Here is a 57,473-nt window from a genome sequence, read left to right on the forward strand (position 1 = left end):
GAACAAGGTTGCCCATCCCATTCAACACCAAGATCGCAGGCTTGAAAACGAACAGAAAGAAACCGCGAGGGACGTCCCCTCGCTCCGCTGAAGGGCCAACGATTTCGGGGCAAGCTATCCGAGAACGATGTGGAGCGCGGTGATGATGATGAAAGCAAATACGACTGCGATGGCATGCGAGCCGCCTGAAGCCCAATTGCCCGGAAGCCGTCCAACCACGGCTCGATCAGGTGAGAGAGCGCGGGTTCCCCGACCCAGCCCAAGGCCAGGGACGAGATGGTAATTCCAAGCTGCGTCGCAGCCAGGTTGGAGTCCAGATGCTCGACCGCACGCTGGAGAACCTTCGCATTGGCGCGACCTTCGGCGACCAGCTCCGCGACCCTGCTGCGTAGCACCGACACAAGAGCAAATTCTGCCGCGACGAAAAAACCGTTCGCCCCGACCCGCAAGATAACAGCTAAAATTCCGATATAGTCCGCCATGCGGCTGTACCCTCGCGGACGTTTGCTATCGATAGAGCGTCGTTTACCATGCTCACCAGGGAGCGATAGCGACGGCGGTCTTGGCAAACTTCCATCAGAAGTTCTGATGCAGGGGCGGAACGATGAAGTCCGGATTTGGTTTAATCCACATTCTTGACGCTAACGGGAGGCCACTATGTGGGCAATCCTGATCGGTGCCGCTCTCATAATCGGCGGACTTCTTATTCTATTTTCGTCGGCACTTGGTCGAAGAGCGAGTGATCCGCATCAAATGCCGCAAGGCGGCAACACGCTAGAGCCACGGCGCCAGGGCCTCAGGTACCTCGGAATATCCAAAACCTGGCCAGGCCTAGCCATTATCGCGGTCGGCGCATTTTTATTGGTGGTCGGTGGGTATTCATGACGTCCGACAGCGATCGGCCGTTCCAAAACGTTCAAATAGCTTCAGCCAACGCCTCATCATCTCTTGCAGGAGATGCGTCAAGCTTTCGACATTCGTGCCGGCGGCAACTGTGTTCCTCGAATTGGGTGGAGTCCGGATGGCTCTTCCCGAACTGGCGTGACGATTTCAGATAAAGCGCAAGCGGACCATTTGGCGCAGCAGCCGGACATGTGCCAGTCATGGCAGCCGCGGGAAATGATGCGGACCCGGTTGGATTTGATATGCACAGCAACCGGTACCTCCCATTTGGTCTCATAGGATCAGTCGCCCCCTGAGCAGGCTTGTTCTTCAATAACCCTAGGCACGGCTCGATGCGATCAAGCATGGGATCGAGCGAAAGCTGCGCTGCTCTGGATCTCTCCTTCGAACGGGCCGGCTCTACAGCGGAGCAGTCTCCAAATGAGCAACGGTCTCGAGGGCCTACGCGGGCGTTTGGTCATGCTGGACGTACATCAGCAGATCCTTAAAACGATTCCCTGTTGACTCATCCCCGAACGAGAACATAATTAGAACATCGGAGCCGCCATGACGGGCGGCTATCCACATATTATCCACGGCTTATGAACACGCCTCGGCGTAAAGGAGAAGTCATGTTCAACGATCATGGGGCCAATTTATGATCCGGTTCTCATCCGCTGAGACCAAAGCTTCAGAGCGTGCTAAGCTGCCGGCTTTGCCAATTCAGCCCGCTGACGGCATCGCACCAGCGGCCCCCGCAGAGGTGGCCCCCCCGCTGGAGTTGATATCTACGGCCGAGCCGGTCGTGAAGGCAAAATCCGCAAAACCCCGTGCGGCCAAACGTAAAGCACCGCCGGCCGAGGGTGCACCTCAGCTCGAACTGGACGCTTAAGGAGCAAGCAATGCCCCACGAGATTGACGACGGCATCCGCCAGCTGGCCGAACCGATATGCGCGAAGTGCGGCGGTGGCCTGGAATACGACGGGGGCAACCCTCGGCCCGAAGACATCGTTTCATGCGACAATCCGAAATGCGGGGCAGCCGCGACCTGGGCAGAAGTCGCAGCAGACTGCCAGGCTTGGTACGCCGAGTTTGAAGATTTCTCGATGCAGCAGATGGCCTTGGGTGAGCCGGTTGCTGGGGCGTTGGCCAGCTGGAAGCCGCGCGGCAAGTACCGCTTCACCATGAAAGTCGTCGGAGTCGGCAAGGAGGAAGATTTCGCGTCATGTGATCCAGTCCGGCTGAACTTCTGAGCGACTACGGTTATTGTCACCGAGAATGGCTTGGTTGATCGGGCTACGTCTGTCAGTTCAGGTTAGGACACTTTGTGTGAATGTTGAGCGCCGCGTGATAGCCCAACACAGAGAAGGATCGTACGACAAAATGGCAGCTTATCCAAAAGGTCTAGCGCCATCGTCAGCGTCGAACCCGCCCGCTTCCTTGGATGAGATGGCGTCTATTCACTTTGGAGCGCTGAGTGCTTAAGCCCATGCGCACAAAGTCCCTTGTCGAAAGAATAAATTGATGTCTCTATCCAGGCGCAGGTTCTACAGCTCCTGGGGAAGACCCAGAAAGAGTTGAACGTCGCCATCGTCTTTATCACCCACGACCTGCGGATTGCCAGCCAGATCTGCGACGATGTTGTGGTGATGCACCGTGGGAGGGTGGTGGAATACGGCCCGCCCTCTCAGATATTTCGCGCTCCGACCCATGATTACACGCGCCAGCTGATATCGGCCATTCCCGGCAGGGAATGGCCGATGATTCCCTCAACTTAACCGCGCGCTCTTCAGTGCCGACTCGAACTTCACTCGTGCTTCGTCCGGGCTAACCCGGCCGTCGAGTGCGGCAAGGATCGCGTCGTAGGCGCCCGCGAACTCGGCATCTTTCGTATGCGGCCATTTCGAACGGGCAAACTGGTGCGCCTGGAATGGGCTGAAGATCAATTCGTCGCCAACCCGTACAGGCCGATCCCACATTCTGTTCTGCATGTCTCTTTCTCCTCATTGATCTTCAAGGTAGAGCGGAACGCGATCCCGACCAGAGGAGACATATGTTCGAACTGTCCGAACATGCCGCGTGTGCGGTCACCGGTCTTGAAACTATGAACGGCGTCACCAGATCTGTTCGACCCGCTGGTCCGGGGCACTCTGGCGATAGCTTCGGCACTATCGCGATGTCGGACCGTTCTCGACATCACTGCCAATCCCAAGGAGGGGCCTGAATGCTATCCGATATTGCTGCCTGGTTGTTTGCGATCTTCGTAATCAATCCGCTACACGCCGAATTACGCGAACGGGTCGACCTGGCGAACCTTCCTGTTCAGGCTCTGCAACAATCACGGCAATGCGTCGCGGCACATGGCCCGCAGCTGCTTGAGCAGGCCGGCAATAACCCTGGTTGGGCGACTGGCACCGCCATCGGCATCGCGGTAGGTTGGAGTTCGCCAGTGCATTTGTTCGATGCCCGGGATCCGAATTGCTCGGTGCTCATCCAACTGTTCAATGCAGAAAACAGACGCGAGGCCGAAGGGCGTTCATGACCGGCTCCTTCACATCCGACGGTTATCCGGGCGGCGTGGCCTCCACTGTGCTTGCCGATCTTACTCGACGGGGGGAAGATCGTAATAGGATGACGATCACAGAGGCGCTGCACGAGATTGGCCGCTCAGGGTTTGGCTTCGTCATGCTGGTTCTCGCGCTGCCTGCCCTTACCCCTATCCCGGGGCCTCGGCCTTGTGTTCGCTTTGGCACTGGCGATCGTCGCCTTGTAGTTCTCCTTCGGGGCAAGAAACCTTTGGCTTCCATCTGTCATCCAAAACCGCAGGATTCCAAACAGGCGTTCGCCGGCAAGCGCTATGCCGATCCGATCGTCGGGCGATTGAACGGCTGGTTCGGCCGGGTCGTATGAAAGCCCTTGCCGGGGATCGGCTGGCCTATCAACGTGGACCTATATCTTGCTCGTTGACGCGGAACTCTGCTGATCCCATCTAGGCGTCATGCCGAAACACCAAAAGAACCATGTCGAACTGGTCAAGACCTGGGTGCTACCGCCAGCAGCCACTCTAGGATCTTCGATCCGCGCGAAGGGAATTCTCCTTGAACTACGTGCGCGACTCCCGGTCGCTGCGAAGAAGTCGCTCGATATCGAGCAAGGAGAACTCACGCTGTCGATGCCTGCAAGTGCCAAGGCAGAATTCCATGCTGCGGCATCCGTTGTCGCTAGTGCGCTGGAAGACATCGAAAGCCTGCCTGTAATCCCGCGCGAGATACAGGATATCCTCACGATCAAGGCGAGCGAACGGCACCGTTGGCTTGCAGACGGTCGTTTGCCAAGTGCGGGGACGCGTACCGTGAGGCTGAACGGGCGCGCCAGGAGGATCACTTTCCATGTCTTCGATCCCAGGTTCGTCGAGGACCTTCTTGACCGGGGGGTCGTCGACGAATGGCGAGAAGCGGACGCGCTTGCTGCTGCCGAAAATCGTCGGAGGGCAGCATACAAGGCGAAGCTGACGCGATCCCTGAAAAAGGCTGGCAAGGCATCGAAGACAACCCAACAGCGTCCGGACGACCCCGCCACGAAGCTGCGCGGCTGGGAGGAATTCGACGTCGACGGCCTTCTTCGGTGAACCGTTCATATTTCGCTTTTCTGAGCCGATGGAGCATAAGCCTGTTTGGTATTCTGGCTACTGAATTCCTCGCCCTAACCTTCGTATCAAGTGCAAGTCCCGGATAGAGATGATCGAAGATCCTGGCTGTGACGTCCAGCCCTCGACGCAGCATAGGCGGGAATCGGGAGCGGCAGGTAGAGCCTACGCGCTCAATTGGCACACGCAGCGGCCGAGGCACCGCGCAAGAGGACAAGCACCGACAGACCATCCTTTCCCGACCCGGGCCCGGTCGATGACAAGGAGGCCAACCTCAACCAGATATTCGAGGCGGTCAGTGGCGAGGGTTATCTTATCGCCCAGGGCTACCTTCCCGATGCAACTGCTGGCGACATCCGGTTGTTCCTGATGAACGGAAGACCGCTCCAGCGGGACGGCGCTTATGCTGCGTTTCGGCGCGTGCCGGCGAAAGGCGAAGTCCGCTCGAACATGAGCGCCGCGGGAAGCGCGGCGGCCGTGGAAGTCACACCCCAAATCCTGGCTGTTCCCGAGATGGTTCGGCCAAAGCTGGTGGAAGATGGGATGTTTCTGGTCGGCCTTGACATCGTCGGAGACAAGATCCTGGAGATCAATGTCTTCACACCAGGGGGGTTGCCAGACATTGCCCAACTACATGGCGTGGATCTCGCTCCCGATGTCATCAGCGCGCTTGAACAGAAGGTGGAGATGAAAAGGAACTACGCCGGGAAGCTGTCCAATCGAACACTCGCGACCCTGTGACGGCGATGTGGGTATGGTGAATTTCAGTCGGTTGTCGTTCGCGGCACTCCCAGGCCCTGGGCGGTATCCAAATACCTACACGCCAGTTTGATGGCACGCAATATCGCAGTATTTATCCAAAGTCAGCGGATGCACTGAGGCGCTCCGCACCGGACCGCTTGAAGCATCCCGACAGACGATCCGCTCTTGCTCATCCAAATCTCAGTTCCGCTTCAGATCGAGCTTGGTTGTTACCTATTGATTTACCTGATCCCAGGTAGTTCGGCGCCGCAACTTCTTGCCCGGGCAGAATTTAAGTGGCGCGCCAACTAGTCTGTGACCGCCGCTCCCTGGCGCATTCGGTGTTTCCATAGTCGGTCACCGCTGATCGCCTTTGGGACCTTGCCATAGGCCCGCCAAAAGCAAAAAAGGCTTTGGCGCCGGTGAAGACTGCGGGGCCAGAGGTCCCCCATCGATTGGGCGGAATCGACCAAATCAGGGATAGCTCTGGGCACACCATCGATCGCCTGCCATAACCGGGGACGCGCGCCTTGCTTGATCGCCAATGGTGGCCTGCTCGCGGGCGCCTTCCTGCAGGAGAAGAATGATCCCGGTTACGTCGACGATCAGCAGCAGTATCAGTAAGAATCCACGTCTGCGAACTGATTCAGCAGAGGCTGAGTTGCGAGAACACAGGGACCCACGCAGGCACTAAATTCTTGAGGCTTTTGGATAGAAACACCAACGTCTGGGTCGGAGAGATGTTAAAATAATTGCGTCCCCGCCCGCTCCGATAGATGAGACGGAGTTCGCGGGTGACGGGGTCATAAATCGCGCATGCTATGCGTTTTCCAAAAAAGTAAAAATGCTGTTTGCCGCTTTCCATTGCCCGACACCTCCCACCCTAGCTAACGCCTATGTTAGAATACGGCAATCGGAACGGGTTGTCCTGGTTAGTTGTTAAGGTTAGGGGGCGGCGCCGACATTCTGAAAAACCGGAAGGCTGGCAGCTTACCTTGCTCGCCAACTCCTCATTCCCTTTGAGCACGAAATCGCCCGGTTGATCGCCGATACGCACGGCCGGGTGGCTTTCGCTCTCATATCCCACCTTTGCGTCGGCAAGTTCCGCGACCGGCTTTTGTCTTACCATGCAACGACCGACCGGCTTGCTCCGGGTCTCACACCGGTAATGGTCGCAGCCGTCTCCAAGCTCAAGCGCAACCAGGACCTGATAAGGGTTGCAAGCAAGGTACGGGTCACCACCGGAGCGATGATCATAGCAGAACAAACAATAGCACCCGCAAAGGCAAGACGAAGCCTGATGCCACGACCCAAGTAGATGCCGAGGCACCCTGACGCCGGATGTCTCAGACGAGACGGCGGATGGGCATGAGCGACGAAAGGCTGGGGACGGTTCCATCTCCTCGCCAACAAGCTCGGCGAGCTTATAGATCGAGGTTGGCAGGTCGTCGACGATATTCACGATCCGTCGTCCATCGCACCCTCTCAGCCACGATCCCGCAGATCCTCGTGTTCGCGGTTGTCACGGCCAAGCATGAAGGGCGTTTTTCCTTGACGCATCGACTTGACTGGCGCGGCGCAGATCGAGGCGGTAGCGCGCGGGCGATTGCCCCTGCAGCGATTTGAAAAACCGGCTGAACTGAGGCGCGCCGGCAAAGCCCAGGACACCGGCGATCTGCCCCAGAGACAGGGAGGAGCTGGCGAGATAAATGCGCGCTTCCATCAGTTGCCGTTCGCGGATGAGCCGCGCGGGCGGCCGGCCATAGGCGCGCAGGCAAATGTCGTTCAGCCGATCGCGCGAAATGCCGAGTTCCCCGGCATAGCGGGCCAACGTCCAGTGCTTGCGGAAATGGCTCTCGACCAGCGCGGTGAACTGCCCGGAAAGCGCCTTGGGAGCGCCGGGCTGCGCGCCCTCGTCACGACCGGCCGGCAGATTGCGGTGAAGATGGACGAGCAGTATGTGCAGCAGCGATTCCACCACGGCCGTCGACATCGGGCCGGGGCGCAGCGTTTCGGCCAATATGCCGGTAAAGCAGGCGGCGACCGCTTCGCTGGCACTGTTGCCCACGCCCAGCCGCATGAACGAGGACCTCTCCACCATGAAGCGCAGCTGTGACGCTTCCGCCCGGCGCTGCAGGACCCGATCCAACGTGGAGGCACCCAGCAGCAGATGGGTGCCCTGCGCGCCGGCACCCAGTTCCAGCCGCATGCCGTCCCGCCACGGTATCCAGCCTATAACCGGACCGGACAAGGGAAGAACCAGCTCATCCCCGTCGCGCAGAGCCGCTTCGCCCTTTTCGACGATCAACGCCCGGAAGTTCTCCGCGTCGCCGAGACCCGCCCGACCGAGCACGCGTGTCTGCAGCGCGGCCCTGAACCGCTCTGCGCGAACGGGAGCCTCCGGCCGCGGGGCGGGGACGAGTGGAAGTTTACGATCGGGCATCTAAAATCCCACAACAAGGAAATACATTCCCACAAAACGTCCTTTACTATGCGCCGATGTCAATCAGAATACGGCTCGCAACCTGAAAAAATAAAAACAAGACGGGCTGCGCGGGAGGATCCACGAACGGCCGTTTGGGAGGACGCATGTTCGTAGCTAGGGGTATCGTCGGTGGAGCTTCCGTATCCGCGCTGGATGAGCGCAGTTACGAACGCCGCGACATGGCAACGGGAATGGTATTGACGCAGGCCGCAGCCTTCGGAGCAGCGGAAGCGGAAGCTGCCGCCGATGCTGCTGCCGCAGCTTTTCCGGCATGGTCCGACGTTCAACCACAGGAGCGCGCAGCGCTGCTCTTGCGCGGGGCGGACCTCCTGATGGACCGTGTCGACAGCCTGTGCGCGATCGCTCAACTGGAGGTCGGCGCTACCGCGGAATGGATTCGCTTCAATATCGAAATTGCCCAGGCAACCCTGCGCCAGGCGGCGGGGCTCGTCGATGCCATCCGCGACGACGAGGTGGAAGGTGGGCCACCGGGCGTCCGCTACCGCCTGATCCGCCGGCCGGCCGGCGTGGTCCTGGGGCTTGCGCCATGGAACGCCGCGGTGGCCCTGGCTGTCCGAGCGATTGCAGCGCCACTGGCGCTTGGCAACACCGTGGTGCTGAAGGGCTCGGAGCTTTGCCCCAAGATGCACGAGACCGTGACACAGATCCTGATCGACGCGGGCCTGCCGGACGGTGTGCTGAACTATGTGTGCAGTGCACCCGAAGATGCCCACGACGTTGTGGAAGCGCTGATTGCCCATCCAGCCGTGCGCCGCGTGAATTTCACCGGATCGACCCGGGTCGGCAGGCAGATCGCCGAGATGGCGGCGCGGCACCTCAAGCGCTGCCTGCTGGAACTCTCCGGCAAGGCATCGTCGATCGTGCTCGCCGATGCGGATCTGGATCGAGCGGCCAGGGCGGTCGTCCACGGCGCTTTCTTCAACCAGGGTCAGGTCTGCATGTCGACGGACCGGATCATCGTCGAGGAAGGTCTGGCCGACAGCTTCATTGCCCGGCTGAAAGTAGAGGCCGACCGGCTGTGCGGCGATCCAGCGACCGGTCAGCCATTCTACGGCCACGTCATCAGTCCGGAGGCGGCGGCGCGCCTCCACGGTCTGGTCGACGACGCCCTGGCCAAGGGTGCGGTGCTGGTCACAGGCGGCAAGAATGCCGGCACACTGATGCAGCCGACCATACTCGACCATGTCGCCTACGGCATGCGGATCTACGAGGAAGAAATCTTCGGCCCGATCGCCGGTGTCGTCCGTGTCGCAGATGCGGAAGAGGCGGTTACCGTCGCCAATGATACGGAATACGGGCTGACGGCCGCGGTCTTTGGTCGCGACCTGGCAAGGGCCCGCACAATCGCCCAGCAAATCGAGGTCGGCGCCGTGCACATCAACGGCACCACCGTCTGCGACGATCCCGCTATGCCCCACGGTGGCATGAAGGCAAGCGGCTACGGGCGGTTCGGCGGGCGTGCGGTGATCGATGAGTTCACCGAAATCCAATGGATGACGGAAAGGGATGAGCCAGCCGTGGACCATCTGGACCGGCACTAAATTTCACGTGTGACAAACGGGAGGAGAAGGAAAATGAAACGCAGGACAGTGACCAAACTCGCCGCCCTTGCTCTGGCGGCAGGCTTTGCAGGGGTTCCGGCCTTTGCGCAGGAAGTGTTGAAGGTGGGAGCGGTGGCGCCGAAGACTGGACCTCTGGCAGGCGGCGCAGCCGTCAGCTACTGGCCGAACGTCAAGCTCTGGGTCAGCGACGTCAACGGCCGTGGCGGCCTGAAGGTGGGCGGAAAGACCTACAAGCTGGAGGTCATCGAATACGATGACCAGACCAACCCCGGCGAAACGATCAAGGCCGTGCAGCGCCTCGTCGACCAGGACAAGGTCAAGATCGTGCTGCCGCCCTATTCGACGGGCCTCAACCTTGCCGCGGCACCGATTTACGCACGCTACGGCCTGCCGATGATCACCTCGACAACGACAACCGACAAAGCCGACGAGCTTTCGAAGCAGTTTCCGAACGTCTTCATCACGCTCGGCGGCGCCAAGCCAACCGTCAAGAGCGTTGTCGACGTGATGACGAAGCTGCGCGACCGGGGCGATATCGGCAAGAAGCTGGCGATGGTGAACGTCGCCGACGCCTTCGGGATCGAGTTGATGAACGAGGCCAAGCCCGCATTCAAGGCGGCTGGTTTCGAACTGGTCTACGAAACATCGTATCCGCTCGGCACGCAGGACCTGTCGCCGGTAGTCAAGGCAGTCAAAGCCGCTTCCCCGGACGCCTTCATCGCCTGGTCCTATCCGCCGGATACTTTTGCCCTCACCGAACAGGCCATCGTCGAGGACCTGAAGGTGGGCGCGTTCTTCACCGCAGTCGCGACCGCCTTTCCGGCCTATTCCGGCCGCTTCGGCAAGAGTACCGAAAGCGTTCTCGGCATCGGCGGCGTCGATGCCGACGGCAAGGCGTTCCAGGACTATGCCAAGCGTCATGAACAAGTGACGGGAGCAAAGCCCGACTACTGGGCCAGCGCCATGGTCTACTCGTCCTTCCAGATCCTCGAAAAGTCGATCGAGGCGGTCGGCTCCTTCGACAACCCGGCGATCATCAAGCACGTCAAGGCGAATAGCTTCGACACGGTGATCGGCCCGATCAAGTTTGATGATCACAACAACAACCCCGCCTTCTGGACCGTCGGCCAGTGGCAGGGTGGCGTGTTCAAGGGTGTTGCCTCGACCGGTCGTGACGGTGCGGTGGCGATCCAGAAGAAGGGCGCCTGGAAGTAATTCCAACATTCGACCCGAGGCCTACGCTGTGCGGGCCTCGGGACAATTTATGCCGGGGAGTGGAATGGACGTAGTCGTAACAGGGCTTCTGCTGGGTGGAACCTACGCGTTGATCGCGATGGGCTTGAACCTGCAATACGGCATGGCCCGCATCATGAACCTCGCCAATGGCGAGATGTTGGTGGCGGGAGCCTTCGTCGCCTTCTGGTTTTGGACAGGGGGGCAGATCAGCCCTCTGCTGACCGTGTTTCTGGTCGCGCCGGTCGCCTTCCTCTTGAACTGGCTCATCTACGTCATCTTCCTGCGCCCGCTGGCAAAACGGGCAAAATCGCGCGGGCAACTGGAAGTCGATGCCATCCTGACGACCTTCGGCCTCTCCTTCGTGGCGGTCGGCCTGATGCTGGCGTTTTTCGGCGGCGAGTATTTCAGCTACTCCTACCTTTCCACGCCGGTCTATATTTTCGGAGACACCTACGGCGCCAATCGCGTAACCGCCTTTCTTGCCGCGGTGCTGATCTGCGGCGCCCTCTGGCTCTGGCTTGCCCGCAGCCGCGCCGGCATGACGATCCGGGCGATCTCCGTGGCGCCGGAAAGCGCACGGCTGGTCGGCATCGACGTACGCCGCACGGCAGCGCTTGCCTTCGCGCTCGGCGGCGCCGTGACGGCCACCGGCGGATCACTGATCTCGACCTTCCTGACGCTCGACGCCTCCACCGGCGTCATCTTCACGCTGAAGGCGCTGGTCATTGTCATCATGGGCGGTGTGGGTGACGTGCGCGGCACGATCGTCGCCGCCCTGCTGCTCGGGCTTCTGGAAACTTTCGTCGCCAGACTGATTGATCCAGGCCTGACGCTGGCCGCGGCCTATCTCCTGTTCGTCGTTATTCTGCTCTTTCGCCCGCAGGGCCTGTTCGGGAGGCCGACGGCATGACCAAGCTGTCATCCCGCGACTGGGGCAATCTCTCGCTCGCCGGTCTTGCAATCATCGTTGCAGCCTGCCTACCGTGGAGCGCGGGGGCCTACAATCTGACCATCGGCGTCACCATCGCCATGTATACGGTACTGGCCACCAGCTGGGCGCTGTTTTCGGGCCCGACCCATTACATCTCGCTTGCCACCGCCGCCTTCTTCGGCGTCGGGGCTTACGTCACCGGCATCGGCATACAGCATCTGCCCTACTGGTCCCTCTTGCCTATCGCAGGCATCATTGGGGCGGTTATGGCAGCGCTGGTCGGGCTTGCGACACTTCGCTTGTCCGGCGTGTATTTCGTGATCTTCACGCTCGGGCTTGCCGAATTCGTCCGCCAGATAATCACCTGGAGCCAGAACATCTCCGGAACCAAGGGTATCTATGTTCTGACCTCCATCAACGAGGCGGACATCTACTGGCAATTGCTCGGACTTGCCGCGCTCGTCTGGCTGATCGGCTGGCTGATCGGCCGCTCACGCCTCGGCTTCGCACTGCGGATCATCGGCGATGACGAGGCGGTCGCAAAGCACTCCGGCATCGACACCGCACGGGCAAAAATCCTGCTCTTCATGGTTCCCGGCGCCGTCGCGGCGATCACCGGAGCGATTCTTGCGCCGCGCTACGTCTATCTGGAGCCGTCGCTTGCCTTCACGCCGATGCTATCCTTCCAGGTCGTCATCATGGCACTGCTGGGCGGCACCGGCAGGCTCTGGGGGCCGCTTGTCGGCGTCATTCCTTTCACCTTCCTCTGGGAGACCATCTCGGCCTCGTTCCCGAACCAGACCACGCTCCTGCTCGGCCTGTGCTTCCTGGTCATCGTCTACCTGCTTCCGAAAGGTTTCGTCGGCCTGATCGACGCCCTCCGGAACCGGCTGAACAAGGGGGAGGCTTGGGCGTGAGCGCACTCCTTTCCCTGCGCGGCGTGTCCAAGCGTTTTGGCGGCTTGATTGCTGTCAACCGTATGGATTTTGACGTCGGCGAGCACGAGGTTCTCGGACTGATAGGGCCAAATGGCTCCGGCAAGTCCACGACATTGAACCTCATCTCGGGCGCCTTTCCCGTATCGGCGGGCTCGATCAGCCTGCGTGGTCAGGCGATCAGCCATCTCGCCGCTCAGGAAATCAACCGGCGCGGCATAGCACGCACCTTCCAGCTCGTCCGCCTCCTGCCGTCCATGACCGTTCTCGAAAACGTCAAAGCAGGCGCAGTCTTCGGCCATCGCCGCCGCTGGGGCAATGAAGCGAATGTTATCGCGGAAGCCATGCTGGAGAAGGTCGGGCTCGCCGGCCGCGGGCATATGACGATCGGGCAGCTCACCTATATCGATAGCAAGCGGGTTGAACTCGCCCGTGCTCTGGCCGGTGAGCCGCGCGTCATTCTGCTCGATGAGTGGCTTGCCGGACTCAACCCGACGGAGCTTGAAGAAGGCATCCGGCTGATCCGCAGCCTTCGGGATGACGGATGCACGATCATCCTGGTCGAACATGTGATGGACGCGATCCGCTCTCTCTGCGACCGCTGCGTGGTCATGGCTGCAGGCACGAAGATCGCCGAAGGAACTCCGGCAGATGTCCTGTCGGATACCGCGGTGATCCGGGCCTATCTGGGTGATGACGATGCTTGAGATAAAGCAGCTTTCCGTATCCTACGGCCAGCACCGTGCCCTCGAAGGAGCATCCCTGAGGATCGGGCGTGGCGAGATCGTCGTGATCCTCGGCGCAAATGGCGCTGGTAAATCGAGCCTGCTCAAGGCAGTATCGGGCATCTGCGAAGGACGCGCATCGGGCAGCATCACCATGCAGGGCCGCGATATCCTAGGACTTGCGGCCAACAAGATAGTCGATGAAGGCATTGCTCTCGTGCCGGAAGGCCGCGGCGTGTTCGGCGATCTGTCGGTTGCCGAAAACCTCCGGCTTGGCGCCCATGCCCCACGCGCCAGAGACGAGGAGGCCGGCAACCTGGAGCGCGTTCTGCGGCTCTTTCCCAAGCTGCACGAGCGCCGTGGACAGATCGTCCGCACCATGTCCGGCGGCGAGCAGCAGATGGTGGCGATCGGCCGCGCGATGATGTCGAACCCGGCTCTGCTGGCACTGGACGAACCGTCGCTTGGTCTTTCGCCGCTCCTTTGCAAGGAGCTGTTCCAGGCCCTGAAGGTGGTGCGCGACACAGGCATCAGCATCCTGCTGGTGGAGCAAAATGCCAAGCAGAGCCTGGCCATCGCCGACCGCGGTTATCTGCTGGAAAACGGCCACATCATCCATGAGGGCCGAGCGCAAGACCTGCGCAACGACCCCGCGGTGCAGGCCGCCTATCTGGGCGGCAGCGGGCGCAGCTCGGCCCCGCATGCTGCGACGATAGCGGCGGGCACGACACCGCCGCCGCCGGTTTCATCTGCGGCGCCCCTGCCCCTTCGCCCCATCGGGGTGTCGCCCGACAGCATCGCCGCCGCAGCACTAGCCGCCCTGCCGGTGCCGCCCGTTCGACCCGCCTCGATACCGCAGCCAGTCGGCGCGCCGCCGATGCCGCGGTCGCCGGCACGCCCGGCGCCCCCGCCAACGCCGACGCCAACGCCAGCGACACGAGGAACGGCCGATGCCCTGCTGGGCGGCCTGACTCTCAGCGACATCATCGCCGAGGCAAGTCGGGTAAGCCGCGCCGAACATGGAAACGTCACCCCGGCCGGCCTGCCGCGAGACCGCACGACGGTCACGCCATCCTATCCGGCCTCGCCCTCCCTGGAGATGGTCAACAGCCAGGATCGGCTGAAATCCGTCCTGAAGGAGATCGAGGAAGCCGCTGCCCGGGCACGGGCATGGCGCCATGATCCCAAACGCAACTGAGGAGATCGCACTATGCTTGATGTCGTTACGTCCCCCATGCCCTCCGTCAGGGGCATGTTCATTGGCGGGGATTGGGTGCCCGCCGCCCGCACCTTCGAGGATCTCAACCCCTCCGACAACTCCGTCTATGCGCGTATTCCGGACGGCTCCGCTGTCGACATGCGCCGGGCGATCGATGCGGCCCAGGCAGCCTTTGGAGACTGGGCGGGCCGCGCCTTTCACGAGCGTGCCCACCTGCTCTTGAAGATCGCCGACGTCTGGGATCAGCGCAAGGCCGACTTCTGCGCGGCCGCCATGGCCGAAGGTGGCGGCTGGAAAGGCAAGGGCATGTTTGAGGCGGGCTATGTGGCGGAAGTTTTCCGCTCGGCGGCGGCGCTCTGCTACCAGTCGATCGGCGAGGTACTGCCATCGGAACATCACAAGTTCATGATGGCCACCCGCTTTCCGCTCGGCGTGGTCGGCGTCATCAGTCCCTGGAACATGCCGGGCATCCTCACCTCGCGCGGCTTTGCCGCCGCCCTTGCCGTTGGCAACACGATCGTTCTGAAGCCCTCGGAAGACACGCCCTATTCAGGCGGCCTCTACTTTGCCGAGATCCTGGAGGAGGCCGGCGTACCGGCCGGCGTCTTCAATGTCGTCCCCTGCTCGCGCGACGGTGTCGGCGCCGTGGGTGACGAAATGATCGGCAACCCCAAAGTCAAGGCGATCAGCTTCACCGGCTCGACCGCCGTCGGTCGCCAGATCGCTGCCAAATGCGGCGCCTATCTCAAGAAAGTCTGCGTCGAGCTCGGCGGCAAGGATTCCATGATCCTGCTGGAGGATGCCGACCTGGATGCTGCCGCACGGGCCGCGAATTTCGGCAGCTTCATGCATCAGGGCCAGGTGTGCATGTCGACCGAAAAGCTGCTGGTGCATGAGAAGATCTACGAGCCCTTCATGGAGCGCTTCCTCGCCCGCGCCCGCAAGCTGAAGACCGGCCACACCAACGATCCCTCCAATGTCATCGGCCCGCTGGTCAACACTCGCCAGGCCCTGCGCGTGAAAGCGCTTATCGACGACGCCGTGGCTAAGGGTGCCGAGGTGGAGCTCGGCGGCCGCGCCTGGGACAATTTCGTCGAACCGACCGTGCTCACGAAGGTCAACAGCTCCATGAACATATGGCATGACGAGACCTTCGGGCCTGTGGTCGTGGTCTGCCCGTTCCTTAACGATGGCGAGGCGGCTGCGCTCAACAACGATACCGAATACGGGCTGACTGCCGCCGTCTGGTCGAAGGACGAGGCGCGGGCTCTGCGCCTGGCGGAGCGGCTGGAAACCGGCATCTGCCACATCAACTGCCAGAACATCAACGACGAGCCGCATGTGCCCTTCGGCGGCACCAAGGCCAGCGGCGTCGGTCGTTATGGCGGGCGCTGGTCACTCGATGCCTTCACCGAGCTGCGCTGGATCACGCTGGATCGCGGCGGCCGCCACTTCCCGCCGCAGTTCTGACCGGCACTGAAAGGACATTACCATGAGCGCTCTGGGCTGGATCATCATCGTCTTAGTTCTCGCGGCCATCCCGATCGTGCTGGCCGGCCTGTTCTACCAGCGGGCCACCAACGAGGTGAGCCTCGTGCGCACCGGCATCGGCGGCCGCAAGGTAGTGATCGACGGCGGCACGCTGGCGATCCCCTATTTTCACGAGATCGGACTCGTCAACATGCAGACCATCCGCATGGACGTGTCGCGCACCGGTGACAGCGCCCTGATCACCAAGGACCGCATGCGCACCGATATCGGCGCCGAATTCTACACATCAGTCGTTCCGGAAGAAGCCGCGGTGGTGCGGGCCTCGCAGACGCTGGGCCGGCGCACTTTCCAGGCCGACCAGCTGAAATCCCTTATCGACGGAATGATGGTGGACGCGTTGCGTGCCGCCGCGGCAAAGATGACCATGGACGAACTGCATGAAAACCGCGGCGAGTTTGTGCGGCAGGTCCATGAATCCCTATCGAGCACGCTGTCCAAATACGGCCTGCAGCTCGACAGTGTCTCGCTCACCTCATTCGACCAGACGCCGTTCTCAGCGCTCGACGAAAACAACGCCTTCAATGCCGTGGGCATGCGCAAGCTTGCCGAGGTCATCGCTAAATCAAAAAAGGAGCGGGCGGAGATCGAGGGCGAGAGCCAGGTCAGCGTTCGCCGCGCCGAGGTGGAATCCAACCGCCGCAAGTTGGAAATCGAGCTGGAACAGCGTCGCGCCGAAATCCAGCAGACCCAGGAGATCGAACTGCTGCTGGCGCAGCAACTGACGGAAGTGGCCCGCCGCAAGGCAGAGGCCGAGACCGCGGCGGCCGAAGCCCGCATCGGGATGGAACGCGCCATCCAGTCCGCGTCTCTTGCCCGCGAACAGGTCATCCGCGAGGCCGAGATCAATCAGGCGCGTGCGCTTGAAATCGCCGAGCAGGATCGCACCATCCTGATTTCGGCAAGGAGCCAGGAGGAAAGCCGCGCCAGGGCGGAGGCGATGGACGCGCGCGCGACCGTGATCACCGCGGAGGAAAACCTCGAGACACTGCGCCAGGTGGCGCAGGCTGAGCGTCGCAAGCAGCTGGCGCTGATGGCCGCCGAACAGGACTCCGAAGCGCAGGCCATCCGCGTTCGCATCACGTCCGAAAGCGACCAGATCGCCGCCAAGACGCGCGGCCTGATCCGGCGCGAGGAGGCCGACGCATTGCGCATCCAAAAGAAGGCCGAGGCCGACGGCGAGGCCGCCCGGATTCAGGCGGAAAACGGCCGCTCGCCGGAACTTGCGGCGATGGAGATGGAAAAGGCGCGGCTCGCCGCCTTGCCAGCCATCATCGGCGAGATGGTCAAGCCGGCCGAGAAAATCAAGGGGATCTCGATCAATCACATCACCGGCCTCGGCCGCTCAGGCGAGGCAGGCGAACGCATGCCGTCCCCGGTAGAACAAACCGTCAGTTCGATCTTCGACATGGCCGTGACCCTGCCGGCCATGAAAAAGCTCGGCGATGCACTGGGCATGAACTTGGAAAGCCTCGTTCCTGAGGAACCGCGCAAGGGCTGAGAAAGCTGGTCGGGGAAAGGGTTGTGAAAATTCAAGAGGCTGTAAGGTAGACGTTTTTCGTCACATCAGCCCGGAACGGGCCTATCGATATTTTCACGAAATCGGCTTCAGAGGAGCCCAGCGCGTTGTTACCGGCAAAGTGGTAAGAAAAAGTCGAAGCGGCAGAGAAAACAAGAGGATCGTTTGGTAAAGCGTAACCTCCCGCACTACCGTTGCGGCAGGTCTTCCGTGCTGCTACCGGCGCCAAATGCGCCGCAATCCTAGCGGAGGCATCACCATCAGATCTGCGGCGGCTGTTCTTGGTTGATAAAGGCCACGTACGATTTCGCCCTCCTCTGGTTCCGTCCCCTCGTAGCGATGACTGCCAAAGGTCTTATATCGGATCGGGCTTTGGTCCCTACCTTGCCGGCAAAGGTCCCACCGACGTAGACTCTCAAACCCGCTGCCACATCTGTTCATGGGCATCGGCAACGGTTGCCGATCAAGAAGCCGCCTCGAATGCCTGATACCCGTACAACTCATTGGCCTGGCTGCAGTATAGCGAGGCTTTAACAGGAGGACCACCTTGAAACGGATTATGACCATTGGCCTTGTCGCCGCATCTCTCGCAGCCTGCACTGCAACCGAACAGGGGGCAGGGATTGGAGCAGCGACTGGAGCGGTGATAGGTGGCGCTGCCACTGGAAACGTACGTGGTGCGGCTGTGGGTGCCGCCGTAGGTGGTGTTTCGGGAGCCTTGATCGGCAGCGTCGCCGAGCAACCTGGCCGATGCTACTACCGGGACCGCTATGGCCGCCGCTACGTCGACCGTTGCTGAGCAGCCGTTAGGCGGTGACCGGGCCGCCTGAACCCATGACGGAAATGCTAACCGTGCAGCTTTTTTCCGCGCGACCCCGCCGCGATTGAAGCAAACGTTGAGGCCTGTTCGCACTCCTTGATCCGTTGCCGGTGGAGGAATTCGGGGATATCTAAACTGCAGCCCGCGGGCCCCGCGGTGATCACACGAGGCCTGCGTCGGGCTTATCTCGGATCTCCATAACTCGACCGATCTCACGGAGTAAGCGATGATCTCTTCCTTGAGGTGGCCGCTCGCCGAAGCCTCCGACACCAGTTCAATCCGCGCGCAAGCTTCTCCGTCGTCTGAGTCGACCGGCTCAGCCACGTCCCAGTCGCTTGGAGCTGTTCCCCGGCTACGATCATGGAAGCATGGAATGCTTAAGCTTAAGCTCCAGCCTTGGTCATGCTCGCAGTTGAGCGTTTTCAAGGTCGGGTGCAATTAGCAGAATTGGTAATCCGCATGTCGGCGCTTGCCAGCTCAGGCGCGACGCCTATTTCCAACTCATGACCGACATCCCTCCACCAACGGTCCCCATCGGCGACGATAACCGCCACCTGTTCTGCCAGATGACGATCGAGTTGCCCTAGCAGGACGTGATTGACGCGGCCGCGCGCACGGACTGGACTGAGGTCGAGATCCTGGCTGCCATCATTGGAGTCTCCGACAACCTCATGCTGGCGGCCGGTGCAGGAGATCGGTCGCTACGTCCGACGATCGAACCGGCGACAACCTCAAAACGTTCCCGCCCGCGATGCTCTTTTTTCGGTAAGTCGTGCAGCCTGTACAAGTGCCGATCGACAGGAGGTTTCGCCTTTGCCAGGACCAAGGCGGACGCACACGAGGCAGTCGGTATTGCCGAGAGCCTCGGCATAGGCCCTTATGGCTTTGCTAGTCATTCTTGACTCCTTGGAACATCATGTCAGTTTCCAGACATGGCCAAGACGCGCTTCGACATCCGCAAGGACGGGGAATTTACGTGGGAGATATTCGACACCGCGACCGGACGGACTGTAGTCATCGACGGAAAGCGTTACTGCGACCTTCCACTCGACAGCGCTGACGTGATGGTCGACCTGATGAACTCGGAGGGCATGGAGCCGGATGAGGAGAGGCTGCATTGAGTTCGACTGCCGATTTCATCGCAGAGCTAGTCAGAGCAGCAAACGGGATCGATAAGTTGACGGCATCCGAGAAAAAGCGGCTATTGGATTGATCCGTCACGGTCATCAGGGAACTGCGGGAGCAAATTGGGATACCGGCTACGCGAACCAAGGCCGACGCCGTCGTAGATGTTCCTTTCGTGTGCCAATAGATCGCCTGTTCCGTAGGTGCAGCCTTCCTGCCAGCGAAAAACGACCCAATGGCAACAGCGATAATCAGCATCAGGGGGGCCTGGTCTTCCACCTGGTATTCGAAGACTTCGCTCAGTTCGGAGAACTTGACGGCGTCATCCTTGTGGGAACTCACCGCGGCAAGCAGTCGATCCTGCACCTCGAAAAGTCTATTCGTGACTAGATACAGCATACAGTGCCGCGATGGCCAAGAGCGCTACCGTGCCGACGACGCCGACATCGATGAAGCTCTTGCTGGCGCTGATCACAGTTTCGTCTGGTAGCAATCGGGAACCCTTTGAATTATGTTGAGGCGTCGGGGATGATTTGGGGTGAACGAATGCTGATCAAGCACGTTCATGTGCTCGATCCGATCGAGCCAGACGAACTGTCCATGCTGCAGCGGGTATTTGACCAAGCATGCAGGGTCCGTGGTTTTCAAAAACAGACACCCGAAGCGGTCGAGGTCGCGATCCTCATTGTCTCCCTCTACCAGCACGGAGTCCTCAACGAGAGGCAATTGACCGCGATGGTATTATGACCCGGCTGCAGAGGCTGCGAGATAGCGGCTGGGTGTGCGAGAAGCCTCCGACAAAGCCTTGGGTGGGGATGCACATGTGCGTATGTGGTACGGCAGGAATGCCCTGCCCTTATTGCTCACCCGATGCAGATTGGAACGTTGATCCTGACCATCCGCCGGGTGTCTCCCGCGTTCTAACCTCACTGCTTCACTTGTCCGGAAAGAAGGTGAACTAGTTCGCGAGCCTATTTCTTTCCGCAATAGGCATCGTGAGACGCGTTATTTTCCTGATGAGGTTGGCTGCATTGAAGCGCGACTTCGCGGCCCCGCATGTGTGTGGCAGTAACAATGCTCATTGCGATGTCCTTTGAAGTTAGACCCGAAAGGCCCATTTCTGCTGCTACGCATAGCCCGATTGGGCTAACTCAAATGGAGGATGTTAAATTTTAGAAATTGTGGAACATTTTTGGCGCCAACGGACTGATGGGGCTCGAACGGGAAGAACGGGCGAGCCCTTCTTTTTCAACCTGTTGTACCGCGTCGGGTAGGGCCCTCGTCGCGGCGGACCGGCGCGAGCCTAATTGTTTGATCCCAGGCTTTGATGGGGCATCCTTGTCTTGCAAATCAAAGGATGCGCTATGGGCCAGGTTCTTCATCGAAGCGCCACGACGACAGAGGCGGTCCGTCGAGCGATACAGCATAGTCGAGAGAGCCTGAGGACGCTTTCGAAGCGTTACGGGATCAATCAGAAGACCGTTGCCAAGTGGCGGAAGCGGACATCAGTAAGGACCTTCCAACCGGACTGAAGGAACCGAGATCGATAGTTCTCTCGGTCGAGGAAGAGGCAATCATCGTCGCTTTCCGACGTTATACCCTGCTGCCACTCGATGACAGCCTCTACGCGCTGCAGCCGATAATCCCGCATCTGACACGGTCGTTGTTGCAGCGCCACGGCATCGGCCGTCTGCCGGATGTTGAAGGCGACAGGCCGGCGTTGAAGGTTCAAGAGCTACCCGACCGGCTACTTCCACATCGACATCGCCGAGGTGCAGACCGAACAGGGCAAGCTGCACATGTTACCGCACTCCCAGGATTTTCGAGGAGCCCGAATGATCAAATGCAAAGATCGCCGAAACACTGGCGGGGTTTGCGAGGCTCATCCGACACGGCCATGGACGGGAACGCGCGGATGCGGCTGTGGTACCGCCGGCATGCGCTCCCCGCGCTACTCACCCGAGCTCGCGTGGGACACGCCGCCGGATGTCTCCAGATTACGGTCCGTCACCTATATCGCCGGCAACCGCCCCGCGGTTGGGGCGGGTCTGGCGAGACTCAACAACAACAGTCATAGTCATCGCCATAGCCATCTCTCCGCACTTGAAGAACGAGCCGAGTCCGAAGAGCAAATGACAGAAGCACTTCGCGTTCTGAAATGCCGTTATTCGACGGCTTCATAGATTTGGCCTCGCCGCCCAAGTCGAAGTCCCGACGATGCACTAAGGGGAGGAAGCCCGCCTCAACTGAACTTAGACACCTTGGACAGGCAACACGGCGCAATTTGATACGCCACCATTCCTGCGGTGCGGGTGCCTGCCAACCGTCTCACGTTCTGCGGAACCGCGGCACAGATGCTTGACCGGTTCGGCAGATAAGAGCGGAGCCACAGCCAGTGCGGGAAACAAAAGATTCGTGACCGCTCGTCGAGTTCCGGATCGAACCAACCAGAAAGCGCCAACGATAGTACGGAACCCTTTCGCCTACAAGGGGTTGAGAACAAGAGGAGTCTCAATCATGGGGACATATATTTTAATCTCGTTGGCTACCGCAACTGTTTTGTGTGGCTCAATATACTGGGCCTGGGCTACCCGGTGCATTCCGAGAGACCGGAGCTAATGGCCAGCCAAGCGGGTATCTCGAAGAAATTCATGGTCCTGATCGTAGAGGATGATCCGCTGATATGCATGATGCTCGAAGATATTGTCGATGAAGCCGGTTTCGACTTCGAGAGCGCGATCAATGCGACGGATGGTATTGCCGCGTTGGAGAAACGTGGGACCCGCTTCAGCGCCTTGATCACCGACATAAGAATGCCAGGAAAGGGCAATGGATGGGACGTGGGACACCGAGCTCACGAGTTACTGCCCCTGCTTCCGATTATCTACATGACGGGCGATAGCGCCGCGGAATGGAAAGCGCATGGTGAAGCCGGCAGTATCCTTCTCCAAAAGCCGTTCGCAAATGCTCTGCTGATTGCAGCCTTAAGCGATCTTGCATATCTCGCTACAGGGGTTTTCGCATAGTATTCAGAAGTCGTTCGCCCCGATATCCGCCCGCCGCCTCCTACAGTCGTCGCGTGCATCTGTTCGATTGACCGGGGATTCATCGCTTGCCGTGGAAGAAACAACTCAACCTTGAAACTTGAGAAAATAGAACGGCCACAGCCTAGCTGCAAACACGAGGTTGCGCTCAGTCTGCCCTGTTGTGCCCACGGTAAAAACTTCTGTCCCGGGGCAATCTCGAGCGTTGAAGACGCCCGCAGGATTAGAGGCGCTCGATTGTCTTCTCACCCGCTGGCCCGCCGATACTGGCATGTATTTCGAAATGGCCAAGATGAAATGCGATGACGCGATTCGACGGGTCATTTCCGGCGAAGACGCCCGGGACAGGTTTATCTCGGCCGCGATCGATGCACATGTTCTGGCTTACTGAGCGCTGGCACCCGGCTGCACCCACCAACCGGAACCTTATTGATTTCCGATCTTAACCGGCGCGTCAGCCTTTTCGGATATTTCCCTCGCGACACTCACCCTCAGCCACGATATGGTCTAATCGGATATGAGCCCGGAGGGGCTTATAATACTTTCGTTTCTTGATCGGAAAATTCGCGACCATGTTTGATTTTCGCCGGATCGAAGACGCGCAGACGCTTGCCCAGGCAATCGTCAACACCATTCACGATCCGCTCCTGGTGCTGGACGAAGGCTTTCACGTTGTGGCAGCGAGCCGCTCGTTCTACGAGACTTTCAAGGTCGACGAGGCGCAGACGCGCGGGCGCCTGCTGTATTTGCTCGGCGACGGGCAGTGGGACATCCCCGCCTTGCGCACACTGCTCGAAACCATCATTCCCGCTCAGACGGCGATGGACGGCTTTCAGGTCGAGCATGATTTTCCGGGCGTCGGACACCGGACCATGCTGTTGAATGCCCGCCAGGTCGTCTATGCCGATGAGGGCGGTAAAACCATTCTCCTCGCCTTTACCGACATCAGTGCGCGCCGGTTGATCGAGCGTGAAAAGGACATGCTGCACACGCGGACCGAAGACCTCCTGCGCCAGAAGGACATGCTGCTGCAGGAGATGCAGCACCGCGTCGCCAACAGTTTGCAGATCATCGCCAGCATCCTGCTGCTGAAAGCCCGCGCTGTCACTTCGGACGAAACCCGCCGGGATCTCCATGACGCGCATCAGCGCGTCCTGTCGGTGGCCGAGGTACAAAAACACCTTCACCGCACCGGCGGTGTCGATCAGATCGAGGTGGCATCCTATCTGACGACGCTTTGCCACAGCCTCAGCTCTTCTATGACCGGCGAAAGCCAGCCGATCCTGATCCGGGTGATGGCGCAGGACGGGCGGATCGGCTCCGACCAGGCCGTCAGTCTCGGCCTCATAGTCACCGAACTCGTTATCAACGCAGTGAAATATGCTTTCCCGGTTCAAAAGCTGCAGGCGGCGATCCTGGTGTCCTATGAGATCAACGGCAGCGATTGGAAACTGACCGTGTCCGACAATGGCGTCGGCAAGGACGCGACCGTGCCCGCCAGGTCAGGAGGCGGCCTGGGAACTGCGATTGTGATGGCGCTGGTGAGGCAGCTCGGCGCGCAGGTCGAAACCAGCGGCGGCACGGACGGAACCACGGTCGTCATCACCCGCGCCACCTTCAGATCCGTTCTTCCAACGCGGCCTGAAATTGATTTAGGCAGCGGGGCACGCCCCGGCCATTTATAAAAACCTAAAGCCGTTTTCACTAACTCGTTTTGTCGGAACGGCACCAGAGCGCCGATATGCCGCCTGTCGCCAACTGGAAAGACACTCACTGAGGCCGGGGTCGGACTACCAGAACTGCCAGTGGACGGTGCAGGATCTTTCGCCTATCGATTGCTCATGAAATCGTCGATCGATCATATACCGCTGCGCAAACAACGCGAACTCGGCAGGGTTCTGGAAATCCTGCACGAGGAGTTCGAGGACGCGCTGAAAGAGGGCACGGCCGACTTCAAGAAGCGCGGCCGGATCCTGAAGATCATCCTGTTCGGTTCTTATGCCAAGGGCGGCTGGGTCGACGAGCCGTTCACGATGAAGGGTTATCGATCTGATTTCGATCTGCTGATCATCGTCAACGACCGCAGGCTCTGTGAGTTTGCCGACTACTGGTACAAGGCCGCCGACCGGTTGATTCACGACACGTCATTCGAAACACCGGTGAGCTTCATCGTCCACTCCAGGCGCGAGGTGAACACCTACCTAAAGGAGGGGCAGTACTTCTTTTCCGATATCCGCAAGGAAGGCATCGTCCTCTATGAGCTGGATGATGAGCCGCTTGCTGAGCCGCAGCCACTTTCGCCGGAGGATCGGTTGCGGGTAGCGAGGGAGCACTTCAGATCGAAGTTTTCTTTTGCGGAGGGACTGCTGGATGGTTTTGAATTTCATTCCAGCAGGGACCGCCCAAACCATGCCGCTTTTGAGCTCCATCAGGCGATAGAGCAGGCCTATTCATGCGTGCTCCTCACCCTCACGAACTACGGCCCGCCTTCGCACAACATCAAGTTCCTGCGTTCGCTTGCCGAGGAGCAGGACCGGCGTCTGGCCGAGGCTTTTCCGCGCGATCAGCACCGGGAGCGCGCCTGGTTCAACACGCTGAATGAGGCCTATGTGAAGGCGCGGTACTCGAAACACTACGAGATCAGCGAGGAGGCGCTCTCGTGGCTGGGAGAGCGGCCCAGCCTGCTGCTCGAGCTGGTCAAAGACGTAGGCACAGCGCACCTTGAAATGCTTGAGCGGAATAGCGATTAGCGATTCTATCAGTCGGCAATGGACGGTCAGAGCCCGTCCCCTTGGATCCTGTTTTTTAAAGCACTCCGTCTCAAATTCCCCTGTAGCGGGCATCGGCTCGGCCTGGATGGAATGACCGATTTGGGGCCGGTGGCAGTCTGTCCGCTCTTGGTTACCGCTTCTCGAAAGCAGACATCGGCGTTCGGGACGTCGACGGCTCATTTGTGGAGGCCAGCGGTGCCCAAATCTGCCCATGGTATCGACGATACAGCACGCCGGCTCGCTCCACTGACCTGTGGTCAGCCGGCCGGTCGGTTTTCCGTGACACCGGCCCGCAACCTCCAGAATATGATAGCTCGTGGCAAGCAAGCCGGTGCCGGTTTATCAGAAGGCCCCGCAGGCGGCAGCGGCGGAATAGTCAAAGCCAGCGGCGAACCTCGGCTTTGTAACGGCGGTAGTCATCGCCGAACTTCGCTTCGAGATAGCGCTCCTCGCGGGCGATCACCTGCGTCTGGATTGCGATCAGCACCAACGGGAGCAAGGCGAAGGCGATCGGCCCGTCGAAGCCGATCGCAAGGCCGGCATAGATAAGCGCCATACCGAGATACATGGGATTGCGGGTCCACTGATAGGGACCGGTCGTTGCGATGAGGGTCGTTGGCCGCGACGGCGGAACGTTGGTGCCCAGCCGCCGGAACAGCCCCGCCGCCACTAGCATGATCGCCGCGCCGGCAACGAACAGCAGCGCGCCCGTCGGAACCAGCAACCGCCAGTCGATGCCGAAAGAGCGCAGGGTGACGAACCGCTCCGCCGCCAGCCCCAACAGCAACGCTCCCAGATAGACGAAGGGCGGAGGGAAGCGCACACCCGCGCTGTCCGATTCGACGGCCATGCTCATCTCCAATCTGTGCTCTCAAACCAGCATCGACTGCTGGGCGGAGATACCCGCCGTCGCGCCCTGCGATATTGCCGTGGTGACCGAGGGCATTCCGGGGTTGGCGAGGTCGCCGGCGGCGTAGATGCCGGGTATGCTGGTCTGGCGGCGCTCGTCGACCTTGAGGGCTATGCCGGTTGACGTATTGACCGTGGCGAAACCAAGTGTCTCATGCAGGGTTGCGGACGGCTTGGTTCGCGGATGGGCGAACAGGATGTCGACCGCGACAGGGCCGGTATCCAGCTTGACGGTGGCATTGTGACTCCCGTGACGGGCGATCCCGATGATCTGGCCATCAACAACAGGTACTTTGCGGGCCGCCAGTGAATATGTCCGGGATGCTGTCCACGTCAAATTCAGTTGAAGGGTTCAATGCTCGGGTCCGCCGAACCATCGCAGGTGTTTTTCATCACATCAGCCCAGAACTTGCCGACCTATATTTCCACGAAATCGGTTTCCGCTGGTCCCAGCGCATTGTTACCGGACAGGCTCTGCAAAAAAGCCGAAGCGGCAAGGAAAGCATGAAAATCCTTTGGTCGAGGGTGCCGCCGGCGCTGCAATTACTGCAAGTGTTCCGCGCTGCTACCGGCCGTCAGATGCGCAGAAGCCCGGATGGCGGCATCACCATCAAATCGGCCGTAGCTGTCTTTGCTTGATAAAGGCCGCGTACGATTTCGGACTGCTCTTGTCCTGGCCCCAGAAACGTGGCGCCAGCTGGAACATTTTGCGCCATGCCCGCCAGATGGAAAGCGATCAGATCCTGTGACTGATAGATCGTCTTCGATGACGTTGAACATGGTGTTTCTCCGAAACTCGCAATGATGCCACTTTCTATGGCTCCTCCCCGTGGTCTCGACAAGGCGACTATGCACCATCGCCCGGTTTATATCGCAATCTATCCGTCACGAAGTCGATAGAGGCGTAGACCTTAGCGGCCTGATGCTGACGCGAAGGACAGAGAACATACAGTGGGACTATTTCGTCCCACCATTTTAGATACGCCGTCGCTGCGCCTGACGGCCAGTAATCCGCGGCTAAAAGCGCGGGAAAGTCAGAAGAGCGTCCATTCGATCAAAGGTCCCTCGCCGGATTGCACTTACAAACCCGTATTTCGGTCAGGAGACCAGTTTCAAGCCGATCGCCCCGCCTACAATCAGCCCAATGCAAAGCAATCGCGGTGCTGACGCTGGATCGCCGAGGAGGAGCATTCCGAAAATCGCAGTTCCGGCCGCGCCGATGCCGGTCCAGACAGCGTATCCTGAACCGACAGGCAGTGAGCGCAGGGAGTAGGAAAGAAGCACGACGCTCGATACGCCAGATGCGATCGTGAGAAGCGACGGGATGAGGCGGGTGAATCCTTGCGACGACTTCATACCGAGGGCGAAGACGATCTCGAGGATTCCGGCGAGAACGAGCAGAAACCAAGCCATGATAATTTCCTTGGGGAAGAACGCTCGCGGCGATCGTTGCCGCGAGTGTTGGTAGCAGGTAGCGTCAGAGGTTGGCGACGGCGGCCGGCGTCGAACGGAATGCGACACCAAAGCGGTTGAACGCATTCATCAGGCCGATCGCGTAGGTGAGGTCGGCAAGATCCTTGCTTCCGAAGATGGCGGAGGCGGCCGCATAGGCGGAGTCCGGCACCCCGGTTTCGGAAACGCGCGTCACCACCTCCGCCCAGGCGAGAGCCGCCCGTTCCTCTGCGGAGAAGAGCGCCCCGGCATCCTGCCAGACGGCGAGAAGTGTCAGCTTCTCGGTCGTAACCCCCGATTTCAGAAGATCGCGCGTATGCATGTCGATGCAGAAGGCGCAGCCGTTGATCTGCGAGATCCGCAGATAGACGAGATCGACCAGCACCTTCGGCAGGCCGCTTTTCTGGAGGGTGACGTAGACGCCGCCAAAGGCCTTGTAGCCTTCTGGCGAGATTTTTGCGTAGTCGATGCGATTGCTCATGATGAAGCCTTTCTGGTTGGAAAGGCCTGATGATCATGCATCTTGGTCTAATGCAGAAGGTCCATAGACCGCCTTCGAATATGGGCCATGATCGTCAATTTACAGCAAGCCTGCGATCCGATGCCCTAAGCCTTCGGCAAGCGAGAACGACGCGACATTGGTGAAGTTGACAAGCAATGCGGACGTTTCTTTTCCTTCGAAAGTCCAATCCGATAAGGCTTCGGCATATAGGCCGGCCTTCCGCATGCGTTCGACGACATGGCGGTCATCACGCCTTTCAAGCCTCAGGATCAGATGCATGCCGCCTGGCTGCTGATCGATGAGCACCTGATCGCCAAGAGCCGCCTTCAGGCCCGACACGGTCGCCTCCCTGCGCTCGGCATAGAGCTTGCGCATGCGCTGGATGTGGCGGGCGAAATGCCCTTCGGAGATGAAGTCGCCCACAATTGCCTGGGTCAATGCTGGACTACCGCCCGCAAGGATTTCGACTACCCTGGCGAACTTTTCCACTTCGCTTTCGGGAACCACGAGGTAGGCGAGCCGGAGGCTTGGAAACAGCATCTTGCTGAACGTGCCAGCGTAAAGCACGCGTCCATCTCTATCCAGGCTCTTCAGCGCCGGAAGGGGCCGACTGACATATCGGTATTCACCGTCGTAGTCGTCCTCAATGATCCAAGCGCCGTTCCGAGCTGCCCAATCCAGAAGGCCATGCCGGCGCGGCAGCGAAAGCGATACGCCAAGTGGGCTCTGGTGTGCTGGGGTCACCAACGCGGCCCGCGCGTCCGGAGCCTTTCGCAGTCCTTCGGAAACAACGATGCCATCGCGATCAACGGGAACCGCGACTGGATCGACGCCCATTTGAGAGAACACAGCACGGGACGGTGGATAGCCGGGGTTCTCCAGCCACACCTTGTCGCCGATCTTAAGCAGCGTCTGCGAGATCAGCCCAATCGTCTGGCGGTAGCCCGAAGTGACGAAAACCTGTCCCGGTGCACAATCGATCCCTCGGGAGACTCTCAAGTAAGCGGCGATCTGCGTCCTCAGTTCCGGCAGGCCGCCGACATCGGGATGCATCATGTCGGACGGCTGCATGGACCTCGCCCGTCGGGCGCCGAGCCGCGCCCAAACCTTCCGCGGAAATGCATCGAGCGCGGGAAGCCCCATCTGAAACGGGAGGATGCTATCCGGTCGATAGCTTGTCGCGAGCGGATCGGTCGCCACCACACGAACGGGCACGACCTCGGCGGCCTCGGGCTTGAGACCGGGCGAGACGACGCTTCCGGCTTGCCCACGGGCTTCGATGTAGCCTTCCGCGGCAAGCAGCGCATATGCGGTTTCGACGGTCCCCCGAGCGAGACCTAGTTCCTTGGCCAATGCTCGTGCGGACTGGATACGCTCGCCAGGTTTCAGAACGCGCTCGGCAATGGCGCTACGAAACCGATCATAGATCTGGCGGTAGTAGGCGGTGTCCGCCGAGGTATCCGGCCGCGGCATGTAGCTGCTAATGCGTTTGGCCATGGCCCTACTGACTTCTAGCTTTTCGATCTCTCTTCATAGGCCATCACGGTTTCTCAACTCAAGTCCAGCCGACGTCATGGCCTACCTCAGAACATCCTTTATGGCTCTGTGGGCTGGTCCACCCTGACGTTACAACAAACCGTAGTGATTGAAGGGAATGGATAGATGAGAAAGATCCTGCACGTCAGCGCCAGCCCCCGCGGCAAAGCGGCCGAGAGCTATCGGCTCTCCCAAAGGCTCATTGCCGAGTTGCGGCAACGGAACCCGCCCGTAGAGCTGGTGGAACGGCCTGTTGGTACTGGAGGCCTGCCGCATATCGACGAAGATTATGCCGTGTCCCAGGCGTCTTCCGAGGACGTGTCCGCCACGGGCTCGATGGCCCGCTCGGAGGAACTTGTGCGCGAACTAGAAAGCTGCGACTGGCTGGTCATTTCGACGCCGATGCACAACCTGTCCGTCCCGTCGGCGCTGAAGGCTTGGATCGATCATGTTGTGAGGGCACGGCGAACATTTTCGATCGGACCCGGCGGCAAGGCCGGTCTCCTACGGGACCGCCCGGTCTTCATCGCTATCGCTTCCGGAGGCAGCTTCTCCGGCGCGCAGGCCCGGCAGCCGGATTTCCTCACGCCATACCTCAAAACCGTTCTCGCCACGATCGGCCTGAAATCCGTGACCTTCTTCATCGTTCAGGGAACCGGGGCCGGAGGCGACGTGCTGGAGCGGACGAGACAAGCGACCGATCTTGAAATTACCGCCTACTTTTCCGGCATCGAAGACATCGCGGCGACCGCGAAAGCCGTTGGATGAGGTCGACATGAGCACGCGTATTCTAAAATCCATCGCCGTCTTCTGTGGGTCGAATTTTGGCGCGACGGATGCCTACACTGACGGTGCAAGGGCGCTCGGACATGCGCTCGCCGCCGAAGGTGTCGGCCTCGTCTATGGAGGCACTACAAAGGGCCTGATGGGCGTCGTCGCCGACGCCGTACTCCAGTCCGGCGGCGTGGTCCATGGTGTCATCACCGAAAGCCTGCATCAGCGCGGCCAACAGCATCTGCTTCTCACGTCGCACGAGATCGCTCCGACACTTCGCATGCGCAAGCAGCGCATGGTCGAACTCGCCGACGGCTTCATCGCCATGCCCGGCGGTATCGGCACCATCGAGGAACTGATGGAGGTCTGGACGATGAACCAGCTATCGGAGATCGACAAGCCTGTCGGGCTGCTGAACACGTCCGGCTTCTTCGACAGCTTCCTGGGCTTCATCGACCACATGGTGGAAACGAAGTTCCTGCCCGCAGCGCACCGTCACTCGATCTCGGTCGACGTCGATACGGCCCGGCTGCTCGGCAGCCTGCGCCGTTTTGAGCCCGTCCGCATCCCGAAGTGGATGTAGCCATGCCTCCGATCAAAGCAGGCGGTGAAGTGAGCGCCTTGAAGAGATCGAACTTGCGACCCATGACTTCGTCACATGGCCGGCAGGGGATCAGTGCCTTCGCTTAGGATTGCGAGAGATCTGGATGGCGAGATATTCCGCGGTCACGCCTTTGAAGATATCTGCGCAAAAAGGTATTGAACACCGGACGGCCAAGCCCATTCACTCCCGGAGCAACTATCAGGTCGAGCGAATGAACCGAACGATCAAATATGCTAACCATCAAACGCTATTATTAAGCACGAGATGATCAGCTTCGCCAGCATCTGAGTGACTTCGTCGTCGCCTACAAAGCCTTATCCAGCATGGTGGCGATTTATTTCTACCCCTATCAGGAGATCAACGTCCCGCTGTTCTACATCTCCCAGATGCTGTCGAGCATCGGCATGGCGAGGGCGGCCGTCATCGGCGTCGTCGCCGGGCTGGGCGCGCAAAGCAAGATCGTCGCGCTGGCGCCGGCCTTCATAATCATGTTCGACACCGAAATGGATCCAGATCCTCGAAAAGAGTGGATCCCGCCGTGCCCGATTACGGACAAGATCACGTTCGTCGCGGTGAAACTTGCCAATCTCCCTCAATCGCGTAGGAAAATCCGCTGTGGCGCGCTTCCGACCACTCGGTCGGAATGGGTTGGCGCAGAATTGGCTTTGAGGCACAAACATCGCCCGATCGGGTGATGCTTGTGCGAGGGCCTGCCTTTAGGCAATCATGATAGTGCAGTGATCGCAGTAATTAGCAAGTCCCTTTGGTTAAACGAGAGGCGCTGATATGGATCATGTCGAGATCGTTGAAGGTATTTATCGAGCTGCCGGCGGAACCGACACCTGGCCACAGGCGCTTGGCTCGATCATCGAATATGTCGGCGCCGTCGCTGGAAACATCGTCTATCAAGCTCCCGGAGGCCGCGGCAGCTTCCTCATTCCTGGGCGCATGCGCGAAGATTTAAATGCATTGTATCTCGAGCGCTATACCGGAAATCCGTATGCGCGCGCGTTCGAAAAAATCAGACCGAACGAAATAGCGGTCGGAAACACCCTGATCGATGCAGAGGCCGTTCGGCATTCCGCCTTTTATGCCGACATTTGCGAACCTCAGGACATCTTCAATCAGCTCTTCATGCCGCATGCCAGCCTGCACGAGCGCGGAGGCATCGGAGGAATTGCCCTCTTCCTGTCTCGCCAACAAGACGAGCATGTGCTGAAAGCCACGACGCGGCTGACACAGATCGCACCGCATATCGCACGCGCGATCGATTTGTCCCTCCAGATGAACCGGATAGGTCGTGGTCCCGGATTGGCGCAACGACTGATCGACGTAATGTCGGATGCTGCCGTGTTGATCGACGCGCGCGGCACGATCTTGCTGCTCAACCCGGCAGCCGAAGCTCTCCTGAAGCGAGGCGACGGCCTTTTTATCAGCAGATCCGAAAGGCCTGCACTCGCTGCCCATATGCCCGAAACATCGAACCGTCTGGCAAAGGCCATTCGCCAGGCGCTCATAGTCGCCTTGGGTGGAGACACGCCTTTCGAGGGAGCATTGCCGGTGTATAGACCGTCAGGCTTGCAGCCTTATTTGGTGGTCGTTACTCCACTCGCCCCAACGCCGTTCTCCGAGTGGGATGCGGTTGATGACGATGCGCGCGTTCTTGTTCATATTGTCGATCCGGAAAGCAAAACCCGCCTGCAAGCCCGGCAATTGCAGAACATCTTTGAACTTACTGAAGCCGAGACGAGGGTCGCGGCGCTGATCGGGACTGGAATGAACCTCCCTGAGGTCGCTCGGGTCCTGGGGATTTCGCCCAACACGGTGAAGACGCACGTCAGCCGGTGCTTTGGCAAAACAGGCGTTCGATCGCAGGCTGCGCTGGCGAGGTTGATCGCATCGATCCCAATTGCGGAGAAGAGAACAATAGCCGTGGCCCTCTCCGGCGACACGGCCTCGGCCGTTTAATCGACCGTACCCTAGAAATTGAATGACTCAGCCTCAATGAATCGCCCGACTGGGTGACGCGAGCTATTTGAAAAGCGCCAAATTACATCTCAGCCTAACAATCGCGTAGTTCTGACGATGGTCATCATGCCGCTGCTCGCCTCGATAGCATTGCCGTACGCGCTCGTCTTGATGACCCCAGGTCCGAATTTACTTGTTGTTCTTCGAGTTGCCGTGAACCCGTCCTGGCATCGCTCTTTCAGTGTTGCGGCAGGCGTGGCGTCCGGCGCCGCCGTTGCATGCTTCCTTGCCGCCATAGGCGCATCGACTGTCGACACGATCGACGGCTTGGATCTCTGGGGTTCTGCCCTTCTCTCTTCGATTTTGCTGTATTCGGCATGGCGGCTCATCCGGCGACCGGCAAGCCCTCAAGCATCGTACTCACCGACAGTGGGGACGCTCAATCTCCGGCTCTTCGGCCTAGGATTGGTAACCGCTTTATCCAATCCCTTGTCTATTCCGTTTTTCGTCAGCTTCTACCTTGCCGAACCCGACTTCAGAACCCTTTGGGGTCGAGCGGTCGTGTGCTGTGTCATCTTCCTCATGGCGCTGACGTGGTTCACAGCCGTCGGCCGCCTGTTCTCCAGCTCCGCAATACAGCGCGCCGGCGCAAAATGGCGCGAGAGCGCACGGTTCACGTTGGCGATCACGATGGGAATTTACGCTCTGAAGTTGCTCTACGAGACTTTGATCGGCGGATAGCATCTCGACGCATCCTGGTCGAATAGGTCGCGCGAATTTCGTGACCGGCGGGCAGCGGCCACGCATTCGCGGATGCTCTCTTGGGCCTGCAGCCAGGCGATGCGGTAATTCTCCTCGCCTACGGCAAGGTTCACAAGGAAAGCCTGCCGATCAAGGAGGAGCTTCAACGTCTTGGCATGTTGTCCCGTTTTGACGCAGGCGCTGTGGGTATTTACGAGTGGCTAAGTACGTCCGCTAACGGAACTGGAACCATTTAAATCAAGTGGGGAAGACTGCCCCCTGCCGCGACCGATCCTCCTTGGCGCGGTAGGAGGCCTGGCACGGCGGATCACACGAGGGCGTATGTGCCAGGCCTCTTGCAGGCAACGGCCGCCCACGCGACGGCGCGCACTTGAAACCGTTGAGTGGCCGCCGGTCGTGGCGGTGCTCAGGCTTGCTCATTGTGTGAAACTGACATGATGTGCAGAGGGGTCGAGAACTGCAAGCATTGCTTGGGGAATGAACGTTTCGCTGGTTGCTCGTTGGTCTATTCACCGCAGATGATGAAGCTGATATATTCTCATACCTAACGTGGCGGACGGAGCCCCGTGGCCGTAATGGGCTGCGGGGCTTTTTCCGTTCTAAGGTGCATCCCAGAACGAAAGAGCCCCGCTTTCGCGAGGCCCAAGAGGCAGTGGGAAAGATAGTTCGTTTAGAACTTCACGCCGACGCCAACCTTGACAGCATGCTGATTGAAATCGGTGTCAATGGTGCCGGCGCCAAAGTCGAAAGTCTCGCTGCCGAAGTCGGTGTAGCGATATTCTACGCGTGCGAAGATGTTGTCAGTGAAAGCGTAATCAAGGCCAGCGCCAACGGTGTAGCCGCTGAAGGTCTCGCTGCGTTCTCCGAAGCCCGGCACCGATGCTTCGCCGCGTGTGCCGGCCCAGCCGCCGGTCGCGTAAATCAGAGCCCGGTCGAAAGCGTAACCGAGGCGAACGCGCGCGGAGCCTTGCCACGTCGTCTTAACCTCGGCGCCGGCGGTAATTTCGTCCTCGTTCCAATTGTAATCGAGGTCGCCTTCAACGCCGAGCACGAGATTGTTGCTGAACTGGTGGTTATAGCCAACGAACGCACCAAAAAGGCCGCCGTCGAGATCACTGCCAAAGGTCACAGGGGCGCCGCTGATGGTGGAATCCGCGTCACCCCAACCGTATCCGCCCTGGATACCGAGATAGGGGCCGCTCCAGGTAAACACGACAGGTACTTCCTCGGCGACTGGCGCTGCGGGAACCTGATCAACAGCATCGGCAGCATTCGCGACGCTGGCAAGGGCAAATACTGCTGCTGCGGTATAAAGAAGCTTTCTCATTATCGATCCTCGTTACGTAAAATTGGCTTTTGACAAATATAGCCCACGACGCGAAAAAGACTGTAGCGCCAATGCCACACCCTCCTCGTGTATTGCGGTCAGCTTGAGAAGAGATTTCTTAATCTCCGAGATAGCCTACCCCTCATGCTGTCCAAGGGATCGTGTTGTGCTGCCGGATGTTAGGAAGGGGTGGGCTGTCGGAGTCGCTGCAATGTTAGACTCGAAACGTTGGCGCCGACCTGTAGTCTACGACGATGAGAACGGCGTTAGTCGTAAGGTAAGCAGCACTGAGCAGACTTCGGACATTATGATGACCTCACGGCCAGTGAGTCATGGGAATGAACTTGCAGCGGCTAGCAAAATCTTCCTAGATGTCATGAGTGGCAGCCGACCGGTAGCCGAAGCGCGGGCTGCGTTTCTGCGAGCTGCAGAGGAAGCGGACCTCGACATCAGCGAAAATTAAAAATCGCCACATTTGAATCGGGGGCGATTTCGTACGAGCCCGCCACAGCCCTCGGCTGCGTCGAAGTCGTACACTGGAATATCCTGAACTTTCCACTCGGCAGACGATGAGTGGGCCTTCATTTAGCTCGACTGTCTTTCGCGGAACTTTTCCCTCTCAGGCGGGTTCGGTGCCGGTCATCAACTAGGAGGAAATTCCCTATGACACTTAAACTTCTTGCTGTCGCTGCCCTTTCGCTCGGTCTCGCCACAGCTGCAGTTGCTCAGACCGCCGGCGGCGGAAGCGGAAACAACGGCGCCTCGTCAGGTGGCGCGAGCGGCTCCAGCGCCAGCGGAGGTGCCGCCGGTGCCGGCAGCACTGCAGGCGGCGCCAGCTCCGCCGGATCCGGATCGTCTTCCTCCAGCGGTCAGCAGAGCGGTGCACAGTCCGGCGTGGACAAGTGTGTGCCGGACGCTCAAGGCAAGAAGCCAGTCGGCTGCTGAGGGAGCGTGATCATCGGAACTAGCTTCAAGTACGATCTCGACGGGTCACTGAAGAAGCAGGAGCGGAAATGTCTACAGGTGAGTATCTGATCATCAAAAATAGGTTGCAGCTCGGGAACCCAACACGTTGCTACCGGTTTGAACATTGGACGCAGCGGCCGCGTTTCTCCTATCTCCAGAACATCCCCTGAGGTGGCTGCGTTCCGTACTTCGTGAACTACCCCGCCAAACTTTGCCCGCTTAGGCGGGCATTTTTTGGCTTTATCGCTCCAACTTGCGACGCAGCGCCTTCAGTAAGCCATCCAACTCGGCGTTGGCGTGGTCCGCGAGCATGAGATCTTCGCCAACCTCGATGATAGCGGTCAGCAACTCGTCTTGGCGCCATCCGGCGCCCACAGCCGCTTGGATGACGTCTTGCATGGGCAGCTCGATCGCTATTTGACAGAACAGGTGCCTTCACGAGCTCGGACGTGTGGTGGAGATCGCAGACCTGCCGACTCGGACGTACTTGATCGCAGCGCTTGGCGGAGGCAGGCCGAGAGGAGAGAGCTGATGCAGCCATGCGCCGCGGCATCTAGGCGCCCTAGCTATCGCGAGAACGTTGTTCCAGTGGTGCTGGCTTGGTTTAGCAGTGTTGCGATTGCGGTTATGAGTTGCGCCTCAACAAACTGCTTTTGAAGGACAATGATGCTCGGCACTCCGTGGGCCGACCAGAGGTTGGCGCTATATCCTGTTATATAGATGACGGGCATAGTCGGCGTTAATTCACGGGCTAGATGTGCAACGTCCCAACCGCTTGGGCCAGTGCCAAGCCGGCCGTCTGTCACTACGGCAGATAAAGAGGCGTCTCTGTCACCCGACGTTTCGAATGGGAACCCGCTGCTTGTCACTACAGTTCCGCAACCAGGAATGATCGCGACGAGGAGACGCATGGGATTGGAGCTTCTCGGAATTATCAGAGAAATATGGCGCCACCCGGTCAGTTCCACGGGTGGCGAACAGCTGACATCGGTTGAGATCGATAAGGGTGGCATCGCCGGTGACCGCAGCTGGTGTATTGCAGATGCCAATACTGGCCAGCCGGCGGCCCCGGAGAAAGAGGTCCGCTGGCGTCCAATACTCTTCCTACAGTCAAGGTTGCTATCTGGTATGCCTGAAATCGGCTTTCCGGACGGTATGTGGGCAGCGGTCGATAGCAAGCACCTGGACGCCAAGCTGTCCATGCATTTCGGCTTCGATGTATTGGCTCGCCCTTATGAGAAGGCAGCCACTAGGCGCTACGATCCCAGCCCTCTCCACCTGCTGACCACTGGGTCTCTGGATCGTTTGGCGACACTGCTCGGCGAGAACTCGATGGATAGCCGCCGGTTTCGTCCAACGGTGTTGCTGGAAACGTCCGGCGATACGGGTTTCCTGGAAAAATTTTGGATCGGGCAAAAATTGCAGATCGGTCAGGTTACCGCTCGGGCCGATGGAGAAACCAAACGATGCGGCATGACGCTCGTGGCACAGCCAGGCCTTTCCGAGAACCCGGAGATCCTGAGAACCATTCTTCGCCAAAACCGGCGAAACCTCGGCATATACTGCACCGTCGACGCACCCGGCCGTATCACCCTCGGCGACCCAGCCTATAGAATTGTCGAATGACATCCGACAATCAAGCGGGTGAAAGGACAGCCTTGGCTTCCGTTTCCAGAATTGCTTTCGATATCGTCTCGCCAATGTCTCGAGCGCTGGTGATGCCCTGTACAAATGGAAGTTTGTGCAGCAGAAAAGCAATCGAGCCGCAATAGAGGTTGTGGGATAGATCGTCTTCGAAGACCGGCCTGAACTGGTCGTCGAGATCGACACCCCCTGTACGGACGATCGCTTCGTCATCGCCGTCGAGAGAAAGTGTAGCGGTGGTCGCCGCCTTTCGAACCACGCCCTGCTCCAGCAGGGTCGGGAATGGGATGTCTCTAGCGGATAGGCCATGCTGCCCGGTCGCATCAATAAATGCATCGAACCGAAGATCGTTACCGTCGAAGCGAACGATCGCACCGCGCTCGACGCTCGTATTGTCGATATCGCTGTCATTGCCGAGGGCCACAATCTCGAGTTTCCCAGCCCGATGTAACGCTAGAAGCCGTTGGATCGATTCATGCGGGACAGTCGCGTAGTCATCGACGAAGACGGTCTTAAAGTGTTTGTGAAACAGCTTGAGATCATCGGCGTCGAGGTGTGGGATTGCCCGAGCAACCACCTCATGCATTCGCAGGATCGCGTAGCGCCATTCAACAGTGTATCCGCGCTCCTTGTTGGCTTTCGCCTCGGCGAGATTGCGCGCCGCCCAGGAAAACGGATCGGTGGTCTCGCGCTTGTGGAAATACGCAAGTGCCAAGGTTTCAACGGTGAGGAGCGAAAGACCGATGCTGGCCGCGTAGTCCGGATCGCACGATACCAGTTCGGCCTTGAATAGCTCGAAGACCGCATCGAGAAGGCCATGTTTATGATTGCGGATCAACTCATCTACCGCGTCCTCCGTGCAGATCTGCAAAGGCCGGTAGGGGATCTCGCAGTAGAAATCCGCCTCAGGCAGGACGCCTTTCCGCGACATCATCGTCGCATGAAAACCCTCCGTACCAGGAAGCGGCCGGTATTGGAGATCGCCCTGTTCATCGAGCAGAAACATCCCGTGGGCGGTCGAAACCGTGATCAGCGCGTCGATGCCGCTGAGCGACGTTCCCAGGATGCCAACCCTGCAGGCAGAAATTGTCTTGAGAATGGGGGCTGGCCACGGAGACAGGAAATAGCCTGGCCTTATCTCGGTAGTTTCCGGCCAATCATGGCCGGTTGCCATGACCACATGATCGAATCCGAACTCGACGGGCTCAATGTCTGCCGCGGCGACACTCAACCGGATGTCGGACTTTCGCAACTCGATATCGCGAACGCGATGCGCTGCCTTCACCTTGATCGAGTGGCCCTTAGCCTTGCCCATGGCGAGTAGCTGCGAAAACTGTGCGTGCAGGAATTCGCCCAGCACGACCCGAGGATAGAATTCCCGCTCGCCGATCGCGGTCCGCTCAATCCCAAGCCTTTGAAGCTCGTCATCCGACTGGCGCATGAGCCATTCCACCAGGGTCTCGCAGATCCGAGGCAATTCGATGCTGGCAATGTTGGACAGCATCGCCCTGTCATTCAGATCCGGATGATAAGGCGTTCCCTTGCCAGGCTCTGCTTCACTCTCGAAGATCGTGATGGAAACCGGCCTTGGACTCTCGATCAATCCCTTCAACGTATAGATTCCTGTCGGGCCGGACCCGATGATCGCAATCTCCGATGTCATGATATGGTCGTTGTCCCCTTGCAAGCGCGCCTGACTGGCGACTCTCAGAACAGGTTGAGCCGACCTAGGTTCCGTCGCGGGGCTTTCAAGACCTAACTTAAGCAGAGACCTGGAAAGAGAAATCTGCAACCTGGTGGCAGACCCCCGAAACCAATCCTGCTCACGCCCGTTGAATGGCGCCACATCAACGAGGTTCGCCATGACGCAACGCACGCTCCTCCAATTCTTTCACTGGTACACGCCCAATGGCGGAAGGCTCTGGAAGGAAGTTGCGGAGAAAGCGGAAGCGCTTGCATCCATGGGCATCACCGACGTCTGGCTGCCGCCCGCTTATAAGGGTGCTGCTGGCTCGTCTTCGGTCGGCTACGATACCTACGATCTCTTCGACCTTGGCGAATTCAATCAGAAGGGAAGTGTCGCCACCAAATATGGTGACAGAACATCTTTTGAGAACGCCTGCAACGCCTTGCAGATCAACGGCGTGCGGGCCATCCACGACGTAGTCTTCAATCACAAGATGGGTGCCGATGAAAAGGAACGCGTCAAGGTCCGCAGGGTCAATGCCGACGATCGGACCCAGATCGAGGACGATACATTTGAGGCGCTCGCCCATACACGCTTCACCTTTCCCGGCCGGCAGGACAAGCATTCAAAATTCGTCTGGGACAAGCAGTGCTTTAGCGGGGTGGATGTCGTCGAACAGCCCGACGAAACCGGTGTCTTCAAACTCGTCAACGAGTATGGCGAGGGGCAATGGAACGAACAGGTCGACGACGAACTCGGCAACTTCGACTACCTGATGGGCGCAGATGTCGAGTTTCGCAACAATGCCGTTTACGAGGAACTCAAATACTGGGGCCGGTGGCTGAACGAACAGGTCGCAGTCGGAGGTTTCCGCCTGGACGCCGCCAAGCACATTCCCGCCTGGTTTTTCCGCGATTGGGTCGGTCATATGCGAGACAGCATCAGCCCGGATCTCTTTGTCGTTGCCGAATACTGGCACCCCGACATGGCTGCCCTCGGTTCCTATCTCGATCTCGTCGACAAGCAGTTGATGCTGTTCGATGTAGCCTTGCACCACAGCTTCCATGATGCCTCGAAGCAGGGGGCGAATTTTGACATAAGCCGGATTTTTGACGGATCGCTGGTCGCGTCGATGCCGGACCATGCAGTCACCCTGGTCGACAATCACGACACGCAACCGCTGCAGTCACTCGAGGCGACGGTCGATCCCTGGTTCAAGCCGCTGGCCTATGCGCTGATCCTTCTGCGGGAACAGGGCGTGCCATGTGTGTTCTATCCCGACCTGTTCGGCGGTTCCTATCGCGACACCGGCGATGACGGCAATGAGCATGACATCGATATGCCGGTGATCGAGTGCCTTTCGAAACTGGTCGAAGCGCGCAACCAGTTCGCGCACGGTCCGCAGACCGACTACCTCGATCATCCCTCCTGCATCGCATTCGTGCGGCATGGAACGGTCGACCTCCCCGGCTGCGTTACCGTCATGTCAAATGGTAATGCGGGCGAAAAATCGGTCGATCTCGGCGCGGAAGCCGCGGGCGTCAGCTTCCGGGATTACCTCGGTCATCGCGACGACGAGGTCGTCGTCGGCGATGACGGCAAGGCGAGCTTTCCGGTTCATGGGGGCGGTATCAGCGTCTGGGTCCGCGCCGATGCTATGTGAGAGTGTCGAGCGCCCTGGCATAGGAGCAATGCATGTCTAACGCGCATTTGGCCGGCTTGACCGGAAGCGTGCTGGATCAACTGGCACGCGAGCACGGTATCGACCTCAAGCGTCCGACGCCCGACGGCCAGACGGTCGAAATCTCCGATGACACCAAGCGAAAGCTTCTGCATGCGCTGAAAGTTGACGTGTCTGAGGATCGATCTATCGATCCCGTCGGCCGGAGGGCCGGACCGCATGGCTTCGAAACTGCGACCACCTGCTTCGTCCCCGATTTCTTGGTCGAGGAACGGGTCTGGGGACTGAGCCTTCAGCTTTATGAACTGCGCTCGCAGCGAAACTGGGGGATCGGCGATTTCGAGGACCTGCGGGTTATGATAGGCTTGGCCGCCTCGCTCGGCTGCGACTTCATCGGATTGAATCCGCTGCACGCTCCGTTTGTTGCCGACGCCCGTCGATGCAGCCCTTATGAACCGTCTAGCCGGCTATTCCTCAATCCGCTTTATATCGCGGTCGACAAGCTGCCTGGATTCCAGCCGGATATCGAGCAACAAACAGCGATTGAGGCGCTGCGCGCTACCGATCTTGTCGACTACGAGGCAGTGGCATCAACGAAGCTTTCAACATTGCGATCGATATGGGCCCAGTGGAAAGGCACCGATGCGGCCAATTACGGGCATGCGGACTTCGAAACCTTCGTCCGAGACGGCAGAGAGGCGCTTCGTCGTCATGCCCTGTTTGAGACCCTGTCGGAGCATATGGTGCAGAACAGCTGTTCGGCCGGTTGGCGCTCTTGGCCAAAGGAATATCAGGATCCGGACGATCCAGCGGTCGCTTCATTCGGCGTCGCGCATGACGATGACATCCGCTTTCATCTCTGGCTGCAATGGATCACACATCGCCAGCTTTCGGACGCTGCAGCACATGCCCGCGCTTCAGGCCTGCGGATCGGACTCTACCTCGATCTCGCCGTTGGCGAGGCTCTCGATGGTTCCGCGACGTGGAGTGAACGCGAGAATTATTTGGCAGACGCGACAATCGGCAGTCCACCGGATCCGTTCGCCCCGGACGGACAGGACTGGCATCTTGCCGGTTTCCAGCCTTCGCGGATCGCAGGCGGTCAGAAATCACCATTCGAGCGAATGGTGACAGTGGCTATGCAATATGCCGGCGCCATCCGAATCGACCACGCCGCGGCTCTACGCCGGCTGTTCGTTGTGCCTGTCGACGGCACGCCATCCGACGGCGCTTATGTCACCTATCCGCAAAAAGACCTTATCCAGATCCTGGCGGAGACATCGGCACAACATCGCTGCCTCGTCATCGGCGAGGATCTGGGATTGCTCCCCGATGGACTTCAGCACGATCTGACGGCCGCGAACGTCCTGTCCTATCGCATCCTCTCTTACGAGCGCGATGACGCGGGCTTCAAACCTGCCGCCGGCTATCCAGCTCTCGCGCTTGCCTGCATATCGACGCATGACCACCAGACACTGGCAGGCTGGTGGCGCGGTGCGGATATTGCCCTGCGGGCCGAACACGGCATTGTTTCGTCGGACCTGACGCGGCAGCATGAGGCCGCGCGCAAAGTGGAACGGCAGCAACTGATCCAGGCGGTCAGCATTCCGGACGCAGCCGGCGTGACCAAAAACCCTTCGACATCTGCTCTGGACGACCTGACGGTCCGGGCGCATCGTTTTGTCGCCGAGACGCCAAGCATGTTGGTCGCCGTTCGTCTGGCAGACCTGACCAACGAGACACGACCGACCAACGTGCCCGGCACCAGCAGCAGCTATCCCAACTGGCAGCCGAAACTTTCGGTGGCGATCGAGAGACTGTCCGAGCTTCCTCTTTTCAAGGCCGTATCGAACGCGATGAACGAGGGCCGTCAGATAAACCCGTCTGGCCTTGGACCGAACCAGGACAACCGAAGCAAACAAAACTCCTCGGAAACATTCGACGCCTCCCAGCGACGTGGAGGGGTAAAAGAGACGACCGACAAGACGGATGCCCAGAAGCTCGACGCGATTGTCGAGAAATACGCCGACAAAATACCGCGACCTTTGGGTCGTTTCATCAGGTGGATGAGGAAGCCGGAGTTGCGATGGCTTCGCCTGATCGTGGGCATCCTGTTCGTCATTTTCGGGTTCGTCGGGTTTTTGCCGATCCTTGGCTTTTGGATGGTGCCGCTCGGGTTGATCATCCTTGCACAGGACAGCAAATGGCTGCAGCGCCCGACACTGAAGGCCATCACTTGGCTGGAAGGGAAGTTCGCGAAATAAAGACCGCGTGCCGTGGGATCGACCGTTTTTTGAGCTTCTCCCTCGCAGCTCGGATAGCGACATATTGCTCGATGGTCGCGAACCCTAGATTGCGTTAGCGGATCTAGAGAGCATGTCGCTTGCTGCCGCGGAGCAGAGGTATCGCTTGAGTCGGTTCAGCATCGCCATCTTTGTGATCGTGGCGCTCGCCGTCCTTGCTTCTGCTTGCAGTATCGAGCTACTCCCGTTTTCTGAAGCGTATCGAGCAACTCAAATCCACGTCCGAAGATTGCGGCTGCGGACATTGAGTTCACCGATATGGCGCCAGGCTTTGCCACGAACGGGAGGCTGCAAGCTGTCTCGAATCTCAATAAATGCCATTATTGATAGAAATTGACCGTTAAGAAACTAAAAGTTGACCCGCTGCGATAATGGGCGTAGTGATGTCTCTGTCGATATTTGCTTGCTGAGCTTTGGTTACCGCGCGAATGGCACCGCGCTCTGAGCGAACCTTCCTTTCAATAATCGTAATCACCATCCACAGCGCTTACGCGCCGCGGTCGTCTCATATTGCTATGAAAAGGGTTCATCATGACCACTGGCACAGTTAAATGGTTCAATTCCACGAAGGGCTTCGGCTTCATTCAGCCTGACAACGGCGGCACCGACGCCTTCGTCCACATCTCTGCCGTCGAACGCGCCGGTATGCGCGAAATCGTCGAAGGCCAGAAGATCGGCTTTGATCTCGAGCGCGACATGAAGTCGGGCAAGATGTCTGCCTGCAATCTGCAGGCCGTATAATCGGTATCTGCTTTCCTTTGACCACGGATGTACTGGCACTGTCGAAAGCAAACTACCAATGCCAATCGAGGCCAGGCATCATGCCTGGCCTTTTTTATTGGCCGATCAAACGGATCGAGCCATGTCGTTTGCTGGCTATAGCTGGCAAGCATCGGAGATTCCATGAAAGAGCAAGCCAACGAACTACAGGCGATCAACACGGCCTGGCAGATCGCGATTCAGGAAATCCTGAGGATGGTCGTCCGCGATCTGTATAAGTCGGGGGACGAGGCTTCGTTTCACGCGCATATCAAGCGCGTCGAAGAGGCTGCAGTCGACAGCATCTACACGGGGTTGATGCTGCGAGGTACCGACGAGTGGACCGAAGTGCTGGTGAAGGAAAAGGCAAGCAATTTCGTCACCACGCTTCTGACATCCTTCACCTACGACCGGGTCTAGCGTATCGCCAGCTCTTCACGCCCGCACGCTACATTCCCGTAAGGTCTACGCGTGGCATCGTAAACTTAACGGCAACGAGGACAGATCATGACGCCGGCCGAGTTTGTCGGTCATGCCCGGGCGATGTTCGCCCACAGGTTCATCGCCGCTGAACGCAATTCGCGATGATGGCCGGAGGAGATGTCGTGTCGGGGGATGTGGAACAGGTTGGCAATCGGGTCATGGATGGAGACGAAGCGTTGTAGATGTCGCTGTGACTTGAAGCGTTTCATAATCCGTTCTCGTCGCCGGATCGGCTGATGGGAGTTCTCCGTCCGATTGTTCAAGCCCTTGTGTGAGCGATGTTCGACACCCGGCATGATCTCTCGCTTTGCAGCGTCGTAGGACCGGAGCTTGTCGGTGATCATCACTCGCGGCACGCACCCCTGGCTCTTCAACAGCTTGCGCATCAGGCGCTTGGCAGCCTTTGCATTGCGACGACTTTGAACCAGCACCTCCAGAACAAACCCATCCTGATCAACGGCGCGCCAGAGCCAGTGTTTCTTGCCACGGATCGAAACGACGGCCTCATCGAGATGCCACTTGTCGCCGAGCCGACCGGATGAGCGGCGGCGGATCTCGTTGGCGAAGGCACGCCCGAATTTCTCCGCCCAAAGCCGGACCGTTTGATGCGAGACGATGATGCCGCGCGCAGCCAGCAAGTCCTCGACCATTCGCAGGCTGAGAGGGAACCGGAAATAGAGCCACACGGCGTGGGCAATGATTTCAGCGGGAAAGCGATGGCGGCGATATAGAGATCAGAGTCTATCATACCCTGTCATCGCACATCGAGTTCCACGATCCGTTAAGTTGACGATGCCGATTACATGCTTCTCCGCCTTTGGAAGTTTTGCTGCGAACATATCCAGTACCGCCGGCGGCATATAAAGGTCTGCATCCCCTGTGAGCAGCATGATCGGCTTGTCGATCCGGCTGATGCCTTCCCAGGTAATCACGTTCTTTTCATTCAGCCGGGACCGCTTTCCGGGGATAGCGTTTGCAACCTGCGCTTCCCAGGCTTTGGTCCCTTCAGGATTTCCTACCCGGTATGAGCCGGACAGTTCGCGAAATGCCGGTGGCAGATCGGCAAAACCTTTCGGAAGCAACGTCTGGCTGACGGCCTCATAGCCTGGGTCGCTTACGCCGCCGGTGGTGCATGCGATGACCATTGACTTCAATCTATCCGGATACGAGAGAGCAAAATCAATCAGGCGGATACCGCCGGCTGCGACGCCGACGCCGTGAAAAATCTTGATGCCCAAGCTGTCCATCAGTTGCAGAAGATCGTCGGCGTCGCTCGACGTAGAATCGGACGGACCTGCGTCAGAGCCCGCATAGCTGCGGCGCGAATAACCAATGAAACGATAGCCCGCAGCGGCAAACACAGGTTGCTGGTACCCCCACACTTTACCCGACGTCGTTGCAGGGTGGAGGAAGACCACGGCATCACCGTCGCCACCGCTGTCGGTATACCACAGCCCAACCTCGGAGAGCTTGGCAACGCCTTCGCGGGATGGCACGGCTGCGGGCATGGGGACGATATTGATTGCATGAGCGCCTTTTGCGGCCGGGCATGTTTCTGCAGCAGATGCCGTGCTCAGCGATGGCGCGGACATTAAACCTCCGGCCACCGCACCCGCAGTCGTCAGAAATCGACGGCGATTCAAGCTGTGCTTTTTCTCGAATGTCATGATGGTCCTCCTCCCAAAGGCAATCTGGCGGCGACCAAAAACTCCAGCCTCACCGGCTTTCCGCATCACCGCGCTGTCATAGTCATGAGCGCATAGTGGGAAGTCAAAGCACTAATACTCACCGCACGCTTGCGATTGACGCACGTCGCGCAGTTGAGGATGCCTTTGCTCGATAGATGTCGGGTCCGCCTCATCGCCGATTTGGCGCTACCTGCTGAAAAGTTGGCTTGCCAGTTGCGAAGAGGTGGCAGCGATCATGCCACGGCTTTGGATGTCAGCTAGCGGCACCTTCGAACCGCGCTGCTCCCATATCCCCGAGACGGAGTGCTGATTTCAGATTTCCTGCCAGATCCTTGATCGCCGCATCCGTGAACCGGTCATAAAACGCCTGGTTCTTGCGCCCTATTCCATGCTCGGCACTGAAACTGCCGCCAAATGTCTCGACCGCGACTTGGAACACCCAATCTCGAAGACAAACCTCGAAATCCGGCTTTTCCAGCAGCTTGCTCTGCATGGGGACGACAAGGTTGAAATGCACCCCACCATCCCCGACATGCCCGAAGTCGCAAATCCTGACATCGGCGAATTTATGCGGCATTTCCCGACGCATGTAGTCACAAAACGTCAACGTCTCCTGCCGCTTGAACGACAGATCGAAAGCGATCAGTTTGCCGACATGCCTGAGGCTGTCGGAAAGCGCATGCCGCATCGCCCACATCTGCTCGGTCGGTCCAACGACTGCATCCGCCATCAGCTCAGGTCGGCTTTCCCACACCTCGGATAGAACCTCTTCCACGACGGCCTCCAGAGACTGCTCGCCGACCCGCACATCCCAACTGCGGCTGATTTCAAGAAGGATGACGTATTGCGGGACCTGCCCTCCCTGAAACGGATTGCGCAACGACGGGACATGGCTGAGGCCCGCCGCAATCGCATTGCCCGACATCCCCTCGAAAGCAGAGAGGTAGGCGCCGAACTTTCGCTCCATCACGCGCAGCAAAGGCATCACGCTTTGGCCGGAAGCAGGGACCAGGTACGCGGTGGCCGTCTGGCGCGGCAGGTATTCGAGGTTGATCGTGCACTCGGTAATGATACCAAAGGCGCCGCAACTGCCGATGAAGACATGCTTCCAGTCTATGCCGGTGTTGTTCTTGCGCAGGTCGGACCCAAGCTTGAGGACGATGCCGCTCGCATCCGCCAGCACGACAGTGATGCCTAGGACGTTTCTGCGCACATCGCCATACTTGATATAGCGCGACCCGCCGGTATTGGTCGCCGCCATGCCCGCAATGCGTGGATCACCGGCAAGATCAATGGGGAAAAACATACCATGCCGCTCAAGCCGCCGGTTGATTTCGGACAGTGTAAATCCACCGCTCAGAGTTAACGTCCGGTTGTCGAGATCGAGGTCAAAGCGTGCTGTCAGCCGGTCAAGGCTGAGCACGATCTGCGATCCGCTTCCATCCGGCGTCGAACCCGACACAAGGCCCGTATTGCCGGATTGTGGGACGATATGAAGACCGTTCTTCATGCAATAGGCGACTGTAGCCGAGACGTCTTCTGTCGTGCGCGGACGCAGAACGACCGCAGCAAGACCCTCGTCATAGCGCGCACCTGTTTGATAGGCGACCATGGTCGCAGCGTCCGTTACGACGTTCGCTTCACCCAGAATGGTCTGAAGTGCAGACAGGTGCGTCTGATCAATCATGAGAATTGCAGCTCCGCAATCGATAGAATTTTCAGTACACCCGCTCGGTGCATTTCGAGGCAACCATCCGGCCGATCGGAATGGCCGAGGTCGCTGCCGGCGACGGCGCATTCCCGACATGCAAGGTGCGCTTCGTTTCCGCGAACAGGAAATCGCTGACCGCAACCCCTGACTTCGTCACCGCTTGCGCCCGGATACCTGCCGGATAGTGCGTCAGATCGGCCAGTTCCAGGCCTGGGCAATATTTGCGGCACTCTTCGAGATAGCCCGCTTTCGAGATCGAGTTGGCCACCTCGTGCATAGCATTGGCGCGATGTTTGGCGACAAGCTTCCAGAAGCCTGCAAACGCAAACATGCCAAATGCGTCCCGCGCGTTGAACGCGAACTTCTCATATCCCTCGCGGGAGAGACCGAGCACCGCATTCGGGCCAAGCGTCACCGAGCCATCGATCATTCTTGTCAGGTGAATGCCGAGGAAGGGCAGGTCCGGATCAGGCACCGGATAGATGAGGTGGGCAACGATATCGTTCAGCCGCCGCGGCAATTTGAAATATTCGCCGCGGAATGGCACGATGCGGAAGGAGATATCCGCCCCCGCCATCCTCGCAAGCCTGTCGGATTGGAGCCCTGCGCAGCAAATGACCTGCCGCGCTTGCCATACGTCGTCGCCAGCAAAGACCTGCACGCGATCGCCGCTCTCCTTGATGCCCGACACCGTCTTGCCGAAACTGACTGCAACGCCCGCGGCCTGCAGCAGCGCCAGCATCTTGTGGCAGATCTGCTTGTAGTCCACGATTGCCGTCTGCGGGCTGAGAAGAGCACCGATGCCGGCAATATTCGGCTCCAGCTCCTTCAGCTCGCCACCAGAAACCTTGCGCAGGCTCAACCCGTTCGACGCCGCCCGTTCATGGAGCGCATCGGCACGCGCCATCTCGACATCGTTGGTCGCGACGATCAGCTTGCCGCAGGTATTGTAATGAATGCCATGTTCGTCGCAGAAATCCTTGGTGGCGCGGGCGCCTTCGACGCACAGCTTCGCCTTCAGGCTGCCCGGTGGATAATAAATGCCCGCATGGATGACACCGCTATTGTGGCCGGTCTGGTGCAGGCCGACCGCATCTTCCTTCTCAACCAGCAAAAGCCTGGCGTCGGGTCGAAGAGCGAGCAGTTCACGCGCCGTCGCCAGCCCGACGATGCCGCCGCCGATAACGCAGAAATCATAAATCAACGCTCGCTCCCATCGAAAAGCCTTTCCCGATCATGCCGCCGCTATTTCAGTGTACGGCCCCACAGATCGAACAGAACCTTCCAGACATGTTCGGCCGCCCCCGGCACGTAGGCACCTCTTTCGGGGAAGCAGAAGCCGTGTTTGGTTCCCGGCAGCGTTTCGACGCGATGCTTGACACCAGCCTCTTCCATGACCTTGACCAGTTGCGCGATCACGTCCGGCGGCGCGGCATTGTCGTGCTCCGCAAAGCCATAATAGAGCTCGCCCTTGACCTTGCCGATGTAATTATGTGGCGACTGCTCCAGTTCGTTGACCATGCGAACGCCGTAAAGCGACGCGGCGCTCTTGATACGATCCGAATAATGTTCCGCTGCCCAGGTGATGAACGGTCCGCCCATGCAATAACCAACAATGCCGATCGGGCCGTCCTTGGCCTGCGGCTGGCCGTCCGCGAAGCTGATGACGGCCCCGGTGTCGTCGATGATCTGCGCACGGTTCATCGCGTGGTTGACGCAGGCGCGCACCACCTGAGACATCGTCTCCTCACGCCGCGGCAGGTCGAACCGTATGGTGCCGATACGGTAATAGAGGTCGGGCAGAACGACGAAATAACCCTGCTTGGCGATCTTGCGCGCCATGTTCCACAATTCCTGGCGAACGCCCGGCGCGTCCATGTAGAAGATCACGATGGGCCACTGCCCGTCCTTGTCCGGGCAGACGACGAAGGCCGGCATTTTCCCGTGATTGGTGCTGATCAAGACTTCCTGTTCGAACATTCCGTTTCCCCCTGGGCGAGGCAAACACGCTCGCCACTCGCAATTCCAAAACCTTAGTCGACGATCCTCGCGGCATGCTGCTTTCGTCCGTCATGCACGACGTATTCCAATTTCACCTCTCGGCCAATCCAGCTGCCTTCCGGTTCCGGCCCGGTCAGGTTGGTCACGATCAGCGGTCCCTCCTCCAGACGCACCGTCATGGCATTGTAGGGGGGCGGGAAATCATCGAAATATTTGCGATGAAACACAACCCAGGACACCACTTTTCCCTTGCCGGAAACGGGCTTCCATTCGGTCTCCATGCAGAGGCATTCGGCGCAGATAGGCGCCGGCGGATAACGGAACTTGTGGCAGTTGCAGCAGGCCATCAGCTCCAGTTGCTCCCGCTCGATGCTCTCCCACATGCGAACGTCGTCGATGCTCTTGATCGGTTGCGTCTTGCCCACGATTATCTCCCGTAAATGATCGACACGGCCTTGCCGGCAACATCGGAACTGTAGTGCACGAACCGGCAATCCGGCACCTGCCGCTCGCCGCAAATGCCCCTCACCTGCCGCACCGCCTCGACTTGATGCGCCCATCCCTGCATGTAGCTTTCCGACAGATGGCCGCCGCTGGTGTTGACCGGCAACCGCCGGCCGAGCGCCACACCCTCCTCGCGCAGGAACTTGCCGGCGCCGCCCGCTGGGCAATACCCGTAACCTTCGAGCGCCAGCGGGATATGGCAGGAAAAACTGTCATAGACCTGCAGCGTGTCCATGTCCTTCGGGCCGACGCCGGCCATATTGAACACCTGCTCGGCCACTTTCTGCTGTGCCGGCAGGTAATATTCGGTCAGGCGCGGCTCGAGGCTCGTCGCGCCGGTATTGAGATCGTAGCGGCCGACGCCGTGGATCATCACCGGGTTGGCAGCCTTCCTGGCCCGTTCGGCGGAGGTGATGATCAGCGCCACGCCACCGTCGTTGATGAGGCAATAGTCGAAGATATGCAGCGGCTCGCAAATGAATTCCGAGGCAAGATAGTCTTCGACGGTGATACGCTGCTGCATCAGGGCATTGGGGTTGAGGCTGGCGCCGATCCGCTGGGCCACCGCCACTTCGCCGAGTTCCGCCGATGTCAGGCCCGTCTCTTCCATGTAACGCCGGAACATCATCGCATAAAGCGCCCCTTGCGAGGTAAAGCCCCATGGCGCGTGGTAGACATAGGAGAGGAAGGAAGCCCCGCCGGCCGCATTGCTGCCGCCATAGTTGACCTTGCCGGAACGCTGGTTGTTGCCGTAGACCAGCGCCACCACTTCCGCCAAACCAGATTTGATGGCCATGCAGGCCTGGATGACGCCGAGCATGGCATCCGCCTGGCCGCCCCATTTGGCATCAATACCGAGAACCTCCCCCATTCGTTCATAAGGCGTGGTCGGTCCGACGATCAGGCCATCGACATCGTCACGGGTGAGGCCCGCGTCCTCAAGCGCGCGGACGAAGGCAAGCGAGCCGAGCCCGATCGAGTCGTATTTGACCTTGCCTTCGCGAACTGCAGCATAGTCCTGGCGCCAATCCGTGTGGCCGACACCAACCACCGCTGCCACTTTAGAAAGTCCTGGGGTCACGACGCTTTCAGCCTCCCTGATGCGCATTGCAAGCATGTTGGGCGAACTGTCTTCGATGGGACTGTGAAGGTCAAACGACGAAAAATCGCCTGCCTGATGCACTCCGCTCAAACGCCAGCGCCAAAAAATGTAAGCAAAAACAAACGCGCCACCGCGCAACACCGGCACGGAGATAGCCTTACTCCCCCGAACCGGGGACCTATTTCAGATAGGTGTCGATGAGGTCGTCGTAACGCCTGGACTCGCTGTAGCGATCCATCAGATCGGCGGGCGACGGGCTCAAAGGTCCCGAACCTCTATCCTTGCGATAGAATTCCCACACCGCCGCAAGGGCAGCCGGCAGCGCACCATGGCCGGTCAGGCAGATGCGGACGCCGAGCATACCAAGGTCGTCGACCTCGGCCAGTTCGCCCCTTGCCGCGCCGAGCACGATCGGCAGGCCAGTCGCCTCGCGCACCGCCGTGACATCGGAAACCCGCCGCGCACCGGTCAGGAAAATGCCATCGACACCGGCGTCGGCGAAGGCACGCGTCCGCTCGAGCAGGTCTGCCGAAAAGCCTGGCCGCACTATCGTTCGGCCGAAGATCACGAAATCGGGATTGCGGCGGGCGGAAAGGGCTGCGGCGACCTTACCCTTCGCCTCGGCAACGGAGAGCAATTGCGGCTCCTGGTGCCCGAACGGATAAGGCAGAACGGTGTCCTCCAGCGATATCGCCGAAACACCCGCCGTCTCCAGTTCCTCGATGCAGCGCATGACGTTCAGGGCATTGCCGTAACCATGGTCTGCATCGACCAGAAGCGGTAGCGGCGAACGGCGGCATATCCGCCGGCAAAGGCCCGCAAGCTCGTCGAGTGTCAAAAGCGCGTGGTCCGGAGCGCCGAGAACCGCCAATCCGGCCACGGATCCGCCGAGCACGGCAAGCTCGAAACCCGCATCCGCCGCCATTCGCGCGGTCATCGGATCGAAGACGGATGCGGGTTTGACACATGTGCCACCTTCGAGGATGGCTCGGATCGAATGGTTGGCCTGCATGATGGATCAGTTCCCGTGGAGAGGTGCGCCGGTCAGCGCCTGCACCTGTTCGAACGAGACGCCATTCGCAAGTTCGATGATGCTGAACCGGCCGTCAATGATTTCGAATACGCCGAGTTCTGTATAAACCCGGTCGACGGCGCCCGGTGCGGTGAGCGGGTATTTGCATTTTTCGACGAGCTTCGGTTCTCCCTCGCGGGCTGTATGTTGCATCAGCACCCAGACGCGCTTCGCACCGACAGCAAGATCCATCGCGCCGCCGACCGCCGGCAGAAGCTCGTCCGAACTGGTGGTCCAGTTCGCAAGGTCGCCGTTCTGTGCGACTTCGAAGGCGCCGAGCACGCAGAGATCGATATGGCCACCGCGGATCATCGCAAAACTGTCGCCATGATGGAACAACGACGAACCGGGAAGAAGCGTCACCGCTTTCTTGCCGGCATTGACCAGCCAAGGGTCGATCGCGTCCGGCGCCGGTCCCGGCCCCATGCCGAGAATGCCGTTTTCCGAGTGGAACACCACTTCCTTGTCGCCATCGATCATGTCGGCCACCTTGGTGGGCATGCCGACGCCGAGATTGACGTACCAGCCCTCCTCGACATCGCGCGCCAGGCGGCGGGCGACGGCATCGCGGTCCACTTTGCCGGCTTCCGGCTGGCTTGCGGTCGTCTTGTTCACGGATTGGTTCATGGTCATGCCCCTCACGCCTGCCTTTGCGCGGCAAGCAGGGCTTCCACGCGGCTTTCAACCTGCACCACCCGGTTGATGAAGATGCCGGGAGTGACCACCGCTTCCGGATCGATCGGATCGGTGCTCACCTCGTTCGCCTGGGCGATTGTCAGCGTCGCGGCCATGGCCATGATCGGGTTGAAGTTTCGGCCGGAGCCCCGGTAGGAAAGATTGCCCCAACGGTCCGCCTTCCAGGCTTCGATGAGCGCCACGTCTGCACGCAGAGCACGCTCCATCACGTAGGTGCGGCCGTCGAAATCGCGATGCTCCTTGCCGTCAGCCAGCGGCGTGCCGACCGAAGTCGGTGTATAAAAGGCGGGCACGCCTGCGCCTCCGCATCGAATGCGCTCCGCCAGCGTCCCCTGCGGCACCAGTTCGAGTTCAATCTTGCCAGCGAGGTAAAGTTCGCGGAACACCGTCGAGCCCTTGGGAAAGGAGCAGATGATCTTTCGTACGAGGCCGAGATCCATTAGTCGAGGAATGCCGGTCTCGGCGCTCCAGCCGGCATTGTTGGCAACGATGGTCAGGCCCTTGATGCCAAGTTCCGCCAGGGCGTCGACAAGGGCATCCGGCTGACCAACGGCACCGAAGCCGCCGATCATCACCGTTGAACCATCAGCAATGCCTTCCAGCGCTTGCGCCAGCGATGCGACACGCTTGTCGATCATGCGGTACGCCTTTCATCGCTGAGGCCCAGAGACTTTTCCGGGCTGAAATGCACCGCGATCCGATCGCCGTCATTAAAATGGATATCGGCCGGCTGATGCACCTGGATACGATTGCTGCAGAGTTGGATCGTGTAACGCACAATATTTCCCAGGAAGCCGGAGGATAACACCGAGCCCTCAAGCGCATTATACCCCTCCGGGACCGCAGTGCCGGGAGCGGCAAGGCTCACCGATTCGGGCCGGATCGACACCGCGATCTTGCTGTTCGCTGCGATCGGATAGGGGAAACATGCCTTGATCACCTCGCCGCTGTCGAGAGTGATGGTGCGGTAGTCGCCAGTCCCGGCTGACTCGCCAAGTTTTGCCGGAAGCAGGTTGGTCGCGCCCATGAAGCCGGCGACGAAGGCGTTGCGCGGCCGGTTGTAGATCTCCCGCGGCGGCCCCATCTGCTCCAGCATCCCGGCATTGATCACCGCGATGATATCCGACATTTCCAGCGCCTCGTGCTGGTCGTGCGTCACATAGACCGTGGTGATGCCGATCTGCTTCTGCAGACGCTTCAATTCGTTGCGCATCTCGTCGCGCAGCAGTGCATCCAGGTTGGACAGCGGCTCGTCGAGCAGAAGCAGGCCCGGCTGGCGGACGATGGCGCGCGCCAGCGCCACGCGCTGCTGCTGGCCGCCGGAAAGTTGGGTTGCCGACCGGTTTTCGTAGCCGGAAAGCCCGACAGTATTAAGCGCTTCGCGCACCATTTCCGTGATTTTCGCTGCGCTCAGCTTCAGCTGCGACCGTACCCGCAGCGGAAAGGCGACGTTCTCGAACACGGTCATATGCGGCCAGATCGCATAGGACTGGAAGACCATGCCGATGTTGCGCTGGTTGAGCGGCAGGTTCGAATTGCTCGCACCGTCGAAAAACGTCGTCGGCCCGAGCGAAAGTCGACCGTCATCCGGGATTTCCAGCCCGGCGATGCAGCGCAACGTCGTGGTCTTGCCGCAGCCGGACGGGCCGAGAAGTGTAAAGAACGTACCGGCCTTCAACGAGAAACTGATCGGCTGGATTCCGCCTCCGGGAAACCGGGAGTTGCTCGTCCAATAGGTCTTGGTGAGGTTCGAGACCTCCAAGGTCATACTGTTGATTGAGGTCACAACGCACCTTCCGATTTAGAGTCTTTTCGTGTGAGCACGATCATCACGGTGGCGCAGAGCGACATGAGGATCGTCCATAGGATGCCGAGCGCTGCGACTTCACCGGGCTGGCCGTTGGTCCATTGGTTGAACATGGCAACGGCAATCGTCTTGGAACTCGTGCTGGAGAGCAGAACCGCGATGGATAGCTCCTTGGCAGCCAGCAGGAAGATGAACAGCCAGCCGGCAATCAGCGCCGGTGACAGAAGCGGCAAAACCACACGCCGGAAGATCGAGCGCTGGGTGGCGCCGGCAATGCCCGCGGCCTCTTCAAGCTCGCGATGGATCTGCATCACACCCGGCTGCGCATAACGCATGCCATAAGGCATGTAACGGATGATGAAGGCGATCACGATCAGCCAGATCGAGCCGTAGAGGCCGAAAGGGGTGCGCAGCGCCAACTGGATCATTGCCACGCCGAGCACGATGCCGGGAAAGATGATCGGGATGCTGGCGAACTGCTCGATCAGCTGCGAACCGGGAAATTTCCTGACCGCGAACCAGGAGCCGAGCGCGGTCACCGCGACCACCACCGTCGCCGCCGCCGCGGAGGCGAGGATCGTGTTGAAGGCAAGGCCGAGATAGTAGGGATCGCTGAGGATGACGGCATAGTTCTTGAGCGTCAGTGAACTCAGAGCCCGAATTTCGAAGGCCCGAACGAAAGGCGTCACACTGTTCCACAACATGGCGGCCAGCGGCAGGGCCAGTACCATCAGGAAGTTCAGGAGTATCACCATTCCGCCGACCCAGCGATAGCGGCCGAGATCGAACGGGCGAGGACGAAACCCCTTGCCGGTCACGCTGGCGTACCGATCGGCATTGCGCGAAATACGGCCGTAGAAATAAAGCAGCACCGAGACGAACACGATCAGCACGACGGCAAACGAACTGGAATGTCCGAGATCGGGCGGTACCCGTGTCATCGCCAGATAGACGTCCGATGTGAGCAACTTGACGCCGCCCGGGGTCCCCAGCAGCACCGGTACGTCGAACGCTTCGATATTGCGGATGAAAATGAAGATGGAGAGGCCAAGCAACGCCGGCTTGGCAAGCGGCAGCGATACCCGCATCACCGTATTGAACACGGAAGCGCCCGACATTCGCGCAGCCTCCTCAAGGTCGGCATTCTGCCGTTTGAATGTCGCGCCACAGAGCAGGAAAACCAGCGGAACCCAGAGCAGGCCCTCGACCAGCATCATACCGGGAATCGAGTAGACATTGACGATCGTATCCTTCGAGCCGGTCAGCGCCCGCCATGTCGCATTGACGGGGCCGGCGCGGCCGAGCAGGAACACCCAGGCACTGACATAGAGAATGGCAGGCGTACCGAGCGAAACGACGGTCGTCGCCAGCGCCAGTTGCTTGAAGGGCGCATTCGTACGTTCGACGACCCAGGCGACGCTGGCTCCGACCACGAGCGACACGATGGTCGCTCCGGCTGCGAACAGCACGGAATTGAAAGCGCTGATGTAGAGCGCCGGATCTTCGAGCAGCCGAGCGAAATTCTCCAGCGAATAGCCGCCGTCAGGATTGGTATAGTCCGTCAGGCTCGTCTGAATGAGCATTACCGCGGGCGGCAAAACGAAAGCGGCGATCAGGATCGTCAGCGCCACGACGGGCAGATACAGCTTAATCCCGCTTCCGCGCCACGACCCGGTCCGACGGGGCGCTGCCCGCCGAACCTGATTGACTTGAACGGCATCGGTCATTTGAACAGCTCGTCGTAGATCTTGATCCAGTCCTTGATATGCGCGCCGACATCTTCTGGCGTCAGGGCATAGGCCTTTGGATTATTGGCCTTGTCGCGCAGGGCGGGATTGGCCGCAATGTAATTGGCCTTTGCCAGTACCTGCTGACCTTCGTCGGAGGCGATAAAATCGATGAGGAGCTTGCCGGCATTCGGATGCGGAGCCGCCTTGAGCAGGAACATCGGATCGGCGGTGGCCGTCACCATCGGCGCAAGCGGAATCCACTTGACCGGGGCTCCCTGCGCGGCGCTGATATCGCTGTGATGGCTGAAGGTCGCCAGCGCCAGCGGATATTCGCCGACGATCACCTGGTCCAGCACGACGCGTTGGTTGGCCGGCACGTTGATGATCTTCTGCTTGGACAGCGCCTTCAGGTATTCCTTGCCCTTTTCCTCACCCATCACGCCAAGCACTGTGCCGATGAAACCGGGAGGTCCGCCCTGGGTCATCTGTGTCGCCCAGGCGATTTTGCCGGTAAATTCCGGTTTCAGCAAATCCTGGTAGGTCTTCGGCGCATCGGCCTCTTCGATCAGCTCCGTATTGTAGGCCGGCACCAGGA

Annotated in this window: 51 protein-coding genes and 11 pseudogenes (2 of these 62 cut by a window edge); 38 read left to right on the forward strand and 24 right to left on the reverse strand. The window is 59.5% G+C overall.

Going from position 1 to position 57,473, the window contains the following annotated elements:
- Positions 1–482, reverse strand: a pseudogene (locus PMI07_RS15880) (CNNM domain-containing protein); its annotated part reaches 5 nt to the left of the window's first position; the annotation flags it as partial.
- A 175-nt stretch (positions 483–657) separates the two neighbouring features.
- Here PMI07_RS15880 and PMI07_RS35675 point away from each other — a divergent pair.
- From PMI07_RS35675 to PMI07_RS15895, 3 genes and pseudogenes are all read left to right on the forward strand, one after another.
- Positions 658–885, forward strand: coding sequence for a hypothetical protein (locus PMI07_RS35675; RefSeq protein ID WP_024163847.1), 228 nt, complete (start codon positions 658–660; stop codon positions 883–885).
- 899 nt (positions 886–1,784) lie between these two features.
- Positions 1,785–2,135 carry a hypothetical protein gene (locus tag PMI07_RS15890; RefSeq protein WP_007761409.1) on the forward strand — a complete coding sequence of 117 codons (351 nt, stop codon included), beginning with the start codon at positions 1,785–1,787 and terminating at the stop codon, positions 2,133–2,135.
- Between the two features lie 267 nt (positions 2,136–2,402).
- Positions 2,403–2,660, forward strand: a pseudogene (locus tag PMI07_RS15895) (ABC transporter ATP-binding protein); the annotation flags it as partial.
- Here the strand turns inward: PMI07_RS15895 and PMI07_RS15900 are convergent.
- Positions 2,652–2,873, reverse strand: a complete 222-nt coding sequence (locus PMI07_RS15900) for a DUF982 domain-containing protein (RefSeq protein ID WP_007761406.1) — start codon at positions 2,871–2,873, stop codon at positions 2,652–2,654. The pseudogene PMI07_RS15895 and the gene PMI07_RS15900 overlap by 9 nt on opposite strands.
- Before the next feature lie 233 nt (positions 2,874–3,106).
- Between PMI07_RS15900 and PMI07_RS15905 the strand changes: the two genes are divergently transcribed.
- The 5 genes and pseudogenes from PMI07_RS15905 to eutB all read left to right on the forward strand — a co-directional run.
- Positions 3,107–3,424 (forward strand): hypothetical protein, encoded by a 318-nt coding sequence (locus PMI07_RS15905; protein WP_007761403.1) that lies wholly within the window; start codon positions 3,107–3,109, stop codon positions 3,422–3,424.
- The gene (locus PMI07_RS34950; protein WP_007761400.1) at positions 3,421–3,792 is read left to right on the forward strand and encodes an exopolysaccharide biosynthesis protein; all 372 of its coding nucleotides are present in this window, start codon (positions 3,421–3,423) and stop codon (positions 3,790–3,792) included. Before PMI07_RS15905 ends, PMI07_RS34950 begins: the two co-directional genes overlap by 4 nt.
- A gap of 88 nt (positions 3,793–3,880) precedes the next feature.
- Positions 3,881–4,510 carry a hypothetical protein gene (locus PMI07_RS15910; protein ID WP_007761396.1) on the forward strand — a complete coding sequence of 210 codons (630 nt, stop codon included), beginning with the start codon at positions 3,881–3,883 and terminating at the stop codon, positions 4,508–4,510.
- A gap of 279 nt (positions 4,511–4,789) precedes the next feature.
- Positions 4,790–5,269 (forward strand): annotated as a pseudogene (locus PMI07_RS15915) (glutathione synthase); the annotation flags it as partial.
- A gap of 982 nt (positions 5,270–6,251) precedes the next feature.
- Positions 6,252–6,512: pseudogene (gene eutB / locus PMI07_RS15920) on the forward strand (ethanolamine ammonia-lyase subunit EutB); the annotation flags it as partial.
- Between the two features lie 279 nt (positions 6,513–6,791).
- On the opposite strand, the gene PMI07_RS15925 reads toward eutB, so the two are convergent.
- Positions 6,792–7,577 carry a helix-turn-helix domain-containing protein gene (locus PMI07_RS15925; RefSeq protein ID WP_197032525.1) on the reverse strand — a complete coding sequence of 262 codons (786 nt, stop codon included), beginning with the start codon at positions 7,575–7,577 and terminating at the stop codon, positions 6,792–6,794.
- A gap of 281 nt (positions 7,578–7,858) precedes the next feature.
- Here PMI07_RS15925 and PMI07_RS15930 point away from each other — a divergent pair, with 281 nt between their 5' ends.
- The 17 genes and pseudogenes from PMI07_RS15930 (at position 7,859) to PMI07_RS16000 (ending at position 25,189) form a co-directional block, all read left to right on the forward strand.
- Positions 7,859–9,316: an aldehyde dehydrogenase gene (locus tag PMI07_RS15930; RefSeq protein ID WP_024163848.1), complete on the forward strand. Its 1,458-nt coding sequence runs from the start codon at positions 7,859–7,861 to the stop codon at positions 9,314–9,316.
- Positions 9,317–9,349: 33 nt separating this feature from the next.
- A complete protein-coding gene (locus PMI07_RS15935; RefSeq protein ID WP_007773397.1) occupies positions 9,350–10,552 on the forward strand; it encodes an amino acid ABC transporter substrate-binding protein in 1,203 nt (400 codons plus the stop codon).
- Between the two features lie 64 nt (positions 10,553–10,616).
- Complete coding sequence (locus PMI07_RS15940; RefSeq protein ID WP_007773396.1) at positions 10,617–11,483, forward strand: branched-chain amino acid ABC transporter permease; 867 nt, start codon at positions 10,617–10,619, stop codon at positions 11,481–11,483.
- Positions 11,480–12,421: a branched-chain amino acid ABC transporter permease gene (locus tag PMI07_RS15945; RefSeq protein WP_007773390.1), complete on the forward strand. Its 942-nt coding sequence runs from the start codon at positions 11,480–11,482 to the stop codon at positions 12,419–12,421. Before PMI07_RS15940 ends, PMI07_RS15945 begins: the two co-directional genes overlap by 4 nt.
- The gene (locus PMI07_RS15950; RefSeq protein WP_007773387.1) at positions 12,418–13,146 is read left to right on the forward strand and encodes an ABC transporter ATP-binding protein; all 729 of its coding nucleotides are present in this window, start codon (positions 12,418–12,420) and stop codon (positions 13,144–13,146) included. The genes PMI07_RS15945 and PMI07_RS15950 overlap by 4 nt, the downstream gene beginning before the upstream one ends.
- Complete coding sequence (locus tag PMI07_RS36065) at positions 13,139–14,362, forward strand: ABC transporter ATP-binding protein (RefSeq protein WP_037087271.1); 1,224 nt, start codon at positions 13,139–13,141, stop codon at positions 14,360–14,362. The genes PMI07_RS15950 and PMI07_RS36065 overlap by 8 nt, the downstream gene beginning before the upstream one ends.
- Before the next feature lie 12 nt (positions 14,363–14,374).
- Positions 14,375–15,853: an aldehyde dehydrogenase family protein gene (locus PMI07_RS15960; protein ID WP_024163850.1), complete on the forward strand. Its 1,479-nt coding sequence runs from the start codon at positions 14,375–14,377 to the stop codon at positions 15,851–15,853.
- A 22-nt stretch (positions 15,854–15,875) separates the two neighbouring features.
- Complete coding sequence (locus PMI07_RS15965; RefSeq protein ID WP_024163851.1) at positions 15,876–17,432, forward strand: flotillin domain-containing protein; 1,557 nt, start codon at positions 15,876–15,878, stop codon at positions 17,430–17,432.
- A 52-nt stretch (positions 17,433–17,484) separates the two neighbouring features.
- A pseudogene (locus tag PMI07_RS35685) lies at positions 17,485–17,739 on the forward strand (IS1595 family transposase); the annotation flags it as partial.
- A 258-nt stretch (positions 17,740–17,997) separates the two neighbouring features.
- Positions 17,998–18,249, forward strand: a complete 252-nt coding sequence (locus PMI07_RS34215; protein ID WP_081760815.1) for a glycine zipper domain-containing protein — start codon at positions 17,998–18,000, stop codon at positions 18,247–18,249.
- Between the two features lie 953 nt (positions 18,250–19,202).
- Complete coding sequence (locus tag PMI07_RS15970) at positions 19,203–19,391, forward strand: hypothetical protein (RefSeq protein ID WP_007754575.1); 189 nt, start codon at positions 19,203–19,205, stop codon at positions 19,389–19,391.
- Positions 19,392–19,941: 550 nt separating this feature from the next.
- Positions 19,942–20,142, forward strand: coding sequence for a hypothetical protein (locus tag PMI07_RS15980; protein ID WP_155956532.1), 201 nt, complete (start codon positions 19,942–19,944; stop codon positions 20,140–20,142).
- 617 nt (positions 20,143–20,759) lie between these two features.
- Positions 20,760–21,197 (forward strand): annotated as a pseudogene (locus PMI07_RS34220) (IS481 family transposase); the annotation flags it as partial.
- 849 nt (positions 21,198–22,046) lie between these two features.
- Positions 22,047–22,421, forward strand: a complete 375-nt coding sequence (locus PMI07_RS15990) for a response regulator (protein WP_245277171.1) — start codon at positions 22,047–22,049, stop codon at positions 22,419–22,421.
- Positions 22,422–22,644: 223 nt separating this feature from the next.
- Complete coding sequence (locus PMI07_RS34225; RefSeq protein WP_197032527.1) at positions 22,645–22,830, forward strand: DUF982 domain-containing protein; 186 nt, start codon at positions 22,645–22,647, stop codon at positions 22,828–22,830.
- Between the two features lie 259 nt (positions 22,831–23,089).
- Complete coding sequence (locus PMI07_RS15995) at positions 23,090–24,124, forward strand: sensor histidine kinase (protein WP_245277172.1); 1,035 nt, start codon at positions 23,090–23,092, stop codon at positions 24,122–24,124.
- Between the two features lie 156 nt (positions 24,125–24,280).
- A complete protein-coding gene (locus tag PMI07_RS16000; RefSeq protein ID WP_024163852.1) occupies positions 24,281–25,189 on the forward strand; it encodes a nucleotidyltransferase and HEPN domain-containing protein in 909 nt (302 codons plus the stop codon).
- Positions 25,190–25,586: 397 nt separating this feature from the next.
- Here the strand turns inward: PMI07_RS16000 and PMI07_RS16005 are convergent, their stop codons facing one another.
- Positions 25,587–26,060 carry an isoprenylcysteine carboxylmethyltransferase family protein gene (locus tag PMI07_RS16005; protein WP_007753986.1) on the reverse strand — a complete coding sequence of 158 codons (474 nt, stop codon included), beginning with the start codon at positions 26,058–26,060 and terminating at the stop codon, positions 25,587–25,589.
- A 21-nt stretch (positions 26,061–26,081) separates the two neighbouring features.
- Positions 26,082–26,426: pseudogene (locus PMI07_RS16010) on the reverse strand (FAD-dependent oxidoreductase); the annotation flags it as partial.
- On the opposite strand from PMI07_RS16010, the pseudogene PMI07_RS34230 reads away from it, so the two are divergent.
- Positions 26,419–26,758: pseudogene (locus PMI07_RS34230) on the forward strand (transposase); the annotation flags it as partial. The pseudogenes PMI07_RS16010 and PMI07_RS34230 sit on opposite strands and share 8 nt — an antisense overlap.
- Before the next feature lie 459 nt (positions 26,759–27,217).
- Here the strand turns inward: PMI07_RS34230 and sugE are convergent.
- The 3 genes from sugE to PMI07_RS16025 all read right to left on the reverse strand — a co-directional run bounded on the left by sugE (position 27,218) and on the right by PMI07_RS16025 (position 29,570).
- On the reverse strand, positions 27,218–27,532 hold the full coding sequence (sugE, locus tag PMI07_RS16015) for a quaternary ammonium compound efflux SMR transporter SugE (RefSeq protein ID WP_007753983.1): 315 nt from the start codon (positions 27,530–27,532) through the stop codon (positions 27,218–27,220).
- 64 nt (positions 27,533–27,596) lie between these two features.
- Positions 27,597–28,052, reverse strand: a complete 456-nt coding sequence (locus PMI07_RS16020; protein ID WP_007753978.1) for a carboxymuconolactone decarboxylase family protein — start codon at positions 28,050–28,052, stop codon at positions 27,597–27,599.
- A 99-nt stretch (positions 28,053–28,151) separates the two neighbouring features.
- The gene (locus PMI07_RS16025) at positions 28,152–29,570 is read right to left on the reverse strand and encodes a PLP-dependent aminotransferase family protein (RefSeq protein WP_007753977.1); all 1,419 of its coding nucleotides are present in this window, start codon (positions 29,568–29,570) and stop codon (positions 28,152–28,154) included.
- A gap of 165 nt (positions 29,571–29,735) precedes the next feature.
- Here PMI07_RS16025 and PMI07_RS16030 point away from each other — a divergent pair, with 165 nt between their 5' ends.
- From PMI07_RS16030 to PMI07_RS16050, 6 genes and pseudogenes are all read left to right on the forward strand, one after another.
- On the forward strand, positions 29,736–30,377 hold the full coding sequence (locus PMI07_RS16030) for an NAD(P)H-dependent oxidoreductase (protein WP_007753975.1): 642 nt from the start codon (positions 29,736–29,738) through the stop codon (positions 30,375–30,377).
- A 7-nt stretch (positions 30,378–30,384) separates the two neighbouring features.
- Complete coding sequence (locus PMI07_RS16035) at positions 30,385–30,966, forward strand: TIGR00730 family Rossman fold protein (RefSeq protein WP_007753973.1); 582 nt, start codon at positions 30,385–30,387, stop codon at positions 30,964–30,966.
- 123 nt (positions 30,967–31,089) lie between these two features.
- Positions 31,090–31,241, forward strand: a pseudogene (locus PMI07_RS35690) (IS481 family transposase); the annotation flags it as partial.
- Positions 31,242–31,310: 69 nt separating this feature from the next.
- Positions 31,311–31,682: a hypothetical protein gene (locus PMI07_RS16040; protein ID WP_007753961.1), complete on the forward strand. Its 372-nt coding sequence runs from the start codon at positions 31,311–31,313 to the stop codon at positions 31,680–31,682.
- A gap of 91 nt (positions 31,683–31,773) precedes the next feature.
- The gene (locus PMI07_RS16045; protein WP_007753943.1) at positions 31,774–32,955 is read left to right on the forward strand and encodes a helix-turn-helix transcriptional regulator; all 1,182 of its coding nucleotides are present in this window, start codon (positions 31,774–31,776) and stop codon (positions 32,953–32,955) included.
- Between the two features lie 126 nt (positions 32,956–33,081).
- Positions 33,082–33,696 carry a LysE family transporter gene (locus PMI07_RS16050; protein ID WP_037087177.1) on the forward strand — a complete coding sequence of 205 codons (615 nt, stop codon included), beginning with the start codon at positions 33,082–33,084 and terminating at the stop codon, positions 33,694–33,696.
- A gap of 691 nt (positions 33,697–34,387) precedes the next feature.
- Here PMI07_RS16050 and PMI07_RS16055 read toward each other — a convergent pair.
- On the reverse strand, positions 34,388–35,044 hold the full coding sequence (locus PMI07_RS16055) for an outer membrane protein (RefSeq protein ID WP_007761447.1): 657 nt from the start codon (positions 35,042–35,044) through the stop codon (positions 34,388–34,390).
- 663 nt (positions 35,045–35,707) lie between these two features.
- Between PMI07_RS16055 and PMI07_RS16065 the strand changes: the two genes are divergently transcribed.
- Positions 35,708–35,989 (forward strand): hypothetical protein, encoded by a 282-nt coding sequence (locus PMI07_RS16065; RefSeq protein ID WP_024163855.1) that lies wholly within the window; start codon positions 35,708–35,710, stop codon positions 35,987–35,989.
- 261 nt (positions 35,990–36,250) lie between these two features.
- On the opposite strand, the gene PMI07_RS34955 is transcribed toward PMI07_RS16065, so the two are convergent.
- On the reverse strand, positions 36,251–36,409 hold the full coding sequence (locus tag PMI07_RS34955; protein WP_007773600.1) for a hypothetical protein: 159 nt from the start codon (positions 36,407–36,409) through the stop codon (positions 36,251–36,253).
- 510 nt (positions 36,410–36,919) lie between these two features.
- Between PMI07_RS34955 and PMI07_RS16075 the strand changes: the two genes are divergently transcribed.
- Positions 36,920–37,636, forward strand: a complete 717-nt coding sequence (locus PMI07_RS16075; protein WP_024163856.1) for an MOSC N-terminal beta barrel domain-containing protein — start codon at positions 36,920–36,922, stop codon at positions 37,634–37,636.
- A 10-nt stretch (positions 37,637–37,646) separates the two neighbouring features.
- On the opposite strand, the gene PMI07_RS16080 is transcribed toward PMI07_RS16075, so the two are convergent.
- A complete protein-coding gene (locus PMI07_RS16080) occupies positions 37,647–39,518 on the reverse strand; it encodes an FAD/NAD(P)-binding protein (RefSeq protein WP_245277173.1) in 1,872 nt (623 codons plus the stop codon).
- On the opposite strand from PMI07_RS16080, the gene amyA reads away from it, so the two are divergent.
- The 4 genes and pseudogenes from amyA (at position 39,517) to PMI07_RS16100 (ending at position 44,504) form a co-directional block, all read left to right on the forward strand.
- Positions 39,517–41,004 carry an alpha-amylase gene (gene amyA, locus PMI07_RS16085; RefSeq protein ID WP_007768635.1) on the forward strand — a complete coding sequence of 496 codons (1,488 nt, stop codon included), beginning with the start codon at positions 39,517–39,519 and terminating at the stop codon, positions 41,002–41,004. The two genes, PMI07_RS16080 and amyA, sit on opposite strands and share 2 nt — an antisense overlap.
- 56 nt (positions 41,005–41,060) lie before the next feature.
- Positions 41,061–42,893 (forward strand): annotated as a pseudogene (malQ, locus tag PMI07_RS16090) (4-alpha-glucanotransferase); the annotation flags it as partial.
- Between the two features lie 963 nt (positions 42,894–43,856).
- On the forward strand, positions 43,857–44,066 hold the full coding sequence (locus PMI07_RS16095) for a cold-shock protein (RefSeq protein WP_007768629.1): 210 nt from the start codon (positions 43,857–43,859) through the stop codon (positions 44,064–44,066).
- Positions 44,067–44,228: 162 nt separating this feature from the next.
- Positions 44,229–44,504, forward strand: coding sequence for a hypothetical protein (locus PMI07_RS16100; protein WP_007768627.1), 276 nt, complete (start codon positions 44,229–44,231; stop codon positions 44,502–44,504).
- 110 nt (positions 44,505–44,614) lie between these two features.
- On the opposite strand, the pseudogene PMI07_RS34960 reads toward PMI07_RS16100, so the two are convergent.
- The 13 genes and pseudogenes from PMI07_RS34960 to PMI07_RS16165 all read right to left on the reverse strand — a co-directional run.
- A pseudogene (locus PMI07_RS34960) lies at positions 44,615–45,298 on the reverse strand (IS6 family transposase); the annotation flags it as partial.
- A gap of 3 nt (positions 45,299–45,301) precedes the next feature.
- On the reverse strand, positions 45,302–46,234 hold the full coding sequence (locus PMI07_RS34965) for an alpha/beta hydrolase (protein ID WP_007768621.1): 933 nt from the start codon (positions 46,232–46,234) through the stop codon (positions 45,302–45,304).
- 274 nt (positions 46,235–46,508) lie between these two features.
- Entirely contained in the window at positions 46,509–47,942 is a 1,434-nt protein-coding gene (locus PMI07_RS16115; protein ID WP_007768617.1) for an FAD-binding oxidoreductase, read from the reverse strand.
- Positions 47,943–47,973: 31 nt separating this feature from the next.
- Positions 47,974–49,170 carry an L-2-hydroxyglutarate oxidase gene (lhgO, locus tag PMI07_RS16120; protein ID WP_007768615.1) on the reverse strand — a complete coding sequence of 399 codons (1,197 nt, stop codon included), beginning with the start codon at positions 49,168–49,170 and terminating at the stop codon, positions 47,974–47,976.
- A 41-nt stretch (positions 49,171–49,211) separates the two neighbouring features.
- Entirely contained in the window at positions 49,212–49,946 is a 735-nt protein-coding gene (locus PMI07_RS16125) for a dienelactone hydrolase family protein (RefSeq protein ID WP_007768608.1), read from the reverse strand.
- A 53-nt stretch (positions 49,947–49,999) separates the two neighbouring features.
- The gene (locus PMI07_RS16130; RefSeq protein WP_007768604.1) at positions 50,000–50,392 is read right to left on the reverse strand and encodes an OB-fold domain-containing protein; all 393 of its coding nucleotides are present in this window, start codon (positions 50,390–50,392) and stop codon (positions 50,000–50,002) included.
- 2 nt (positions 50,393–50,394) lie between these two features.
- Positions 50,395–51,531: a thiolase family protein gene (locus PMI07_RS16135; RefSeq protein ID WP_197032528.1), complete on the reverse strand. Its 1,137-nt coding sequence runs from the start codon at positions 51,529–51,531 to the stop codon at positions 50,395–50,397.
- A gap of 220 nt (positions 51,532–51,751) precedes the next feature.
- Entirely contained in the window at positions 51,752–52,585 is an 834-nt protein-coding gene (locus tag PMI07_RS16140; RefSeq protein ID WP_007768600.1) for an isocitrate lyase/PEP mutase family protein, read from the reverse strand.
- Positions 52,586–52,591: 6 nt separating this feature from the next.
- Entirely contained in the window at positions 52,592–53,272 is a 681-nt protein-coding gene (locus PMI07_RS16145) for a 3-oxoacid CoA-transferase subunit B (protein WP_007768597.1), read from the reverse strand.
- Between the two features lie 11 nt (positions 53,273–53,283).
- Complete coding sequence (locus PMI07_RS16150; protein ID WP_197032535.1) at positions 53,284–53,976, reverse strand: 3-oxoacid CoA-transferase subunit A; 693 nt, start codon at positions 53,974–53,976, stop codon at positions 53,284–53,286.
- On the reverse strand, positions 53,976–55,127 hold the full coding sequence (locus PMI07_RS16155; protein WP_007768593.1) for an ABC transporter ATP-binding protein: 1,152 nt from the start codon (positions 55,125–55,127) through the stop codon (positions 53,976–53,978). Before PMI07_RS16155 ends, PMI07_RS16150 begins: the two co-directional genes overlap by 1 nt.
- A complete protein-coding gene (locus tag PMI07_RS16160) occupies positions 55,124–56,875 on the reverse strand; it encodes an iron ABC transporter permease (protein WP_007768591.1) in 1,752 nt (583 codons plus the stop codon). The genes PMI07_RS16155 and PMI07_RS16160 overlap by 4 nt, the downstream gene beginning before the upstream one ends.
- On the reverse strand, positions 56,872–57,473 hold the 3' portion of the coding sequence (locus PMI07_RS16165; RefSeq protein WP_007768589.1) for an extracellular solute-binding protein. Its footprint extends 421 nt past the window's final position; the window shows 602 of its 1,023 coding nt (coding positions 422–1,023); its start codon lies off the right edge, out of view; its stop codon occupies positions 56,872–56,874. Before PMI07_RS16165 ends, PMI07_RS16160 begins: the two co-directional genes overlap by 4 nt.

Origin of the sequence: Rhizobium sp. CF080 (assembly GCF_000282095.2) — a bacterium.
In the GTDB taxonomy this organism is placed as follows: domain Bacteria; phylum Pseudomonadota; class Alphaproteobacteria; order Rhizobiales; family Rhizobiaceae; genus Neorhizobium.

Coding starts and splice junctions, on each gene's coding strand:
- PMI07_RS35675 (WP_024163847.1), top strand. CDS start 658: ATGTGGGCAATCCTGATCGGTGCCGCTCTCATAATCGGCGGACTTCTT.
- PMI07_RS15890 (WP_007761409.1), top strand. CDS start 1,785: ATGCCCCACGAGATTGACGACGGCATCCGCCAGCTGGCCGAACCGATA.
- PMI07_RS15900 (WP_007761406.1), bottom strand. CDS start 2,873: ATGCAGAACAGAATGTGGGATCGGCCTGTACGGGTTGGCGACGAATTG.
- PMI07_RS15905 (WP_007761403.1), top strand. CDS start 3,107: ATGCTATCCGATATTGCTGCCTGGTTGTTTGCGATCTTCGTAATCAAT.
- PMI07_RS34950 (WP_007761400.1), top strand. CDS start 3,421: ATGACCGGCTCCTTCACATCCGACGGTTATCCGGGCGGCGTGGCCTCC.
- PMI07_RS15910 (WP_007761396.1), top strand. CDS start 3,881: ATGCCGAAACACCAAAAGAACCATGTCGAACTGGTCAAGACCTGGGTG.
- PMI07_RS15930 (WP_024163848.1), top strand. CDS start 7,859: ATGTTCGTAGCTAGGGGTATCGTCGGTGGAGCTTCCGTATCCGCGCTG.
- PMI07_RS15935 (WP_007773397.1), top strand. CDS start 9,350: ATGAAACGCAGGACAGTGACCAAACTCGCCGCCCTTGCTCTGGCGGCA.
- PMI07_RS15940 (WP_007773396.1), top strand. CDS start 10,617: ATGGACGTAGTCGTAACAGGGCTTCTGCTGGGTGGAACCTACGCGTTG.
- PMI07_RS15945 (WP_007773390.1), top strand. CDS start 11,480: ATGACCAAGCTGTCATCCCGCGACTGGGGCAATCTCTCGCTCGCCGGT.
- PMI07_RS36065 (WP_037087271.1), top strand. CDS start 13,139: ATGCTTGAGATAAAGCAGCTTTCCGTATCCTACGGCCAGCACCGTGCC.
- PMI07_RS15960 (WP_024163850.1), top strand. CDS start 14,375: ATGCTTGATGTCGTTACGTCCCCCATGCCCTCCGTCAGGGGCATGTTC.
- PMI07_RS15965 (WP_024163851.1), top strand. CDS start 15,876: ATGAGCGCTCTGGGCTGGATCATCATCGTCTTAGTTCTCGCGGCCATC.
- PMI07_RS15970 (WP_007754575.1), top strand. CDS start 19,203: ATGGCCAAGACGCGCTTCGACATCCGCAAGGACGGGGAATTTACGTGG.
- PMI07_RS15980 (WP_155956532.1), top strand. CDS start 19,942: ATGCTGATCAAGCACGTTCATGTGCTCGATCCGATCGAGCCAGACGAA.
- PMI07_RS15990 (WP_245277171.1), top strand. CDS start 22,047: ATGGTCCTGATCGTAGAGGATGATCCGCTGATATGCATGATGCTCGAA.
- PMI07_RS16000 (WP_024163852.1), top strand. CDS start 24,281: ATGAAATCGTCGATCGATCATATACCGCTGCGCAAACAACGCGAACTC.
- PMI07_RS16005 (WP_007753986.1), bottom strand. CDS start 26,060: ATGGCCGTCGAATCGGACAGCGCGGGTGTGCGCTTCCCTCCGCCCTTC.
- sugE (WP_007753983.1), bottom strand. CDS start 27,532: ATGGCTTGGTTTCTGCTCGTTCTCGCCGGAATCCTCGAGATCGTCTTC.
- PMI07_RS16020 (WP_007753978.1), bottom strand. CDS start 28,052: ATGAGCAATCGCATCGACTACGCAAAAATCTCGCCAGAAGGCTACAAG.
- PMI07_RS16025 (WP_007753977.1), bottom strand. CDS start 29,570: ATGGCCAAACGCATTAGCAGCTACATGCCGCGGCCGGATACCTCGGCG.
- PMI07_RS16030 (WP_007753975.1), top strand. CDS start 29,736: ATGAGAAAGATCCTGCACGTCAGCGCCAGCCCCCGCGGCAAAGCGGCC.
- PMI07_RS16035 (WP_007753973.1), top strand. CDS start 30,385: ATGAGCACGCGTATTCTAAAATCCATCGCCGTCTTCTGTGGGTCGAAT.
- PMI07_RS16040 (WP_007753961.1), top strand. CDS start 31,311: ATGGTGGCGATTTATTTCTACCCCTATCAGGAGATCAACGTCCCGCTG.
- PMI07_RS16045 (WP_007753943.1), top strand. CDS start 31,774: ATGGATCATGTCGAGATCGTTGAAGGTATTTATCGAGCTGCCGGCGGA.
- PMI07_RS16050 (WP_037087177.1), top strand. CDS start 33,082: ATGCCGCTGCTCGCCTCGATAGCATTGCCGTACGCGCTCGTCTTGATG.
- PMI07_RS16055 (WP_007761447.1), bottom strand. CDS start 35,044: ATGAGAAAGCTTCTTTATACCGCAGCAGCAGTATTTGCCCTTGCCAGC.
- PMI07_RS16065 (WP_024163855.1), top strand. CDS start 35,708: ATGACACTTAAACTTCTTGCTGTCGCTGCCCTTTCGCTCGGTCTCGCC.
- PMI07_RS34955 (WP_007773600.1), bottom strand. CDS start 36,409: ATGCAAGACGTCATCCAAGCGGCTGTGGGCGCCGGATGGCGCCAAGAC.
- PMI07_RS16075 (WP_024163856.1), top strand. CDS start 36,920: ATGGGATTGGAGCTTCTCGGAATTATCAGAGAAATATGGCGCCACCCG.
- amyA (WP_007768635.1), top strand. CDS start 39,517: ATGACGCAACGCACGCTCCTCCAATTCTTTCACTGGTACACGCCCAAT.
- PMI07_RS16080 (WP_245277173.1), bottom strand. CDS start 39,518: ATGGCGAACCTCGTTGATGTGGCGCCATTCAACGGGCGTGAGCAGGAT.
- PMI07_RS16095 (WP_007768629.1), top strand. CDS start 43,857: ATGACCACTGGCACAGTTAAATGGTTCAATTCCACGAAGGGCTTCGGC.
- PMI07_RS16100 (WP_007768627.1), top strand. CDS start 44,229: ATGAAAGAGCAAGCCAACGAACTACAGGCGATCAACACGGCCTGGCAG.
- PMI07_RS34965 (WP_007768621.1), bottom strand. CDS start 46,234: ATGACATTCGAGAAAAAGCACAGCTTGAATCGCCGTCGATTTCTGACG.
- PMI07_RS16115 (WP_007768617.1), bottom strand. CDS start 47,942: ATGATTGATCAGACGCACCTGTCTGCACTTCAGACCATTCTGGGTGAA.
- PMI07_RS16125 (WP_007768608.1), bottom strand. CDS start 49,946: ATGTTCGAACAGGAAGTCTTGATCAGCACCAATCACGGGAAAATGCCG.
- PMI07_RS16140 (WP_007768600.1), bottom strand. CDS start 52,585: ATGCAGGCCAACCATTCGATCCGAGCCATCCTCGAAGGTGGCACATGT.
- PMI07_RS16145 (WP_007768597.1), bottom strand. CDS start 53,272: ATGAACCAATCCGTGAACAAGACGACCGCAAGCCAGCCGGAAGCCGGC.
- PMI07_RS16160 (WP_007768591.1), bottom strand. CDS start 56,875: ATGACCGATGCCGTTCAAGTCAATCAGGTTCGGCGGGCAGCGCCCCGT.